The following is a 57671-nucleotide window of genomic DNA, read 5'->3' as shown; positions in this document are numbered from 1 at the left end:
CGGGTCGATTCGGGCGTACCTGGTCGAGACTTCCGACCAGGTACGCCCGATCCTGCCAGGAACCGGACTGCGGACGAGGCTCAGGCCGCTGCGGCGCGGTACTGCTCGAGGACCGCGGGCTGCGGGTCCGCCGGCACGACCGTGGTGTCGAGGTCCCACGACGGCAGGGCGCCGGTGAGGACCCAGGCGGCCTGTCGTGCGGCCCCGGCTGCGACGTACTCGCCGGGAGCGGGGAGCTCGACGTCGCGGCCGAACACCTGTGCGGCGACGACGCGGACGGCCTCGTTGCGTGCGGCGCCGCCGATGAGCAGCAGCCGTGACACGGTGACACCGGTCGCCTCGACCGCGGCGAGCCCGTCGGCGAGGGCGCAGAGCATCCCCTCGACGGCGGCCCGCGCCAGGTGCGCGCGGTCCGTGGTCTCCGGGGTCATCCCGAGCAGGGACGCGGTCGCGTCCGGCCGGTTCGGCGTCCGTTCCCCGACGAAGTACGGCACGAGCACCAGCCCGTCGGCTCCGGCCGGCGCCGTGAGCGCCAGCTCGCCGAGGGCGTCGTGGTCGACGCCCAGCAGCCGTCCGATCACCTCGAGCACGCGGGCCGCGTTGAGCGTCGTGACGATCGGGAGGCGCGACCCGCTCCCGTCGGCGAAGCCCGCCACGGTCCCGCTCGGGTCACGCACCTCGGCGTCGCTGACCCCGAAGACGGTGCCGCTCGTGCCGAGGGACACCGCGACGTCGCCCGGTCCCAGTCCGAGGCCGAGCGCTGCCCCGGCGTTGTCGCCGAGTCCGGCGCCGACGATGAGGCCGGCCGGTGCGAGCGCACCGTTCGGCAGCGCGACGTCGGTGGACAGCGTGCCCATCGCCTCGTCGGGGGCGACGACCCGCGGCACGACCACGGCGTCGTCGGCACTCGCGGGACCCGACTCGCCGAGCGCCGTGCGCATCGAACGGCCGAGGGCGAGCTCGAACAGCTCCGGGTCGTACTCGCGGCGCACCGGGTCCCAGTACGCCGTGCCGCTGGCGTCGGACGCGTCCGTCGCCAGGGCGTCGAGGTCGGGGCCGAGCGGGCTCTCGTCCGCCGGTCCGTAGCCGCGGAGCCGCCACGACAGCCAGTCGTGGGGGAGCGCCACGGCCGCGACGCGGGCCGCGTTCTCGGGCTCGGCGTCGCGGAGCCAGCGCAGCTTGGTCCCGGTGAACGACGCCACCGGAACCAGTCCCGTCCGGGCGACCCAGGAATCCCGGCCGAGCTCGTCGACCATCTGCGCGGCCGCGTCCGCACTGCGGACGTCGTTCCACAGCAGGGCGTCGCGGACCACGCGGCCGTCGGCGTCGAGCGCGACCATGCCGTGCTGCTGCCCGGCGATCGCGACGGCGGCGACGTCCTCGAGCCCGCCGGCGTCGGCGACCGCGGTGCCGAGGGCGTCCCACCAGTGGCGGGGGTCGACGGACGTGCCGTCCGGGTGGGTCGCGCGCCCCTCCCGGACGACCGCGCCGGTCGCCGCGTCGCGGATCGTGACCTTGCAGGACTGGGTCGACGAGTCGACCCCCGCCACCAGCTCAGCCACGAGCACCCATCAAGTGCTCGATGGCGAGCTGCTGCAGCTTCACGAAGCCGAAGCCCTTGCCGCCGAAGTACGCGTCGGCGTCGAAGTCCTCGTAGGCGGAGCGGTCGGCGAGGAAGTCGTCGTACGACTCGCCGGCGTTGAGAGTCGGGGTGGAGAGCTCGGGGACCTTCGAGGCCTCGAGCGCTGCCTGCACCTCGGGGTCGGCGCGGAACGCCTCGGCGCGCTCCTTGAGCAGGAGGTACATGCGCATGTTCGCGGCGGCGGAGTCCCAGACGCCCGAGATGTCCTCGGTGCGGCTCGGCTTGTAGTCGAAGTGACGGGGGCCGTCGTACGCCGGGCCGCCCTGCGGGGCGCCGTGCTCGAGCAGGTCGACGAGCGAGAACGCGTTCTGCAGGTCGCCGTGACCGAACACGAGGTCCTGGTCGTACTTGATGCCGCGCTGGCCGTTGAGGTCGATGTGGAAGAGCTTGCCCTGGTAGAGCGCCTGGGCGATGCCGGCGGTGAAGTTCAGGCCCGCCATCTGCTCGTGGCCGACCTCGGGGTTGATGCCGAACATCTCCGGACGCTCGAGGGTCTCGGTGAACGCGATGGCGTGACCGAGGGTCGGCAGGAGGATGTCGCCGCGGGGCTCGTTCGGCTTCGGCTCGATCGCGAACCGGATGCCGTAGCCCTTGTCAGTGACGTACTGGGCGAGCAGGTTGACGGCCTCGCGGTAGCGCTCGAGCGCGGCCTGCACGTCCTTCGCGCTGTCGTACTCGGCGCCCTCGCGGCCACCCCACATCACGAACGTCGACGCGCCGAGCTCCGCGGCGAGGTCGATGTTGCGGAGCACCTTGCGGAGGGCGAACCGGCGGACCTGGCGGTCGTTCGAGGTGAAGCCGCCGTCCTTGAAGACCGGGGCGGAGAAGAGGTTCGTCGTCACCATCGGCACGATGATCCCGGTCGCCTCGAGCGCGCCCTTGAGGCGGTCGATCTGCTTCTGGCGCTCGGCGTCGGTCGAGCCGAACGCGAAGAGGTCGTCGTCGTGGAAGGTCAGGCCGTAGGCCCCGAGCTCGTCGAGCTTCTCGACTCCCTCGACCACGTCGAGGGCGGGGCGGGTCGGTCCGCCGAAGGGGTCGGAGCCGTTGTAGCCGATGGTCCAGAGACCGAAGGAGAACTTGTCTGCACGGGTGGGCGTCGTTGCCATGGTGGTCACCGTTCGTCGTCGAAACAAAATGTTGCCGCGCCCAACATAAGCGGTAGTGTTGGCTGTGGCAAGGACGTGATCGCAAAGGAGCGAGCGGATGGCGGAAGAACGACGCGGGCAGCAACGGCTGCGGGTCGCGATGGTCGGGCACGGGTTCATGGGAGCCGCCCACTCACAGGCGTGGCGGACCGCACCGCGGTTCTTCGACCTCGGGGTGGAACCGGAGATGGCGGTCGTCGTCGGCCGTGATCCGGAGCGCACCGAGGCCGCGCGGCAGCAGTACGGCTGGCAGACGGCCTCGACGGACTGGCGGGCCGTGGTCACCGACCCGGACATCGACGTCGTCGACATCTGCTCGCCGGGGTCGTCGCACGTCGACGTGGCGATCGCCGCGCTCGAGGCCGGCAAGCACGTCCTCTGCGAGAAGCCGCTCGCGAACACCGTCGCCGAGGCCGAGGCGATGACCGCGGCCGCCGACGCCGCACGGGCGAAGGGGGTCCGCTCGATGGTCGGCTTCAGCTACCGTCGCGTCCCCGCGATCGCCCTGGCGAAGCAGCTCGTCGAGGCCGGCCGGCTCGGCACGATCCGGCAGGTCCGCGCGCTCTACCTGCAGGACTGGCTCGCCGACGAGGACGGCCCGATGACCTGGCGGCTCGACAAGTCGCTCGCCGGCTCCGGCTCGCTCGGCGACATCGGCGCGCACGCCATCGACCTCGTCGAGCACGTCACCGGCGCACAGCTCACCACCGTGTCCGGCACGCTCGAGACCTTCGTGCCGGAACGTCCCCTGCTCGCCGACGGGGTCGGACTGTCCGGCACCGCGTCGAGCGAGCGCGGGCAGGTCACCGTCGACGACGCCGCCTTCTTCCTCGGACGGCTCGGCGGCGGCGCTGCCGACGGTGCGATCGGGTCCTTCGAGGCCACCCGCTACGCCACCGGCCGGAAGAACGGCCTGACGCTGGAGATCAGCGGGTCGGCCGGCGCGATCCAGTTCGACCTCGAGTCGATGAACGAGCTGCGCTTCTACGACGCGACCGCCCCGGCGGGCGCGCAGGGCTTCCAGCGGATCCTCGTGACCGAACCCGAGCACCCGTACATGGCCGCCTGGTGGCCGACCGGGCACCTCATCGGCTACGAGCACACCTTCAGCCACGAGGTGAAGGACTTCGTCGAGGCGATCGTCGCGGGCACCGACCCGTCGCCGTCGTTCGACGACGGCCTGCACGTGCAGCGGGTCCTCGACGCCGTCGAGCGCAGTGCCGCCGACGGCAGCAGCTGGACGGTGATCTGATGGCCGCGCGCCAGGCCCTCGTCGTCCGCGGCGGCTGGGACGGCCACCAGCCCGTCGAGACCACCGACCTGTTCGTCCCGTTCCTGCGCGACAACGGCTTCGACGTCCGCGTCGAGGACGGCACCGCGGTCTACACCGACGCGTCCGTCATGGACACCGTCGACCTCGTCGTCCAGGTGGTCACGATGTCCACCATCGCCGACGACGAGTTCGCCGGACTGCAGCGGGCGGTGCTGAACGGCACCGGACTCGCCGGGTGGCACGGTGGCATCGCGGACGCGTTCCGGAACACCGCCGACTACCTCCACATGATCGGTGGGCAGTTCGCGCACCACGCCGGCAAGCACCCGTCGGAGCGGATCGGCGAGCAGTCGGACAACTACATCCCGTACACCGTGCACATCACCGACCTCGGAAGGTCGCATCCCGTCACGCAGGGCATCGAGGACTTCGACCTCGTGACCGAGCAGTACTGGGTGCTCTCCGACGAGTACAACGACGTGCTGGCGACCACCACGCAGGAGGCGCGGGACTTCGACGCCTGGAACCGTCCCGTCACCGCGCCCGCGATCTGGACCCGGCAGTGGGGCGAGGGACGCGTGTTCGTCTCGGCACCCGGGCACCGGCTCGAGGTCGTCGAGTCGCAGCCACTCCGCACGATCATCGAGAGGGGTCTGCTGTGGGCAGCCCGCTGAAGGTCGGCGTCATCGGCGTCGGCAACATCAGTCAGCAGTACTTCGAGCACTTCCCGGCACTGCCCGGGCTCGCCCTGACCGCGGTCGCCGACCTCGACGTCGAGCGGGCGCAGACCGTCGGCGCGGCCCAGGGCGTCCGGGGCACGAGCGTGGACGACCTGCTCGCCGCGGACGACGTCGACGTCGTGCTCAACCTGACGATCCCGGCCGCGCACGCCGAGGTCGCGACGCGTGCGCTCCAGGCGGGCAAGCACGTCTACGGCGAGAAACCCCTCGCGCTCAGCACCGCCGAGGGCTCCGCGGTCCTCGCGCTCGCCGCCGAGCGCGGCCTGCGGGTGGGGAGCGCCCCGGACACCGTGCTCGGCACCGGCATCCAGACCGCACGCGCCGTCCTCGACGACGGCCGGATCGGCGACCCGGTCGGCGCCGCGGTCTCGTGGACGGCCCCCGGACACGAGCTCTGGCACCCCGCGCCCGCCTTCTACTACCAGCCCGGCGGCGGCCCGCTGCTCGACATGGGCCCGTACTACCTGACGAGCCTGGTGCAGTTCTTCGGCCCGGTCGCCCGGGTCAGCGGCAGCGCCACCCGGTCCAGCCGTGAGCGGAGCATCGCGACCGGCCCGTTCGCCGGCGCACCCATCCCCGTCGACGTCGACACGCACGTCGTCGCCGTGCTCGAGCACGAGAGCGGCGTGGTCTCCACCGTCACCGTCTCGTTCGAGGTCTGGGCCACCCGGGCACCGCTCTTCGAGGTCCACGGCACCGCGGGCAGCCTCGCCGTGCCGGACCCGAACCGGTTCTCGGACCCGGTGTCGATCGCGACCGCCGACGACCGCGAGTGGCGGGAACTGCCGGTGTCCGCCGGGTACGCCGACGCGGGCCGCGGGTACGGGCTCGCCGACATGGCGCACGCGATCGCGACGGACCGTCCGCACCGGGCCTCCGGCGACGTGGCGTACCACGTGCTCGAGGTGATGGAGGCGGTCGCGACCGCCGGCCGCGAGCACACCGTCGTCACCGTCGACTCCCGCGTGGAGCGACCGGCGACCGTGCCCGCCGGGGCACGACCGGAGACCTGGTGACCCGCACCGCGGGCCGACCACGGCACAGCCGCGCGGGTCAGTGTCGACCCGGGCACAGCAGGAAGGAACGAGCATGACGGAGACGACCCGTGCCTCCAGGCCGGTCACCCTGTTCACCGGGCAGTGGGCCGACCTGCCCTTCGAGGAGGTCGCACGACTCGCCGGCGAGTGGGGCTACGACGGGCTGGAGATCGCCTGCTGGGGCGACCACCTCGACGTCCGCCGCGCGGCGACCGACGCGGCCTACGTGGCCGACCGCAAGGCGATCCTCGAACGCAACGGCCTGCAGGTGTGGACCATCGCGAACCACCTGACCGGCCAGGCCGTCTGCGACGACCCGATCGACCAGCGGCACGAGGACATCCTCGCGCCGCACGTGTGGGGTGACGGCGACCCGGAGGGCGTGCGACAGCGCGCCGCCGAGGAGCTCCAGTGGACCGCCCGCGCCGCCGCGGCGCTCGGGGTCGACACCGTCACCGGGTTCTCCGGATCGTCGATCTGGAAGACCGTCGCGGGCTTCCCGCCCGTCCCACCGAGCATGATCGACGCCGGGTACCAGGACTTCCACGACCGCTGGTCGCCGATCCTCGACGTGTTCGAGGAGGTCGGCGTCCGCTTCGCGCTCGAGGTGCACCCGTCCGAGATCGCCTACGACTACTGGACCGCGAAGCGCGCGCTCGAGGTCTTCGCGGACCGCCCGGCCTTCGGGTTCAACTTCGACCCGTCGCACTTCGTCTGGCAGGACCTCGACCCGGCCGCGTTCCTGCTCGACTTCGCCGACCGGGTCTACCACGTGCACTGCAAGGAGTCGGTGAAGCAGCTCGACGGCCGGAACGGACGCCTGGGCAGCCACCTGCCGTGGGGCGACCCCCGCCGCGGGTGGGACTTCGTCACCGCCGGCCACGGCGACGTGCCGTGGGAGCGGGTGTTCCGCGTGCTCAACCACATCGGGTACACCGGCCCGACGAGCGTCGAGTGGGAGGACGCCGGGATGGACCGACTCGTCGGCGCACCGGAGGCGCTGGCCTTCGTCCGGCGGCTCGGCACCATCGCGCCGCCCGAGGCCTCGTTCGACGCGGCGTTCTCGCGGTCGCGGTGAGCGACGCCCGGCCCCGAGTGCCGGCGGCCGTAGGGAGCGCCGCGCGCGTGCTCCGACTCGTGCACGAGGCGGGGCCGATCACCCGCGCCGAGGTCACCCGGCGCACCGGGCTGAACCGTTCGACCACGTTGACCCTCGTCGGCGAACTCGTCGACCTGGGGCTGCTGCACGAGGAGCTCCCGACGGCTGGTTCGCCCGGTGCGGGGGTGGGCCGGCCGAGTCCTGTCGTGCGTGCCGCCGCCGACGTCGTGGCCGCGGCGGTCACGGTGGAGATCGACGCCGTGTCCGTCGCGCTCGTGGGACTCGACGGCACGGTGCGGGCGCGTCTCGTCTCGCCGCAGGACCGCCCACCGACCGCGGCCGAGGCCGTCGAGACCGTCGCGGCACTGCTCGACGGGGTCCGGCACCCGGCTGTCGGCGGCGACCCCACCGCGTCCCCCGCGCTCCGGCTCGTCGGCATCGGCGTCGCCGTCCCCGGCACCGTCCGGGTCGAGGACGGCACCGTCCAGTACGCCCCGCACCTCGGATGGCACGACGAGCCCCTCGCCGGCCCGCTCGCCGCCCGCACCGGTCTGCCCGTGCGAGCCGCGAACGACGCGAACCTCGGCGCGTGGGCGGAGCGACTCGGGGGCAGCGGCCGCGGCGTCGACGACCTCGTCTACCTGAACGGCGGCGCGAGCGGCATCGGTGGTGGCGTGATCACCGGCGGGCGCCCCCTCAGCGGCGCCGACGGCTACGCCGGTGAACTCGGGCACACGTTCGTCGCGGCGAACGGCGTCCGCTGCCACTGCGGCGCCGTCGGCTGCCTCGAGACCGAGGCGTCCCGCGACACCCTGGCCGCCGCGACGGGGACGCCGCCCGACGACCTCGAGGCCCTGGCCGGTGCGCTCGCCGAGGGGCGGCCCGAGGTCGAGCGGGTCGTGGACCGACAGGTCGCCGCACTGGCCACCGCGCTCCGCACCGCGATCCACACCGTCAACCCCGAGGTCGTCGTGCTCGGCGGGTTCCTCGGCGTCCTGCTCGACCACGTCGGCGACCGCATCGTCGACGACGTCCGCGCGCAGTCGATGACGGGCATGACCGACCGGCTCCGCATCGTGCCGGCGGCACTCGGCCGCGACGTCCTCGTGCACGGTGCCGCCGAGATCGCGTTCCGCGACCTGCTCCGCGACCCGGCCCGGATCGAGGCGGCCGTCGTCGCGACCCTCCCCACGAGCACGAGCACGAGCACGACCCTCCCCACGAGCACGAGCACGACCCTCCCCACCACCACGTCCGGCCGCGCCGCCGCGGCCGAGGAAGCGAGACCCGCATGACCTCCACCCAGCACCAGCGCGTCAGCGTGCTGCTCGGCACCCAGGACCTCACCGTCGAGGACCGCCCCGTCCCCGAGGTCGACCCGGGCGACGTGCTCGTCCGCGTCGCGGCCGTCGGCGTGTGCGGCTCCGACGTGCACTACTACCGGCACGGCCGCATCGGGGACTTCGTCGTCGAGGAGCCCCTCGTCCTCGGCCACGAGCTCTCCGGCACGATCGTCGCCGTGGGTGACGGCGTCGACGATTCCCGCGTCGGCGAGCGCGTCGCCGTGGAGCCGCAGCGCCCCTGCCACCGCTGCGCGCAGTGCCTGGCCGGCCGCTACAACCTCTGCCCGTCCATGCGCTTCTACGCGACGCCGCCGATCGACGGGGCGTTCGCCGAGTTCGTCACCATCGAGTCCGCGTTCGCGCACACCCTGCCCGACGCGGTGTCGTTCGAGGCCGGCGCACTGCTCGAACCGCTCTCGGTCGGGATCGCCGCGGTCCGCAAGGCCGGGATCGTCCCCGGGTCCTCGGTCCTCATCGCCGGCGCCGGTCCGATCGGCATCATCTGCGCGCAGGCCGCGAAGGCGTTCGGGGCGTCGCGGATCGTCGTGAGCGACCTCGTCGCCGAACGCCGCGAGCGTGCCCTGCAGTACGGGGCCACCGAGGTCGTCGACCCCACCGTCGTGTCGGTCGCCTCCGACATCGTGCCGGTGGACGCGTTCATCGACGCCAGCGGGGCGCCCCGCGCGGTCTCGGACGGCATCAAGGCGGTCGGCCCCGCCGGCGCAGCAGTCCTCGTCGGCCTCGGGAACTCCGAGATGACGCTGCCGGTCGAGCACATCCAGAACCTCGAGGTCACCGTCACCGGCATCTTCCGGTACACGAACACGTGGCCGGTCGCGATCGAGCTGGTCGCATCCGGGCAGGTCGACCTGGACTCGCTCGTCACGGGGCGCTTCGGCCTCGACGACGTCCGCGAGGCCCTCGAGAGCGACACCGACCCGGCCTCCCTGAAGTCGGTCGTCTACCCCGGCGGGGTCCCGTCCGCCTCGTGACCACACGACGGCCTGGAGGCACGGTGCCAGCCCGCACCGCGCCTCCAGGCCGTCGGACGGTCGCCGCTGCCGTCCGCCACCGGCGTCGTCGACGCGCCCACCCCGGGTGCGTGCCCCGGAACGGGGCCACCGACGCGACACCCGGACGCGCTACGGTTCGCGCATGACGGCTCCACTCTCGGCTGCAGTGCCGCAGCGCACCGACCGGCGCGCGCTCGTGTCCTGGGCCCTCTGGGACTGGGGGTCCGCCGCCTTCAACGCGGTCGTCACGACCTTCGTCTTCAGCACCTACCTGGCGAGCCGCGCCTTCGTGGACCCGGCCCTCGTCGCCGACACCTCGGCCGCCGGGAAGGCCCTCGTCGACCGCGAACTCGCCCACAACGCCGCCGTCGTCTCGACCGCGCTGACGATCGCCGGCATCGTCGTGGCCCTGGTCGCACCCGCCGTCGGACGCCTCGCGGACTCGTCCGGGCACCGTCGGCGGTCCGTCCTCGTCGCGACCATCGGCATCGCGCTGTCCATCGGCGGCATGGTGTTCGTCGCGCCCAGCCAGCCGTTCCTGCTGCTCGGCGCCGCACTCCTCGGCATCGGGACCGTGGCGTACGAGATCGCGAGCGTCGGCTACAACGCCATGCTCGGCCAGGTCGCAGCGGGGGAGCAGAAGGGCCGGGTGTCCGCGATCGGGTGGGCGGCCGGGTACTTCGGCGGGATCGTGCTGCTCGTCGTGCTGCTGGTCCTCTGCATCCAGGACTTCGGCGTCCCCGGGGTCGCCGGGCTCCTGCAGCTCCCCGCGACGGTGGCGTCCGGGCAGTGGGACGTCCGCGTGGCGATCGGCATCGCGGCCCTCTGGCTCGCCGTGAGCTCGATCCCGCTGTTCGTCACCGTGCCCGAGGCCGCACCGGGTCCGGCCCGCACCGGAGGCCTCCTCACCGCCTACGCCGACCTCGGCCGGGACATCGCCCGGCTCTGGCGGGAGCGCCGTGACGTCCTGGCGTTCCTGCTCGCGAGCGCCGTGTTCCGCGACGGCGTCGGCGCCGTGTTCACCTTCGGCGGGATCATCGCCGCCACGGTGTTCGGGTTCAGCCCCTCGCAGGTGATCCTGTTCGCGATCGCGGCCAACGTCGTGGCGGGCGTCGCGACGTTCGTGTCCGGGTGGCTCGACGACCGGTTCGGCTCGCGCGCGCTCATCACGGTGTCGCTCGTCGGGCTCGTGCTGACCGGCCTCGGTGTCTTCCTGATCGGCACGGCGACGCAGGGCTTCTGGATCCTCGGCCTCACGCTGGCGGTGTTCGTCGGGCCGGTGCAGGCGTCGTCCCGCGCGTACCTCAGCCGGCTGGCGACGCCGGGCCGCGAGGGGGAGCTCTTCGGCCTCTACGCCACGACCGGGCGGGCGGCGTCGTTCCTCGCGCCGGCGTTGTTCGGGATCGCGGTGACGATCGGCGGCTCGACCCGGTTCGGCATCATCGGCGTCGTGGTGGTGCTCGTCGCGGGGCTGGTGCTGATGGTGTTCGTGCCGCGGGGCGCGGGCGCGGGGTCGGGCGCGGGGTCGGGCGCGGGCGGCGCGGGGTCGTTCCGCGCGTAGGGGGTCGTTTCGCGCGTACCAGGTGGAATCGGGCATAGGAGGTCGTTTCTTTCGACCTCCTACGCCCGATTCCGCCTTCCATTCCGCGTGCGATGGGAAGAACCGGTCACCGCCCCAGCCTGGAGGCGCGGCTCGTCTTCCCTCCACAGGTGCGGTTCCGCGCACTGTTGCGCACAGGGCCGTGGGTCGCCCGACACCGGAAGGGCACGTGCGCCAGGATGGACCCATGACCGACCAGCGGATCGCCGTCGTCGTCCTCGCCGCCGGGCAGGGCACGCGCATGAAGTCGTCCACCCCCAAGGTGCTGCACCGCCTCGCCGGCCTGCCACTCATCGCCCACGTGCTGCGGACGGCGTCGTCCCTCGGCCCGGAGCACGTCGCCGTCGTCGTGCGCCACGAGCGGGAGCGCGTCGCGGCCGAGGTCGTCGAGCGTGCCCCCGACGCGATCGTGGTCGACCAGGACGACGTCCCCGGCACCGGTCGCGCGGTCGAGGTCGCGGTCCAGGCGCTGCCCGCCGACTTCGACGGCGCCGTGGTCGTGCTCTCGGGCGACGTACCGCTCCTCGACGCGGACTCGCTCCGTCGCCTGGTGGACGCGCACGTCGGCGGCGGACACGCCGTGACGCTCGTCAGCGCCGTCGCACCGGACCCGACCGGGCTCGGACGGGTCGTGCGCGGTACCGACGGTGCCTTCGTCGGGGTCGTCGAGCACAAGGACGCCAGTCCGGAGCAGCTCGACATCACCGAGACCAATGCCGGCATCTACGCGTTCGACGTCACGCATCTCCGCGCCGTGCTGCCCTCGCTCACCACGGTGAACGCCCAGGGCGAGAAGTACATCACCGATGCGCCGAGTCTCATCGCCGGCCGTGGCGGACTGGTCGACGTGGTGACGCTGACGGACCCGTGGCTCGTCGCGGGCATCAACGACCGCGCGCAGCTCGCCGACGCCGCGCGGGAGCTCAACGCCCGCATCGTCCGTCGGCACCAGCTCGCCGGCGTCACCGTGCAGGACCCCGCGACCACCTGGATCGACCTCGACGTCTCGATCGAGCCGGACGCCGAGATCCTTCCCGGCACGCAGCTCATCGGCGCCACCGCGATCGCGTCCGGTGCCGTCGTCGGCCCGGACGCCACCCTCCGCGACACCGAGGTCGGTGCCGGCGCCGTGGTGAACCGCGTCGACGCCACGCTCGCAGTGATCGGCGACGGTGCGTCCGTCGGCCCGTTCGCGTACCTGCGTCCCGGCACGATCCTGGGCGACCAGGGCAAGATCGGCACCTTCGTCGAGACGAAGAACGCGAAGATCGGCCGGGGCAGCAAGGTCCCGCACCTGTCGTACATCGGCGACGCCGAAGTGGGCGAGGACTCGAACATCGGAGCGAACACCATCACCGCGAACTACGACGGTGTGCACAAGCACCGGACCGAGGTCGGGTCGAACGTCCGTACAGGCTCGCACAACGTGTTCGTCGCCCCGGTTAGGATTGGTGACGGGGCGTACACCGGCGCAGGTACGACCGTCCGCAAGGACGTACCGGCCGGGTCGCTGGCGATCAGCTACGCCCCACAGCGCAACACCGACGGATGGGTCGAGGAACACCGGCCCGGTTCGCCGGCGGCCGAAGCTGCTCGGCGCGCGAACGGCGAATAGAACACGGCGACCACCCGTCGCCGGCATCGACCCCGCGCGGGTCAGGGAGTGAGCACCGCACTTGTCCGGAATCAAAACGACCGGCCAGAAACGACTCGTCCTCGTCTCAGGGCGAGCACACCCGACGCTCTCGGCGGAGATCGCCGAAGAACTCGGCGTCGAGCTCGTCCCGACCGATGCCCGGACCTTCGCGAACGGTGAGCTCTACGCTCGCTTCGACGAGTCGGTCCGTGGCTGCGACGCCTTCGTGATCCAGTCCCACACGGCGCCCATCAACGAGTGGCTCATGGAGCAGCTCATCATGGTCGACGCGCTGAAGCGTGCGTCGGCGAAGCGCATCACCGTCGTGGCGCCCTTCTACCCGTACGCCCGACAGGACAAGAAGGGCCGTGGGCGCGAGCCGATCTCGGCCCGACTCGTCGCCGACCTGTTCAAGGCCGCCGGCGCGCACCGCATCATGAGCGTCGACCTGCACGCCGCGCAGATCCAGGGCTTCTTCGACGGCCCCGTCGACCACCTGTTCGCGATGCCGGTACTGCTCCAGCGCTTCCAGGAGATCCTCGACCCGTCGACGCTCACCGTCGTCTCGCCGGACATGGGCCGCGTGCGCGTCGCCGACATCTGGTCCGAGAAGCTCGGCGCCCCGCTGGCCATCATCCACAAGCGCCGCGACCCGCTCGTCCCGAACCAGGTGAGCGTGCACGAGATCGTCGGTGACGTCTCCGGTCGTGTCTGCCTGCTCGTCGACGACCTGATCGACACCGGCCGCACGATCGCCAAGGCAGCCGAGGCGCTGAAGAACGCCGGCGCGACCGGTGTCGTCGTCGCCGCGACCCACGCCGTGTTCTCCGACCCCGCGACCGAGCTGCTGCAGAGCGAGTTCATCGACCGGGTCGTCGTGACCGACACCCTGCCCGTGCCCATGGAGAAGCGCTGGGAGCGGCTCGAGGTCCTGCCGATCGCGCCGCTCATCGCCCGTGCCATCCACGAGGTCTTCGACGACGGGTCCGTCACGTCGATGTTCGATGGCGCCGCGTAGCGGAGCCATCGAGCCCACGGGCACTGCCGACGGTGCTGGCCACCTCGACGACGCACCGTCCGTGGCGGACTGAACCCGTGCCTCCAGGCCATCCCGCCCACTCCGCGCTCGCGGCCCGACTCCGGGCCGCGGGCAGCGTGTTCGCCGAGGACGAGGCAGACCTCCTGCTCGACGCCGGCGACGGCGACCCGGTCCGCCTGCGGGCCCTCGTGCAGCGGCGTCTGGGCGGCGAACCCCTCGAGTACGTCCTCGGTTGGGCGGCGTTCGACGGACACCGCATCCGCGTGACCCCCGGGGTCTTCGTGCCGCGTGCCCGGACGACCGTCGTGGTGGAACAGGCAGCGATGCGGTTGCAGCGCTACGACCGCGTGGTCGACCTGTGCTGCGGTGCCGGGGCGATCTCGGTGGCACTGTTCGGTCGGGTCGGCGCGCTCGACCTGGTGGCCGCCGACGTCGACCCGGACGCCGTGAGCGTCGCGGCGGAGAACATCGGTGACCGCGGCATCGTCGTCGAGGGGGACCTCTTCGCGCCGCTGCCGGACCGGTTCGACGGCGTGGTGGACGTCATCGCCGTGAACGCGCCGTACGTGCCGACGTCCTCGATCGACACGATGCCCTCCGAGGCACGCGACCACGAACACCGGGTCGCGCTCGACGGCGGTCCGGACGGGTTGGACCTGCACCGGCGCATCGCCGCGGGGGCGGGGGAGTGGCTGCGGCCGGGCGGCTCGGTCGTCATCGAGGTGTCGGACGCTCAGGCTGCTGCGTCAGCCGCTGCCTTCGCGTCGGCGGGGTTCGTCACGTCCGTGGAGTCCGACGACGACGTCGACGGCACCTGCGTGGTCGCCACCCGTCCGTCCTGAGCGCGGACGCCGCACGGTACCGGTGCCGGTTGCGCAGTCCGCCGCGGCCCGCGCCGCGCCCGTGCCCCCGTCCGTCAGGACGCGCGCACCTCGACGGTGTGCCATCCCGATGCCCCGTTCGGCGCGGGTGGCCGCTCGACACTCGTCTGCACCTCGCCGTCGGCACTCACTGCGCGCACCTGGATGCGGTGCGAGCCCTTCGTCGGCGTCCACCGGTACACCCACTGCCGCCAGGTGTCGGCGGACACCGAGTCGGCGAGGGTGGCGTCCTGCCACGAGCCGCTCCCGACCCGGACCTGCACGCCCTTGACCCCGGTGTGCGGCTGCCACGCGACGCCGGCGATCGCGACCTCGGAGCCGGCCTGCACCGTCGAGCCCGCACGGGGGGTGTCGATCCGGGACTCCAACTTGACCGGACCTCGCTCGGACCAGCCGCGCGGCGTCCAGTAGCCCTGCGCGTCGGCGAACCGGGTGACCTCGAGTTCGGTCACCCACTTCGTGGCCGACACGTACCCGAACAGGCCGGGCACGACCATCCGGACCGGGAACCCGTGCTCGGGCGGCAGCGGTTCGCCGTTCATCCCGACGGCCAGCAGTGCGGCGGTGCCGGGGTCCTGCAGCACGTCGAGGGGTGTCCCCGCCGAGAACCCGTCGACGCTCCGGGACAGCACCATGTCGGCGCTGGCGTGCGGCGCGGCTCGTTCGAGCAGGAGCCGGATCGGGTAGCCGAGCCAGAGCGCGTTGCCGATGAGGTCTCCACCGACCTCGTTCGAGACGCAGCTCAGGGTGGCGTGGTGCTCCTCAAGCGGCAGCGCGAGCAGGTCGTCCCAGGTGAGCTCGACCTCGTGGTCGACGGCGCCGTGGATGCGGAGCCGCCAGTCGGCGGTGTCGACCGAGGGCACGCGGAGTGCGGTGTCGATCCGGTAGAAGTCGGCGTTCGGCGTGACGTAGGGGGTGACGCCGGCGACGTCGAGCGAGGCTCCGCTCGGCACGGACGGTGCGGCGTTCGCCGGGGCCGGCAGCCGGATCGCCCGTCGCGCGGCGGCAGCGGCCTGCATCGCCGACGAGCCGAGTCGCGACGCGGTGCCCACCACGACGGCGACCGTCGCGGCGGTGATGCCCCACGCCAGGAACGCGCGTCGTTCGGCGGAGGCCGGTCGCGGGGCCGCAGAGGGGACCGCAGCTGCTGCCTCCCACCGCCGGAGTCGCTGCGCCAGCAGCCGGAGCACGATGACCGCCGCGGCGACGCCGAGGACCGACGGCGCGCCGTCGAACGTCCCGCTGCCGGACCGTGTGCTGACGGCGATGAGTGACAGGACGCCCCCGACCGCGAACACCAGCGCGCCGAACGGGGGCCGGGCCCGCTCGAGGATGCCGGCGGCGGCGCTGACGACGGCGACGATGACGCCCATCAGCATGAAGAGCGCGACCTTGTCGCCGGTGCCGAAGAGCGACACCATCAGGTCCTTCGCCCCGCGTGGCGCCAGGTCGATGACCGCGGAGCCGACGGCGACGAGCGGGCTGCCGGCGCCGCCGAGCAGCAGCGCGCCGAGTTCGGCGGCGGCGAAGAAGGCTGCGGCGGCGACGAGTCCGACGCCGGCGGCGAACCACCGCGCCGACCGCAGGGTCACCGCGTGCTCCGAGGTCGTCGGGACGGTCTCCTGGTCAGTGGTCACGGCCCGAGCGTAGGTCTCCGGTGCCGCGTGCGGGCTGACAACCGGGCAACCTGTGGACAGCGGCCCCGGTTCGACGGTCGTTCACCGGGCCGCGCCAGCCGATCACCGGCGGGCCGTGCGAGGATCGGGGTGTGCTGAGGCGTCCCGATCGTGTTCCGCGCCCCGGCCGTGCCCGACGGCAGGAGCGCCGGCCGATGTCGCCCGCTCGCCGGCTCGCCACCCTGCGGTGGGTCATCGTCGGTGTCTGGGCGGCGCTGCTCACCGCGCGGATCATCGTCGTCGCGTTGTCACCCGACGCGGACCTGACGTACTTCGGTGTCGCCGAGGTCGCGGCCATCGGGCTGGGTGCGGGCGTCATCGTCGTCGCGATCGTCCGGACGCACTCGTCGCGCCGCCGCCGTGAGGACGAGGCGCTTGCCCTGGCGATCCGGCGCATCGACCCGACGGTGTGGCTCGTCCCCGCGGCACCGACACCCGAACTCCGTGCCTCGATCGAGACCGTCCGTCCGGAGGTCTCGCTGGGCCACCGCGTGACCTGGGCGTTCGGCGCGACCGAGGCGTCGCTGTGGGAACTCGAGGACCGCCGGGCCACCCGGCTGCTCGTGATCCGGTGGAGCCGGATGGTGCACGTCGGACTCGAGGACCTGCACGGCGACGGGCGCTCGTGGGCCATCGCGATGCACTACGTCCGCCCGGACGACTCGGCGGCCGTGGCGACGTTCTTCGTGCGTGCCGCCCCCGGGTCGCGGCGGATGCTCGGCCGCGGTCCTCGGCTCGAGCGACTGGTCGCCGACCTGGCGCGCGAGCGCATCGTCGCCTGACGGCGGGCCTGCCTCGCCTGACGGCGAGCCCGCGTCGCCTGGCGGCGAGCCCGCGTCGCCGACGGGTCCTGACGGCGAAGGGCCCCGCCGTGCAGCGGGGCCCTCCGTCGTGCTGCCTGCGGCGCGTCAGTGCGTCGACGGCTCCTGCTCGACCTCACGCCGGTCGTCGTCGGACCACAGCGTGTGGAAGGTGCCGTCCTTGTCGATGCGCTGGTAGGTGTGCGCTCCGAAGAAGTCGCGCTGCCCCTGGATGAGCGCGGCGGGGAGCCGGTCGGACGCGAGCGAGTCGAAGTACGACAGTGCCGACGAGAAGCCCGGCGCCGGGATGCCCGACGCGGCCGCGATGCCCACGATGCGCCGCCAGGCGGCTTCGCCCTCGGCCACGGCGTTCGCGAAGTACGGGTCCACCAGCAGCGACTCGAGCGACGGGTTCTCGGCGTACGCCTCGACGATGCGGTTGAGGAACTGGGCGCGGATGATGCAGCCGCCGCGCCAGATCTTCGCCACGTTGCCGAGGTCGATGTCCCAGCCGTACTCCTTGGCCCCGGCGATGATCAGGTCGAAGCCCTGCGCGTACGCGACGACCTTCGACGCGTAGAGCGCGGCACGGACGTCGTCCGCGAAGGTGTCCGGCACCTCGGTGATCGACGGCCGGTTCTTGACGGACTGCTGCACCGCAGCGCGCTGGGTCGGCTTCGACGACACCGCGCGGGCGAACACCGCCTCGCCGATGCCGGAGACGGGGATCCCGAGCCCGACCGCGTTCTGCACGGTCCACACCCCGGTGCCCTTCGACCCGGCCTCGTCGCGGATCACGTCGACGAGCGGCTTGCCGGTCTCGGCGTCGGTCTGCTTGAGGATCTCGCCGGTGATCTCGATCAGGTACGACTCGAGGTCGCCCTTGTTCCACTCGTCGAACACCTGCACCAGGTCCTCGACGGTGAGACCACCGACGCGGCGGAGCAGGTCGTACGACTCGGCGATGAGCTGCATGTCGGCGTACTCGATGCCGTTGTGCACCATCTTCACGAAGTGCCCGGCACCGTCGGTCCCGATGTGCGTCACACAGGGCTCACCCTCGGCGACCGCGGCGATCGACTTGAGGATCGGCCCGAGGGTCTCCCAGGCCTCCTTCGACCCGCCAGGCATGATCGACGGCCCCTTGAGGGCGCCTTCCTCGCCACCGGAGATGCCGGTGCCGACGAAGTTGAGGCCCTGCTCGCGCAGGTCGTGCTCACGTCGGATGGTGTCGTGGAAGTTCGCGTTGCCGCCGTCGACGATGATGTCCCCGGGCTCGAACTTCTCGGCGAGCTGCGAGATCACGGCGTCGGTGCCCTTGCCGGCCTGCACCATGATGATCGCCGTGCGGGGCTTGGAGAGCGACGCCACGAAGTCGTCGATGTCCTCGGACGCGATGAAGCCGGCGTCGCCGTGCTCCTTGATGAGTTCCTCGGTGCGGGCGTAGGTGCGGTTGTAGACCGCGACCGTGTTGCCCTCTCGCGAGGCGAGGTTCCGTGCGAGGTTCGAGCCCATGACTGCCAGGCCCACCACCCCGATGTTCGCTTGACCGTTGTTGTCTGCCACGTGGGTCTCCTTCGTCCTGACGTCTGCACCTCAACCTACGGTCGGCGGCCTGGGACCGCACGGCTGTTACGGCAACTGGGGATAGGCGTTCGGCAGACCAATACTGTGGAGGGATGATCGAGAGCGTTGTCCTCCCGCCCGTGCTCGTGATGGGGGTCTCCGGCTCCGGCAAGTCCACGATCGGCCGCACCCTCGCCGACGCGCTCGCCGCGCAGGGGGAACCGTGCGTGTTCGTGGACGCCGACGACCTGCACCCTGCCGCGAACAAGGAGAAGATGCGGCAGGGGATCCCGCTGACCGACGAGGATCGCTGGCCCTGGCTGGACGCCTGTGCCGACCGGATCGCCCGGGTCGAGGCGTCCGGCAGTCGCTGTGTGATGGCGAACTCCGCCCTCAAGCGCATCTACCGCGACCGCCTGCGTGCCAGTGCGCCCGGCCTGGTGATCGCGTTCCTCGACGGCTCGCGCGAGCTGATCGCCGAGCGGCAGTCGCACCGGCACCACGAGTACATGCCGACGTCCTTGCTGGACTCGCAGTTCGCCACCCTGGAGCGCCCGCAGCCGGACGAGGCCGCCGTCGCCGTGTCGATCGAGGGGTCGGTCGACGACACGGTGGCGACGATCCTCGCCGCGCTGTCGGTCACTTCCGGCTGAGCTCGGACAGCCGCGACCGGTACTCGTCGGCGTCGATGTCCCCCCGGGCGAACCGGTCGGCGAGGACGGACCGCGCGTCCGACCGTGCCCGCCAGCTGCCGCGGCGGAGCACGCCGAAGACGACGAACACGACCAGGAACGCGAAGAAGAAGAACGCGGGGAAGACGAAGAACGGGAACCCGCCGCCGTGCCAGTACGGCGCGGTCGCTGCGATGGTGGTGAGCATGGGGACCTCCTGAGGTCGGTTTCGGTGCCGCTGTCGCGACCCTTCCAGCGTCGGGCCTGGAGGCGCGGCACGCGTCCGTCACGGAGCCCCACTTCCGCCTGCTCCCGCAGTCGTAGTGCCGCGCCTCGTCCACAGGCGGCTACGCCCGGGGGAGTAGTCCACAGGTCGTGCTGCCGCCCGATGACCGAGCCGGTCGGCGACCCTAGGCTCGCTGCATGGACCCCACACCGACCGTCGCCGACCCGGCGAGGCACGACGCCCGCCTCGGCGGCCGTCGTCGCTTCGCACGCGTCGGTCGCGTGCTGCCGGTCGCGGTGGTGCAGATCGTGGGTACCGTCCTCGCCTCCCGTTTCGCGAGCGGTGCCGGACCCGGCGACGGGGCGATCGGTGGCCCGCCGTGGGCACGACACGCGTTCGCGGCGAGCGGGAGAACGGACGTCGTCCAGCTCGGGCCCCTCGCGATCGCGTTGCTCGTCGCCGGCGTCGTGGTCCTGCCCTGGCGGTGGCGGTGGCCCCGAGGGGTGCTGCTCGTCACGCTCGCCACGACGATCGGGTTCGCGCTGGTCGTGAGCCCGCGGGGTCCCTTCGTCGCTGCGCTCACGATGGCGCTCGCGAACGCCTGGCTCCGGGGGCACCGGGCCTGGGTCGCGGTGGCCGCCGGCGTGAGCGTCGCCGTGCTGCCGACCGCCGACGCCGTCCTCGGCCGCTCGTCGGTCCTCGACCTCAGCGCGGTGTTGCTCTGCATCGCCTGGGTCACCGTGACGATCGCGGTGTCCGAGCTCGTCCGGGTCCGGCTCGAACGGGTCGCTGAGCGCCGACGGCAGCGAGCCGAGGCCGAGCGTCGTCGGGCGGCCGACGAACGCGTGCGCATCGCCCGGGAACTCCACGACTCTGTCGCCCACAGCATGTCGCTCATCAACCTGCAGGCCGGCGTCGCACTGCACCTCGGAGCGGGCCTGCCGGACCAGACGCGGGAGTCGCTCACCAACATCCGTGACTCCAGCCGCGAAGCGCTCGTCGAGCTCCGGACCATCCTCGGCGTCCTCCGCGCGGTCGACGCTCCGGTGGACGAGTCCGGCGCCGGGGCCGATGCCGGGGCGGCCGAACGGAACCCGGCACCGGGCCTCGACCGACTGGTCGACCTGGTCGAGCGCGCCCGGGCCGCGGGTGTCGACATCGGGTTGTCCGTGTCGGGCGATCCCCGCGCTGCCGGCGGGGTGACGGACCGCAACGCCTTCCGCATCGTGCAGGAGTCGGTGACGAACGTGATGAAGCACGCTCCCGGGCACCGCGCCGACGTCGCCGTGTCGATCGGCCCGGAGGTCGTCGACCTGGTCGTCGAGGACCGCCCGGTCCGCCCGGACGGCGCGGGCGCACCGCCCCGGGGCTCCCTCGGCGTGACCGGCAACGGCCTCATCGGCATGCGCGAGCGTGCCGTCGCCACGGGCGGGGAACTCCGCGCGGGGCCGACCACGAACGGCGGGTGGCGCGTGTCGGCCCGACTGCCGGTCATCGCAGCAGACGCGGCGGTCGTCGCCGCGAACCCGCCGGTCACCGACGCCCACCCGCCGGTCACCGATCCCGATCCGCCGGTCATCGACGCAGACCCGAAGGACCCGACGTGAACGAGCACCGCGACCGCCCCGAGCCGATCCGGGTCCTCCTCGTCGACGACCAGGTGCTCGTCCGCGCCGGCCTACGCGCCCTCGTCGACGCCGAACCGGGCATGACGGTCGTGGGCGAGGCCGGCGACGGTGACGCCGCCCTCGAGTCCGCACGGACCGAACGCCCGGACGTCGTCCTCATGGACATCCGGATGCCCGGCACCGACGGGTTGACGGCCACCCAGCGAATCTCCGCCGATCCGGCCCTGGCGGACGTCCACGTGGTGATCCTCACCACCTTCGAAGAGGACGACTACGTCTTCGAGGCGATCCGCGGCGGGGCGGCCGGCTTCCTGGTGAAGGACACCGAACCGGCCGAGCTCCTGCGTGCGGTGCGGGCGGTGGTCGCAGGCGACTCCCTGCTCTCACCCCGGGCCACCCGCTCCCTCGTCGAGGCGTACGCGACGCACGCGAAGCCGGCGTCGCTCACGCCCGCACTCGACGTCCTCACCGACCGTGAACGCCAGGTGATGCAGCTCGTCGCGGTCGGCCTGACGAACGCCGAGATCGCCGAGCGGCTCTTCGTCAGCCCGATGACCACGAAGACCCACGTCTCCCGCGCGATGATCAAGCTCGGCGCCCGCGACCGCGCGCAGCTCGTGGTCTTCGCCTACGAGACCGGCCTCGTCACCCCCGGTTGGCAGCCGTGATCGTCCTCGATCGATCCCGTGGTATCGCCACTGATACCATCCCGGACATGGCCATGACCCTCCGACTCGACGACGACGAGACCAACGCGCTGCGGAAGCGCGCCGAGCACGAGGAGCGTTCCATGCAGGAGATCGCCCGGACCGCGATCCGGGAGTACATCGAGCACCACAGTCGCGCCGACCTCATCGACGGGATCCTCGACCGAGAGCTTCCCCGGTACGCCGAAGCGCTGGAACGCCTCGGCCGGTGATCCACCTCACCATCGACGAGGCGCTCCACATCGCCCGCCGGACGCTCGGCGACGGTGTCGCTCTCCGCGACGTCGGACTCCTCGAAGCCGCCGTTGCGCGTCCGGCTGCGTCGGTCGGCGGTCGCGACGCCTACCCGACGCTCGTCGAGAAGGCAGCAGCCCTCGTGCACTCGGTCGTCCGCAACCACGCGCTCGTCGACGGCAACAAGCGACTCGGACTCATGCTGCTCATCGTGTTCCTCGGCGTGAACGGCCGACGCCTGACCGCCAGCAACGACGAAGCGCACGACTTCATCGTCAAGATCGCCGACGGCCACCTCGACGCGGTGGGCGACATCGCCGATTCCCTCGACCGCCTCATCGAACCGGCCTGACGACCGACGTCAGCCGACGACATCCGACGTCGACCGACGGCAACGGACGGCAACGGTCGCCGGGTCTCCGGTTGCGGAGTTGCATGGACCCATGTCGTTCACCGGATTCGGCGTCGTCGCCGGAGCAGAACTGACCGAGCCCGCTCGCCGCGCGGGCGCCGACCACGTCGAACCCGCCATCGCCGGCAACCTGGTCGTCCGCGACGGCGGGGGATGGGCGCTCACCGACTCCTACGCCGGTGAGCGGTTCCCGTCGTTCGCGGTCCTCGTCCCGGGTGACCTCCCGTTGCTCACGTCGGACCGCCATGCCGTGGACGACTACTTCGCCGCGGTCCTGCCGATCGTCCGTTCGGTGGCCGAGCCCGGCGCGACCATTGTGTTCGGTTCCGGAACGGCCCGGACCGCCCCGGACGACATGTCGCCGAGCGAGGCCCACCGTCGGTTCGCCGAGGTCGTCCGCACCGCGCGGGACACGGCCGACGTGCACGACCTCCGGATCGTCGTCGAACCGCTCAGCCGAACGGAGACGAACCTACTGCACACCGTCGCCGAGACGGTGGCGTTCCTCGACGACGCCGACATCGACGGTGTCGGCGTGGTCGCGGACCTGTTCCACATCCGCAACGAAGCCGAGTCGCTCGAGGTCGTCCGCGGGTACGGCGACCGCATCGGGCACGTGCACGTCAGCGACCCCGACCGGCTCCCTCCCGGCACCGTCGACGACGTGTGGCGGACGTTCCTCGAGGCCGTGCACGACGGCGGCTACCGCGGTGCGGTCTCACTCGAGTGCCGCTGGTCGCCGGACCCCGACGTGGCCGAGGCGGAGATGCGCGCCGCACTCGAACGCCTCCGCGCCGCACAGCCCACGACCGCCTGACCCCGTCGCGCCCCACCCGACAAACCTCGCACCGTGCGAGGCACGCCCCACCGCCCCTAGAGCTTGAACGTCGCCTTCGGGATGTCGGACACGATGCGCCGGGCCGTGCGGACCGCGTCCTCCTCCGAGATCTCGTGCGTGACCACGAGCGACGCCAGGTACGCCGCGTCCGCCCGCCGCGCCATGTCGTGCCGCGCGGGGATGGAGCAGTACGCCCGGGTGTCGTCGATGAACCCGGAGGTCTTCGTGAACGACACCGAGTCGGTGATCGCGGCACGGTAGCGCCCGATCGCCGCCGGGGTGTCGATGAACCACCACGGAGCCCCGGCGTACACCGCGGGGTAGAAGCCGGCGAGCGGTCCGATCTCCCGCGAGAACACGGTCTCGTCGACGGTGAAGAGCACGAGGTGGAAGCCCGGTGCGGTGCCGAACGACTCGAGCAGGGGGCGGAGCGGCTCGGTGAAGGACCCGACGGCGGGCAGGTCGTGGCCGGTGTCCGGCCCGAAGCGCTCGAGTGTCGGCGCGTGGTGGTTCCGGAGCACGCCGGGGTGCAGCTGCATGACGAGCCCGTCCTCGACGCTCATCTCCGCCCAGCGGTAGAGCATGTCGTGGCGGTAGGCCACGGCCTCGGCGGCGGTCACACCGGACGGTCCCTCCAGTGCGGCGGTGTGGATGCGCGCACGTTCGGACGCGGTCAGCGGCATCGACCCCGCGTCGAGCACCCCGGTGTCGGTGGCGGTGGCGCCGTGCTCGATGAAGTACCGGCGCCGTGCGCGGAGTGCTGCCAGCAGGCCGTCGTGGGTGCCCGTGTCGATGCCGGCGGCCTCACCGACGGACGCGACCACGTGCCTCCAGTCCGACCGCGACGGGTCGAACACGGCGTCCGCGCGGAAGGTGGGGAGCACCCGGCCGCTGAAGGTCGGGTCGGCGGCGAGCCGCGCGTGCGCGGCGAGGTCGGCGTCGGGGGCGTCCGTGGTCGCGAGGACCTCGATGCCGAAGGCGTCGAACAGGGCCCGCGGCCGCATCTGCGGCTGCTGCAGCAGGGCGGCGATGTGGTCGTACTGCGCGTCCGCGTTCGCGGCCGACGGCTGCTCCGTCAGCCCGAAGACGTCGTGCAGCTCCGTCTCGAACCAGTAGCGGACGGGGGTGGCGAGGAAGTCGTCCCAGTGCTCGGCCAGGTTCCGCCAGATGGACCGGCCTGGCGGGGTCGGCTCAGCGGCATCGCGCCAGCGACGCGCCGACCCCGCCGGGCGAGCCTGCGAGCCCGGAGGGGTTCCGGACAGGTCGGCGCGACCCAGCGCCTCCAGTCCGACGCCGTTGGCGTGCAGGAGCCGCAGGACGTAGTGGTCCGGCGTGATGAGCAGCGAAGCCGGGTCGGCGAACGGCTCGTCGTCGGCGATGAGGGCCGCGTCGACGTGCCCGTGGGGGGAGATGATGGGCGCGTCCGCGACGGCGTCGTAGACGGTCCGTGCGACCGCTCGCGCTCCAGGGTCGGCGGCGAAGAGCCGGTCGGGGTGCGGTGCGAGCGGGGTGGCGGTGCTGGTGCGGGTCATCGTCGACTCCTTCAGGACGGACGGTGGTGCGAGGCCGGCGCGGGGCCGGTCGACTCGCGGACGGTGAGGTGCGTGGGCAGGGCGACCGCGCCGCTCATGTGCTCGCCGGGCAGCTCGTCGGCCGGGATCGCGCCGAGGCGCCCGAGGAGCATCCGGATCGCCACGCGGCCGGCCCGTTCGATGGGGGAGGTCATGGTGGTGAGCGGCGGGTTGCAGAAGTCGGCGCCGAAGATGTCGTCGCAGCCGACGATGCTCATGTCCTCGGGGACGCGGACCCCGCGCTCCCGGAGCCGGGCGAGCATGCCGATCGCGATGAGGTCGTTGAAGGCGATGCACGCGGTCGCGCCGGCGTGCACGGCGGCGTCGGCAGCCGCGGCGCCGGAGTCGACGAACGGGGCGTGCGGGCCGACCCGGGCGACGCGGACCTCGAGGCGCTTGGCGACCCGGACGAGTGCCCGCCAGCGGCGCTCGTTCGACCACGAGCTGTCGGGTCCGGCGATGTAGAGGACGTCCCGGTGTCCGAGCGAGACGAGGTGCTGCACGGCCTGCTCGACGCCGCCGGGGGTGTCGATGAGGACGGAGGGCACCCCGGCCGGTCGGCGGTTCACGACGACGAGCGGGGTCCGTTCGGCGAACCGGGCGATCTGCGCGTCGGACAGGCGGGACGCGGTGAGGACGGCGCCGTCGGCCTTCCCGGCGATGGCGCTGAGGGCGGCCATCTCGGCGTCGGCGGACTCCTCGGTGTCGACGAGGAGCTGCGTCCACCCGGCGCCGGCGAGCTGGTGCTGCGTGCCGCGGATGACGTCGAAGTAGAAGGGGTTCGTGATGTCGGACACGAGCACGGCGACCGCCCGGGTGCGACCGGACGTCAGGGCCCGGGCCTGCGAGTTCGGGACGTAGCCGAGTTCGCGGGCGGCCTGCTGGATGCGCTGCTGCGTGGCGTGGTTCACCCGGTCGGGGAGCGAGAGCGCACGGGAGACCGTGGACGGGGCGACGCCGGTCGCGTCGGCGACGTCCCGGATGGTCACCCGTCGGGACGTGTCCGTGGCGTGGCCGGTGCCCGTCCCCGCGGAAGCGGCCGGGCCGGTGCCCGCCGCCGTACCCGCCGCTGCGGCGGGGCCGGTGCCCGCCGCCGTGGCGTCGGCGGTGACGTCGGTGTCTGCGCTGCTCACGCTGCCGAACGTAGGCCGGTGTGGCAACAAGTGGCAACCGGTTGCCGGATGTTGCCACGCGGGGAACAGTGGTCACCACGCCGGGGGCAGGACCACCCGGCACCCGGGCTGCAGCGTCGCTCCCGGGTGGAGGTCTCGAGGAGGAAACCCCCGCATGAGCACAGGAAGACTCAGGACACGCACCCTGGTCGGTGCCGTCGCCGTGGTCGCCCTCGCCGCGCTGTCCCTGCAGGGATGCGCCGTGGTGAACGGCAGCGGCGACGACCCGAACACCCTCCGCGTCATGATGGGCGCGGACACCACGTACCCGAAGGAACGCAAGCAGTGGCAGCAGGACACCGCCGCCGAGTTCAAGCGCACCACCGGGGCCGACATCCAGTGGGAGACCTACTCCTCCGCGCAGGAGGAACTGACCGCGATCCAGACGAGCGTCATCTCGGGGCAGGGCCCCGACGTCTACGCGATCGGCACCACCTTCACCCCGACCGCGTACGCCACCGGCGCCTTCGTCGAGATGGGGAAGAAGCAGTGGAACGCGATCGGCGGGAAGGACCAGTTCGATCCGGCGTCGTTCGGCATCTCCGGCCCGAGCGCCTCGAAGCAGATCGGCATCCCCTTCGCCAGCCGCCCGTTCGTGATGGCGGTCAACAAGGACCTGCTCGCACAGGCCGGCATCGACGAGATGCCCACCACCTGGGACCAGCTCACCGCGGACGCCAAGGCGACCACGGGTGACGGCCACCACGGCATGGCCGTCGCCTACGCCGACGGCTTCGACCCGTGGAAGTTCGTGTGGGGCATGGCGCAGAACGCCGGCAACACGATCGTGTCGGCGAACGGCAAGGCCGAGATCGACTCGGACGCCGTCGCGAACGCGTACCGCACCTACTTCGACTGGGTGACGAAGGACGGCGTCGTCGACAAGGCCGCGATCGGGTGGAACAACGCCCAGGCCCTCGCGCAGTTCACCGACGGCAAGGCCGCCTTCTTCCCGATGACCACGACCACCGCGATCAACTCGTTCAAGAACACGAAGGTCGACGGCAAGTACGAGTTCGCACTGCTGCCGACGGTCCCGCCGGGAGCCACGTCGCGCCCGTCCGACGGCATCGACGCCGCCAGCATCCTGTCCGGCGACAACTGGGTCGTCGCCGACTACGGCAAGAAGCAGGACCTGTCGTTCGACTTCATCAAGCAGCTCAGCGCGCCGAAGGCCCAGCTCGAGTACTACCGCCTGTTCGGCAACCTGCCGACGAACGCCGACGCCGCAGCGCAACTCGCGGCCGACAACCCGCAGCTCAAGCCGATCATCGACGCCGGGAAGCTCTCGAAGCCGACCGCCTTCACCGGTGCCTGGTCGGACATCCAGCTCTCGCTCGTGGACGTCGTCGTGCAGTCCATCCCGTCGCTGAAGAGCGGCGAGGTCACCGACGACCAGCTCCGGAAGCGCCTGCAGGACGCCCAGAAGGACGCCCAGTCCACGCTCGACCGTCAGAAGAACGGAGGCCTGTGATGACCAGTACGCAGACCCGCCCCGAGCAACGCGCCGAGACGGTCCGTCCCGTCGGCAAGACCCCCCTGTACAAGCGCGAGCGTCCACTGTGGATGCTCCTGCCCGGCGGCGTCCTCATGCTCGCCGTCATCGTGGTGCCGCTCCTGGTGGGCGTGTACATCGCGATGCTCGACCTCGACCAGTACACGCTTCGTCAGTGGTTCAGTGCACCCTTCATCGGGTTCGCGAACTTCGCCGAGGCCTTCACGGACTCGCCCCTGCTGCACTCGATCTGGATCTCGGTGTCGCTGTCGGTGCTCGTCACCGCGGTCACCGTGCCGATCGGGGTCGCCGCCGCGATCTCCACGCAGAACCGGTTCCCCGGCCGCGGACTCGTCCGCTCGGTCTACCTGATCCCGTACGTGCTCCCGGCCTTCGTCGTCGGCACGTTCTTCCGCACGATGCTGCAGCCGCAGGGCGTCGTGAACTCGATCCTGCACACCGACGTGCTCTGGCTGAACGGTTCGGCGTCGTACTGGGCGCTCGCCGGGGTGATGGTCTGGACGAGCTGGCCGTTCGTCTACCTGCTCTCCCTCGCCGGGCTGCAGGCCGTCGACAACGAGGTGCACGAAGCCGCCGCGCTCGACGGTGTCACCTGGTGGGCGAAGCTCCGCTACATCATCTTCCCGTACCTGCGCGGCCCGCTCTCGCTCGCGATCATCATCTCGATCCTGCACAACATCAACAACTTCACGCTGCCGTTCGTCCTGTTCGGCGTCCCACTGCCCTCGAGCGTCGAGGTGATGCCCGTCCTGACGTACATCGCCAGCTTCCAGTCGTTCCGCTTCGGCCTGTCCGCCGCGATGGCGATCTGCTCGCTCGTGATCGTCGCCATCCCGCTGTTCGTCTACCTGCGGGCGGTCAAGCTCGACACCGGTGACGACGCGGGCCCCAACCGGAAGCAGCGCCGGGCCGACCGCGCGACGCTCGCCGCCACCCCGACCGTGGCCGACATCGACGGAGCACGCGCATGACCACACCGAGCACGTCCTTCAGCACCCGCACCCGTCCCACCGCGACGCTCACCGAGAGCATCACGACCGGCGACCGCGGCCGACGCCAGAAGCGCCCCTACGACACCGACGTCACACGGCTGCTGCCGCGCTGGCTCCTCGTCACCGTCATCGCGGTCATCATCGCGTTCATCGCCGTCCCGGTGCTCTACATCCTGTTCGGCTCGGTGAACTCCGACGTCGCGGTGGCTCGCGGCGAGTACTTCCCGTCCGAGTTCACGCTGTCGAACTACGTGGACATCTGGTCGACGGTCGCGCTCGGCGAGGGGCTCGTGAACTCGATGCTCACCGCCGGTGCCGTCGCCGTCGCGAGTGCCGCGCTCGCCGTGTCCACCGCGTACGTGCTCGTCCGCTTCCGGTTCCTCGGCCGCCTGACGATCCTCCGCGGGCTCCTCGCCCTGCAGTCGATCCCCGGCACGCTCCTGCTGCTGCCGGTGTTCGTGGTGTTCTCGAACATCGCCAGTGCGACCGGCGTGCAGATCATCGGCACCCGGTGGGGTCTGTTCGTCACGTACCTGACGTTCGCCCTGCCGTTCTCGACCTGGGCGATGGTCACGTACCTCCGCGGCCTGCCGAAGGAACTCGAGGAGGCCGCCCGCATCGACGGCGCCAGCTCGACGAAGATCCTCACCAAGATCGTCCTGCCGCTGTCGTGGCCCGGGATCGTCGTGTCGGCGATCTTCGCGTTCCTGCTCGGCTGGAACGACGTCCTGTTCTCGACGATCATGACGACCCCGAACACGCGCACGGTCGCCGTGGTCCTGCAGGTGCTCGGCACCACCCAGGAGGGCGGCGCCGTCCCGATCTACGGCCAGATGATGGCCGCCTCGATCGTCTGCGCCGTGCCGGTGGTCGCCCTCTACCTGATCTTCCAGCGCTACCTGGTCGGCGGTCTCACCGCCGGTTCCGTCAAGTAGCGCTGTGGAGTCTGCCGACTTGTCCACAGACTGCCTGGAGGCGCGGTGCCAGCCCGCCCCGCGCCTCCAGACTGCCGTCATGAAGGGAATGCAATGACCCAGCCCAGTTGGGAACTCTCCGGTTTCGGCGACGAGATCGACGCCGACCCCGCGACCCAGGTCGCGGTCCTCCAGGCGCTGGGGGCCAGCGCGATCGAGGTCCGCAGCGCCTGGGGCGTGAACGTCGTCGACCTCGACGAGGACCAGCTCGCCGGCCTGCACCGCCTGTTCGAGGAGCGCGGCCAGACCGTGTCCGCCATCGCCTCGCCGATCGGCAAGGTGTCCGTCGACGAACCCGTCGAGCACGAGGTCGCGCGACTCGCACGCGCCATCGCCGCGGCCCACGCCCTCGGCACGACGAACATCCGGATCTTCTCGTTCTACTTCGAGGGCCGCCGCCCGGAGGACGTCCGCGACGACGTCCTCGTCCGGATGCGGGCCCTCGCCGACCTCGCTGCGCAGGAAGGCGTGACGCTCCTGCACGAGAACGAGAAGGACATCTACGGCGACGTCCCCTCGCGCGTGCTCGACATCGTCGAGAGCGTCGGGTCGCCGGCGCTCCGGCTCGCCTGGGACAACGCGAACTACGTGCAGTGCGGCGTCCGACCGTTCACCGACGGCTGGGCCCAGCTCGCCCCCTACGTCGACTACCTGCAGGTCAAGGACGCCCTCGCTGCCGACTCGTCGGTGGTCCCCGCGGGCGAGGGCGACGGCGAACTCGTCGAGACCCTGACCGCCCTCCGCGACGCCGGGTACTCCGGCTACGCCTCGCTCGAGCCGCACCTCAGCGACTTCACCTCCCTCGGCGGGTTCTCCGGCCCCGCGGCGTTCGGCCGCGCCGGCCGCGCCTTCCGCACGCTCACCGACCAGATCGGAGTCACCCTGCGATGACCACCCCTCACGAAGCCGCCCCGCTCCGCCTCGCCGTCGTCGGCGCCGGCGTCATCGGACGCCACCACGCCAAGGTCGCGGTCCACCATCCGGACCTGCGGGTCGTGGCCCTCGTCGACGCGATCCCCGCAGCGGCCACCAGTGCCGCCGACGAGATCGAGGCGATGGGCGTCGACCGTCCGATCACCACGTCCACCATCGAGGAAGCGATCGAGCAGACCGACATCGACGTCGTCGCGATCTGCTCGCCGTCCGGCATGCACGTCCAGCTCGCCGAGGCGGCCCTCGCCGCGGGCAAGCACGTCGTCATCGAGAAGCCGCTCGACACCACGATGCCCCGGGCCCGGCAGATCGCCGCGCTCGCCGCGTCGGCCCGTGACCGCGGACTCGTCACGAGCGTCATCAGCCAGCACCGGTTCGACCCGGCGTCGGCCGCGGTCGCAGCGGCGGCGCACGACGGCGGGTTCGGCACCGTGACCTCGGGCCTGGCGAGCGTCGCCTGGTACCGGTCGCAGGGCTACTACGACTCCGGCGACTGGCGCGGCACCTGGGCGCTCGACGGCGGCGGCGCGGTGATGAACCAGGGCGTGCACACCGTCGACCTGCTCGTCTGGGCGCTCGGCCGTCCGGTGGAGATCTCGGCGCAGGTCGGGCTGCTCGCGCACGACCGCATCGAGGTCGAGGACACCGCGGTCGCCACGGTCCGGTTCGCCGGCGGTGCGCTCGGCGTCATCCACTGCACGACCGCCGCCTACCCGGGCCTCTCCGCCCGCTACGCCGTCTACGGCACGCACGGTTCCGCGATCGTCGACGACGACCGGCTCGCGTACTTCCACATCGCCCCGGACGCCGCGACGCTCGAGTCCGCGTCCACCACGTCGAACGCCAGCGCCGTCGCGGGGGCCGTCGACCAGAAGGACGACGTGGTCCCCCCGGAGCACGTCGTCGGCGGCCCGGCCGAACCGGACCACTTCGCGGCGGGACACGGCCGCCAGTACACCGACATCGTCGCCGCGATCCGCGAGGGCCGCGAGCCCGGGGTCACCGTCGACGCTGCCCTGGTGTCGCTCGCGACGGTCCGCGGCCTCTACGTCAGCGCGACGCTCGGCCAGCCCGTCCGCATCGACGACGTGATCGAGGGGAAGTACGACGACGTCGTCCCGGTCGTCGGCACGCCCGCAACCGCCGCAGCAACCGAAGGAGCCACCCGATGAAGTTCTCCGTCTTCACCGCGTCCACGCCCGACTGGACCCCGTCGCAGGCCGCTTCGACGCTGGCCGCACAGGGCTGGGACGGCATCGAGTGGCGCGTCGTCGACGACCGCCCCGCCGACGGCGTCGAGGTACCCGCAGGCCGGTCGTTCTGGGCCGGCAACAAGTCGACGTGGCAGTTCACCGGCATCCAGGACCAGGTCGGCGAGATCGCCCGGGTCACCGACGCCGCCGGCCTCGAGTACTCCGGCATCGGCGGCTACCAGCAGGCGTCGGACCACGACGGCGTCGAGACGATGCTCCGGGTGACGAGCGAACTCGGTGCCCGGCAGGTGCGGGTGACGATGCCGAACTACCGCGCCGAGAAGGAACGCAGCGGCGCGACGTACGGAGAGCTCTTCGACCGCACCCGTGCCGACCTGGAGTGGGCGGCCGACCGCGCGGCCGAACTCGGGGTGAAGGCCCTGGTCGAGCTGCACCACATGACGATCACGCCGTCGGCCTCGGCCGCACTGCGGTTGATCGACGGGCTCGACCCGGCGCACGTCGGGGTCATCCACGACCTCGGCAACCTCGTGATCGAGGGGCAGGAAGACCACCTCGCCGCGTTCGAGATGCTCGGCCCGTACCTCGCCCACGCCCACGTGAAGAACGCCCGCTGGGTCGACACGGGGGACACCCGGTCCGACGGCAGCACGATCTGGGTGAACGAGTGGGCGCCGCTCCGCAGCGGCCAGGCCTCCGTCTCCGAGTACCTCGACGCCCTCCGGCAGGTCGGGTACGACGGCTGGGTCACCATCGAGGACTTCTCCACCGACCTCCCGCTCGAGACCCGGACCGCCGACAACCTCGCGTACCTGCGCTCGCTCGTGCCGGTGTCGGCATGACCGATCGCCGCGCCGGCATTGCCCACCTCGGGGTGGGTGCGTTCGCGCGCGCCCACCTCGCCTGGTACACGGCCCACACCACGGGGGACCCGTGGGGCATCACGGCCTTCACCGGCCGCTCGCCCGCGGCGGCGGACGCCCTCACCGCGCAGGACTGCCGGTACACCCTGGTCACGCGTGCTGCGTCCGGCGACGACGCCGAGGTGGTCGACACGATCGTGGCCGCCCACCCGGGCAGTGACGACGCGGCCTGGAGGCACGTGGTCGCGTCCCCGGAGACCACCATCGTGACGCTGACGGTCACCGAGCAGGGCTACCGGTCCGGTTCCGACGTCCCCGCCCGGTTGGTCGCGGGGCTCGACGCCCGGCGCACGGCCGGAGGCGGGCGCATCGCGCTGGTCAGCCTCGACAACCTGACGCACAACGGTGGCGTGCTGCGCGAGGCCGTGCTGGGTGCCGCCACCGACCCCGACCTGCGCGCGTGGATCGAGGCGAACGTCTCGTTCCCGTCGTCGATGGTCGACCGGATCACGCCTGCGACCACCGACGCCGACGTCGAGGGCCTCGCCGCCCTGCCGGGAGCGCTCGCCGGCGACCGGGTCCCCGTCGTCACCGAGCCCTTCGCGGAGTGGGTGCTCGAGGACGCCTTCGACGGGATCGAGCGCCCCGCGTGGGAGACCGCCGGCGTGCGCATCGTCGACGACGTCACGCCGTACGAGCAGCGGAAGCTCTGGCTGCTGAACGGCTCGCACTCGCTCCTCGCGTACCTCGGGCTGCTGCGTGGCCACGAGACCGTCGCCGACGCGATGGCGGACCCGGTCTGCCGAGCCGCCGTCGACGCCCTCTGGGACGAGGCCGCGGCGGAACTCCCGCTCCCCGCCGACGAGGTCACGGCCGCCCGCGCCGCGCTCGTCGAGCGGTTCGCGAACCCGCGCATCCGGCACACCCTGCGGCAGATCGCGTCCGGCGGCTCCGAGAAACTGCCCGTCCGCGTCGTCGACGTGCTCCGGCGCTGGCTCCAGCGGGACCCGTCCGCCGGCATCGGCCCCGGCGCCGCGACGGCCATCGCGGCGTGGTGGCTCCACGTCACCGCGCAGCCCGAGCTCGTGAGCGACGCCGGGGCTCCCGGGCCAGACTCGGACGTGCACGACGTCCTGGCCGTCATCGCCCCCGACCTCGACACCACCCCCGTGGTCGCGGCCGTCACCGCCGCGGCCGACCGCATCCGCACCGCCGCGGCCGCAGCCCGCGGCACTGCCGACGAAGGAGTCCACGCATGACCGACACCAGCACCACGAACCCGGCCGCACCCGTGCCCGGAGCAACCGACGGCGGATCGGCCACCGACCCGACCGCCGGGCGCCCGGACACCTGGGCATCGGCGGACCGCGGGCAGCTGATCGACCGTGCCGAGGTCATCGTCACCAGCCCCAACCGCAACTTCGTGACGCTGAAGCTCACCACCGCCGACGGCGTCACCGGACTCGGCGACGCCACGCTCAACGGCCGCGAGCTGGCCGTCGCGGCCTACCTGTCCGAGCACGTCGTGCCGCTGCTCGTCGGCCGCGACGCCAGCCGCATCGAGGACGCCTGGCAGTTCCTGTACCGCTCGTCGTACTGGCGCCGGGGTCCGGTCACGATGGCCGCGATCGCCGCCGTCGACATGGCCCTCTGGGACATCAAGGGCAAGGTCGCGGGGATGCCCGTCTACCAGCTGCTCGGCGGAGCCTCCCGCACCGGGCTGATGGCCTACGGGCACGCCTCGGGGAAGGAACTCCCCGAGCTCTTCGACTCCATCCGCGAGCACCAGTCCGAGGGCTACCGGTCGATCCGCGTGCAGACGGGCGTGCCGGGCCTCGAGTCGATCTACGGCATCGCGTCGAACAAGACCACCGAGGGCAACAGCGGCGTCCGCTACGACTTCGAGCCGGCGCAGCGCGGGGCGTTCCCGGCCATGGAGGACTGGGACACGCGGGCGTACATGCGCCACCTCCCCACCGTGTTCGAGGCGGTCCGGAACGAGTTCGGACCAGAGGTGCCGCTGCTGCACGACGGCCACCACCGGATGACGCCGCTGCAGGCCGCGAAGCTCGGCAAGTCGCTCGAGCCGTACGACCTCTTCTGGCTCGAGGACTGCACCCCGGCCGAGAACCAGGAGGCCCTCAAGCTCGTCCGGCAGCACACCACGACGCCGCTCGCGATCGGCGAGGTCTTCAACACCGTCTGGGACTTCAAGGACATCATCCGCGACCAGCTCATCGACTACGTGCGCGGGGCGGTCACGCACATGGGTGGCATCTCCCCGCTGAAGAAGACGATGGAGTACGCCGCGCTGTACCAGATCAAGTCCGGGTTCCACGGGCCGACCGACATCTCGCCGGTGGGACTCGCGGCGCAGATGCACCTCGGCCTGGCGATCCACAACTTCGGCATCCAGGAGTACATGCAGCACGGGCCGAAGACGAACCAGGTCTTCCACCAGACCTTCACGTTCACCGACGGCTACCTCCACCCGGGCGACGAGCCCGGCCTCGGGGTCAGCCTCGACGTCGACGAGGCCGGGAAGTACCCGTACGAGCAGGCGTACCTGCCGTTCAACCGGCTCGCCGACGGCACCGTCCACGACTGGTAGCGGGCAAGCTGGGCCGCATGGGGATCGCGGACGTGGCGAGGGAACTGCTCCTCGTCGCGCCTGCGGACTTCGTGGCCGAACGCACCGCACGGCAGCGTGCCGCGCGGAAGGACGACCGCGAGCTCGCGGCGGCGATCGGGGGGCTCCGCAAACCGGCCCCTGCGGCGTGGGTGGTAGACCTGCTGGCACACCAGGGCGCGCTCGACGAAGCGGTCGAACTCGGACCGGCGATCCGTGCGGCCCAGGCGGACGCCGACCCGGCCGAGATCCGGCGGCTCCGGAAGCAGCGCGCGGGCGTGGTCGATGCCCTCGCCCAGGCCGGGGCCGACCTCGCGTCCGACGCCGGGCACCCGGCGACCCGGGCCGTCCTCGAGCAGGTCCGCGCCACGATCGAGGCCGCGATGGCCGATCCGCACGCCGGCGCCGCGGTCCGGTCGGGGCTCCTCGTGCGGCCGCTCGAGAGCGCGGGGTTCGACGACGTCGACCTCGACGGGGCGCTCGCCGATCCGGACGCGGTGCCGGACGCCTGGTCGGGCAGTGATGCCCCACCCATCCCCATCGAGGAGGGGCGGCGCGCGCGGAAGGCGAGCCGCGCCTCCAGGCAGACACGACCCGAGCCGGAGCCGGACCCGCACCCGGAGCCGAAGCCCGAGACGGAACCAAAGCCGAAGGCTGAGCCGGCAACGAAGGCGGAGCCGAAGCCGAAGCCGAAGCCGAAGGCGGAGCCGAAGACCGACCCGGCCGCCGCGAGGCGCGCCGCCCGCGAGGCCGAGACGGCCGCACGGGCCGAATCCCGCGACGCCGACGCCGCACTCGACGCCGCGGCGGACGACCTCGCGACCGCAGAGGACCGCCGCGCCGACCTCGAGCGCCAGCTCGCCGACGCCACGGCCGAGGTCGAGCGCCTCGAGCGCACCCGGGACGACGCCGAGGCCGCGAGCGACCGCGCGCGCGACCTCCTGCGGGTCGCGCAGGAGCACCGGAAGACCGTGGGCCGCTGACGCCGGTCCGACACGCCCGGACGGGTGCTGCTAGACTCGGTGACTGACTTCGGCGAGGGCCGCGCGTGCGCGGCCGTGATCGACGCAGTGGGAGAGCCGGCCCCGTCCTGGGAGCGTTCCTCACGCGTGTACGCGTTCGAGTTGCAACACCACAGACCCCCACGATGCCGGCACCCCGGTGTCGTCCCCGAGACCAGGAGACACCATGGCTGACTACACCAAGCTCGCAGCGGAAGTCCGCACCAAGTTCGGCAAGGGCGCTGCCCGCAAGCTCCGCGCCGCCGACAAGATCCCCGCCGTCGTCTACGGCCACGGCACCGAGCCGCAGCACATCTCGCTGCCCGGCCACGAGACCATGCTCCTCGTCCGTACCGCCAACGCGGTCGTCGACCTCGACATCGACGGTGCGGCGCAGCTCGCCCTCGTCAAGGACGTCCAGCGTGACCCGGTGCGTCAGATCATCGAGCACATCGACCTCGTGGTCCTCCGCCGCGGCGAGAAGGTCACCGTCGACGTCCCCGTCGTCATCGAGGGCGAGTCCTTCTCGGGCACCATCCACGTGCAGGACCTCAACACGGTCTCGCTGCTGGTGCTCGCGACCGACATCCCGGAGCACGTCACCGTCAACGTCGAGGACCTCCAGGACGGCGTGCAGATCCACGCCGCCCAGCTCGAGCTCCCCGAGGGTGCCGAGCTCGAGACCGACCCCGAGGCGCTCGTCGTCGCGATCGTCACCCCGCGTGGCACCGCCGACGACGACGCTGCCGACGCTGCTTCGGCCGAGGCCGGCGCCGAGTCGGGTGCCGACGGCGCTTCGGACTCCGAGTAACCCCTCCGAGGACATCTGGTCGACGCTGATGGCGCTGGACGCATGACGGTCGACACGTTCGTCGTGGTCGGGCTCGGGAATCCCGGGCCCGGCTACGCCGGCAACCGCCACAACGTCGGTCAGATGGTCCTCGACGAACTCGCCGCCCGCATGGGCACGACGTTCAAGAAGCACAAGACCCCGAACCAGGTCGCCGAAGGCCGCCTGGGGCCCGGGGGGCCCCGCCTGGTGCTCGCCAAGCCGGGGTCGTTCATGAACACCTCCGGGGGACCCGTCTCGTCGGTCCTCGGGTTCTACAGCGCGACGCCGGAGTCCCTCATCGTCGTGCACGACGAGCTGGACCTGCCGTTCGACACCGTCCGGCTCAAGGGCAGCGGCGGGCACGGCGGACACAACGGCCTGCGCGACATCATCAAGGCGACGGGCACCAACGAGTTCTCCCGCGTGCGGATCGGCATCGGCCGTCCCCCGGGGCGCCAGGACCCTGCCGACTACGTCCTCCGCGACTTCTCGCCGACCGAGAAGAAGACGCTCCCGAACCTGCTCGCCGACGGCGCCGACGCGGTCGAGGCGATCGTGGAGCTCGGGCTCGTCGCCGCGCAGCAGCGCGTGCACGCCCCCTCCTGACGAACGGTCCGGCCGGACGACGGGTCCGGCCAGCCCGACGAGCGGTCCGGGCCCGCGGGGCGGTCCGCGCGTTCGCTGGTCGCGCACGGTGCGGGCGCTGTCGGAGGTCGCCGGTACCATGTCCTGAGTGACGATCTCGGGCATCATCCCAGCGCTCTCGCGCGCCTCCGCGTTCGATCGTGTCCTCCGCGCCGCACCCCGTGACGCCGACTTCTCGGTGGTCGACGGCCTTCGCGTGCCGCTGCTCGGCGCGCTCCTGGCCGAGCGGAACGGGCCGCAGTGCCTCTTCGTGATCACGGCCACCGGGCGCGAAGCCGAAGCCGTCCGCGGCTCCGTCGGCTCGTACCTGCCCGACGCCGAGGTCCTCGAGTTCCCGGCGTGGGAGACCCTGCCGCACGAGCGCCTCAGCCCGAGCGCGCAGACCGTGGGCACGCGCATCGCGACGCTCCGGAAGCTCGCGGTGTGGCAGGAGACCCCGGCCGCCGACCGCCGCACCACCGTCGTCGTGGCGAGTGTCCGCGCGGCCCTGCAGCCGATCGCGAGCAACCTCACCTCGCTCGCCCCCATCGTGCTGCGGACCGACTCGCGGGGGAACGACCTCGGCACCATCGCCGGCCAGCTCGTCGACATGGCGTACGCCCGCGTCGACCTGGTCAGCCGCCGCGGTGAGTTCGCGGTGCGCGGTGGCATCCTCGACGTCTTCCCGCCGACCGCCGACCACCCGGTCCGCGTCGACTTCTTCGGCGACGAGATCGAGGCGATCAAGGCCTTCTCCGTCGCCGACCAGCGCACGACGGACGACGACCTCGGCTCGGTCGAGCTCACCGCCTCGCGCGAACTGCTCCTCAGCGACGACGTCCGACAGCGGGCACGCGAGATGCTGCACGAGTTCCCGAACCTGTCCCAGATGCTCGCGAAGATCGCCGAGGGGATCCCGGTCGAGGGCATGGAGTCCCTCGCACCCGCCCTCGTGCAGGACCTCGTGCCGGTGACGGACTACCTCCCCGCGGACGCCGTCGTCGCGGTGCTCTCGCCCGAGCGGGTGAGTGGCCGCGCGCACAGCCTGGCCGAGACGAACACCGAGTTCCTGCAGGCCGCGTGGAGCGCCGCCGTCGCCGGGGCACAAGCGCCGATCGACCTCGACTCCGGCAACTTCCTCAGCGTGCAGCAGCTCAAGAACGGCCGTGGGCAGCGCACCTGGTGGACCGTCTCGCCGTTCGACTCCGGGCTCGACGAGGGCGACACCGAACGCGTCCTCACCGACGCCGAGGCCGCGGCCGAGGCGGGGGAGTACATCCGCGTCCGGGCCGAGGCGGTCCCGAGCTTCGCCGGCAGCGCCGACGGGGCGATCGCGCACGTGAAGGAACTCACCGACGACGGATGGGCCGTCGTGGTGACCGCCCAGGGCCAGGGGCTCGTCGAGCGGGCGGTGCAGGTGCTCGCCGACGCCGGGGTCGCAGCGCGTGCCGAGAGCCTCACCGCGCCTCCCGAGCCCGGGGTCGCCATCGTCACGACCGCCACCGTCGAGGCGGGCTTCGCCATCCCGGACCCGCGCATCGCGGTCGTGAGCGAAGCCGAGTTCTACGGTCGCAGCGTCCAGCAGGGTGCCCGCACCGTCAAGAAGCTCGCGAGCCGACGGAAGAACGTCGTCGACCCGCTGCAGCTCAAGCCGGGCGACGTCGTCGTGCACGCCACCCACGGCATCGCGAAGTTCGTCGAGCTCGTCAGCCGCGAAGTGTCGAGCGGCGGCCGCAACGCGGTGAAGACGCAGCGCGAGTACCTCGTGCTCGAGTACGCACCGTCGAAGCGGAACTACCCCGGCGACAAGCTCTTCGTCCCCACCGACCAGCTCGACCAGCTCTCCCGCTACGTCGGCGGCGAGAACCCGACCCTGTCGAAGATGGGCGGTTCGGACTGGTCTGCGGCGAAGTCGAAGGCGCGCAAGGCCGTCCGTGACATCGCCGTCGACCTCGTGAAGCTCTACTCGGCCCGGATGGCGTCGAAGGGGTACGCGTTCGGCCCGGACACCCCGTGGCAGCGCGAGCTGGAAGAGGCCTTCCCGTTCGCCGAGACCGCCGACCAGCTCACCACGATCGACGAGATCAAGCGCGACATGGAGAGCCCGATACCGATGGACCGCCTGCTCTCGGGCGACGTCGGCTACGGCAAGACCGAGGTCGCGATCCGCGCCGCGTTCAAGGCGGTGCAGGACGGCAAGCAGGTCGCCGTGCTCGTCCCGACGACCCTGCTCGTCCGGCAGCACATGGAGACCTTCCAGGAGCGCTTCGCCGGCTTCCCCGTGCACCTCCGCGCCCTGAGCCGGTTCCAGAGCGAGAAGGAGTCGAAGGAGACCATCGCGGGCCTCGCCGACGGCACCGTCGACATCGTCATCGGGACGCACCGCATCCTGTCGCAGGGCATCCAGTTCAAGGACGTCGGCCTCGTCATCATCGACGAGGAGCAGCGCTTCGGCGTCGAACACAAGGACCAGCTGAAGAAGCTGAAGACGAACGTCGACGTGCTCGCGATGTCCGCCACCCCGATCCCGCGGTCCCTCGAGATGGCGGTCACCGGCATCCGCGAGATGTCGACGCTCGCCACCCCGCCGGAGGACCGTCACCCGATCCTCACGTTCGTCGGGCCGCAGTCCGACCTGCAGGTCGCCGCCGCGATCCGGCGCGAGCTGCTGCGCGAGGGCCAGGTGTTCTACGTGCACAACCGCGTGAAGGACATCCAGGGTGTGGCCGCGCACCTCGCGGAGATCGTGCCCGACGCCCGGATCGCCGTGGCGCACGGGCAGATGTCCGAGAGCACCCTCGAGCAGGTCATGGTCGACTTCTGGGAGCGCCGCTTCGACGTCCTCGTCTCGACGACCATCATCGAGACCGGCCTGGACATCGCGAACGCGAACACGCTCATCATCGACAAGGCCGACAAGTACGGACTGTCGCAGCTCCACCAGCTGCGCGGGCGCGTCGGTCGTGGCCGGGAGCGCGGCTACGCCTACTTCCTCTACGACGCCGACAAGCCGCTGTCCGAGACAGCGCAGGACCGCCTCGAGACCATCGCCGCGAACAACGAGCTCGGCGCGGGCATGCAGGTCGCCATGAAGGACCTCGAGCTCCGCGGCGCCGGCAACCTGCTCGGTGGCGAACAGTCCGGGCACATCGCGGGCGTCGGGTTCGACCTGTACCTCCGCATGATCGGCGAGGCCGTCTCGCAGTTCCGCGGGGACGTCGCCGAGGGGCAGACCGAGCTCCGGCTCGAGATCCCCGTCGACGCGCACATCCCCGAGGACTACGTCGAGTCCGAACGGCTCCGGCTCGAGGCGTACCAGAAGCTCTCCGCTGCCTCCGCCCCCGCGGCGCAGGCCGAGGGGATCGACATGGTGCTCGACGAGCTCACCGACCGGTACGGCCAGCCACCGCAGCCGGTGCTCACCCTCGTCGAGGTCTCGCGCCTCCGCCGGATGGCCCAGCAGGTCGGGCTGTCCGACGTCGTCGTGATGGGGTCGAACCTCCGCGTCGCGGGCAAGGAGCTCGCCGACTCCGCCCAGGTCCGGCTGAAGCGCATGTACCCGGGTGCCCGCTGGTTCCCGCAGCAGGACGCCGCGAGCATCCCGCTGCCGAAGCCGCACGGTGAGACCCTGCCGGACGACGCGCTCATCCAGTGGGTGGAGAGCATCCTGACGGCCGTGTACGGGGCGTCGAAGGCGACCGCGGAGACGTCCGCCGCGTAGCGAGCGAGCGTGCGGCGCGGTGCCGGACCGGCGCCGTGCTCTGGAGGTGCGCGGGCGCACGCGGCCGGGGCGTGCCTGCGACGCGCGCTGGCGCGTTCGGTCGTCGACGTGCGGGCCGTGGGTGCGCGTGCCCTGGACGCGTCTGCCCTCGGACTGGAGGCACGGTGCGAGTCTGCACCGCGCCTCCCGTCCGTGAGCGGCCGCGCCACTGCGCGTGACGGCACTACTCTGCGGACCTGTCGCGACATCGTCGCTGTCGTACGACAGCGACGATGTCGCCATCACGCGTGCGCAACGGTTGCGTCCGCAAGGAACGACGAATCCGTTGTCGTACGACGTCGGCCTTGTCGTTCGGGATCGGCGCGCTGCTGCGCCGCCCGGCCCGCGCCACCCGACCCGCGCCACCCGACCCGACCCGCGCGGTGCGGCCCGCGCGGCGCTACTCCGTCGCCTCGGCCTCGGAGAGCTCCCGCCGCGCGCGGTACCGCCGCGCCCGCAGGCTCACGACGACGGCGGACGCCACGATCGCGATCCCGGAGCCGACCAGCACGGCGAGGACTCCCTCGTCGAGGATCTCCTCGTTCCGGGCGAAGGCGAGCTCGTTCATGAGCAGCGAGACCGTGAACCCGATGCCGCCGAGCACCCCCACGGTGACGATCGACCAGAACGACAGTGTCGACCGCCCCGGCGCCCGGAAGATCCGGGTCGCGACCGCGCCGAACAGCGTGATCCCGATGACCTTGCCGACCGGCAGCGCGAGCACCACCGCCCAGAACGTGGGGGAGAGCTCGCCGATCCCGACCGCGGGGACGACGACCGCAGCCGACGCGAACGCGAACACGGGGAGCACGATCGCGTTCGACCACGGCTCGACGTTCTCGTGCAGGGTGTGCCCGGGCCGGCGGGGCAGCACGAGCCCGAGCGCCACACCGGCGATCGTCGCGTGCACGCCGGAGTGGTAGACGAGCCACCACGTGACGACGCCGAGCACGACCATGCCGGCGACGACCCACGCCTGTCCCGGGCGCCCCGGGCGGAGGGCCTTGCCGAGCAGCCAGAACAGCGCGAGCACGACGACGGCACCGCCGAGCGCGAGGAAGTCGGTGTCGTGCGCGAACACCACGGCGATGATGATGATCGCGATGAGGTCGTCGAGCACGGCCAGGGCCAGCAGGAACACCCGGAGCGTCGACGGCAGGCCGCGGCCGAACATCGCGAGGACGCCGAGCGCGAAGGCGATGTCGGTCGCGGTCGGGATCGGCCAGCCGTGCCCGTACGGCGTGCCGGTGGTCGCTGCGAGGTAGATGCCCGCCGGCACGACGACGCCGCCGACCGCAGCGATCGCCGGGATGATCGCCGTCTTCGGGTTCGACAGCTCACCGGCGACGAGCTCGTGCTTCAGCTCGATCGCGACGAGCAGGAAGAACACCGCGAGCAGGCCGTCGCTGATCCAGTGCGACACCGAGAGGTCGAGCCCCACGGCACCCCACGGGGCGTGCACGTCGAGGAGGTCTTCGAGACCGAGGCCGAGCGGCGAGTTCGCCACCAGCAGGCCGAGGACGGCCGCGGTGAGGAGGGCGATGGCGCTGAAGCGAGGGGAACGGACGAGTGCCGACATGGGGCTCCGGGAAGTGGGTTCGGGTGATGGTCCGTCGACCAGACTTCCCGACACGCCACGTACAGCATACCGGTCACGGGCGACGGTCGTCCAGGCAGCGGAGCGTGGCACGATGACGGCATGACCGCCGTCTCGGACCTCGTCGCCGTCGTCGACCGCCTGCTCGACCCCGCCGGGGGCTGCGTCTGGAACCGCGCGCAGACCCACGCATCGTTGGCGCGGTACGCCGTCGAGGAGTCGTACGAGCTCGTCGACGCGATCGACTCCGGTGACGACGACGAACTCCGTGAAGAGCTCGGGGACGTGCTCTACCAGGTGGTGTTGCACGCCGGACTCGCCGAGTCGTTCGACCTCGAGGACGTCGCCGCCGACGCCCGCGACAAGATGGTCCGGCGCCACCCGCACGTCTTCGGGGACGAGCACGCGGACACCGTCGAGGACGTCGTCCGGGTCTGGCGCGCGGCGAAGGCGGCCGAGAAGTCCGGCCGACGCAGTCTGTTCGACGGGGTGCCGCGGGCGATGCCGCCGCTCGAACGCGCGGTGAAGCTGCTGGAACGCCTGGAGGAACGTGGGGACGCCGACGCGGTCGTCGCGGCCGTCGTGACGGGTGCGTCCGGTGCATCCGGTGCGTCCGGTGCGTCCGGTGCGTCCGGTGCACCTTCCGCCGGTGCCGCCGATGTGGCGGTGACGCCGGGTGCGGTCGACCGCTCGTGGGGAGCGGCGGTGCTCGCCTCGGTCGCGGGGGCGCGGAGCGCGGGCATCGACCCGGTCGCGAGCCTCCGGGCCGCGGTCGCGGACCTGGAGGCGGCCGGTCGCGTCGGCGAGTGATCCCAACGGGGCGGGTCCGCGCGGGCCGGGGCGGCGCTGCGAGAGTGCGGGCCGGGCCGGGGCGGCGCTGCGAGAGTGCGGGCCAGGCCGGGGCGGCGCTGCGAGAGTGCGGGCGTCCTCCCAACCCGAAAAAAGGAGGACGCCCGCGAGCGGGCAGCCGACATCACCAGGGATGCGGTGTCGGCAGGGAGGCCCGCTCGAACCGCGGGGCACACTGCAGCACGGTGCCCACGCGATCGATCCGACTCGTGGATCAGGCACGTGTCGGACCGAGGTTCTGGATCCAACATATCAGCCGGTCGACGAGTGCGCAACCCGGAAGCGCCCGTCTGCCAGAATTGCGGCATGGCAACGACCGTGACGGCACCCCGTGGCATGCGCGACTTCCTCCCCGCGGACAAGGCCCGGCGGGAGCACGTGCTCGGCGTGATCCGTGGGGTGTACGCGCGGCACGGGTTCGACGAGATCGAGACCCCGGTCGTCGAGGACGCCGCGCGGCTCCACTCCGGGCTCGGCGGTGACAACGAGAAGCTCGCGTTCGCCGTCATGAAGCGCGGCCTCTCCACTGAGGACCTGCAGCGCGCCGAGGCCCCGCTGGACCTCGCCGACCTCGGGCTCCGGTTCGACCTGACCGTGCCGCTCGCCCGGTTCTACGCCTCGCACCGCGCCGAGCTCCCCTCGGTGTTCCGGTCGGTGCAGATCGCCCCGGTCTGGCGCGCCGAGCGTCCGCAGAAGGGGCGCTACCGCCAGTTCGTCCAGTGCGACATCGACATCCTGGGGGAGCCCGGGCAGCTCGCCGAGATCGAGCTCATCCGTGCGACCACGGCCGCGCTCGACGCGCTCGGCATCGCCGGCACGACCATCCGGATCAACGACCGGCGGATCCTGCTCGCCCTGCTCGCCTCGTGGGGGATCACCGAGCCCGCCGCGGCCGACCGGGCCCTCATCACGATCGACAAGCTGGACAAGATCGGGCCGGACGGCGTGGCCGCCGAGCTCCACGACACGGTGGGCGTCGACCTGCCGGGGCTCGAGGACACGATCCGCGCGCTCGGGTCCGCCGACTGGGAGTCCGTCGCCGGAGCGGAGTGGCTCGACGCCGCGGCGTTCGACGACCTGCTCCGGCTCCGCGCGGCGCTCCCGGGCGTCGACCTGCGCTTCGACCCGACGCTCGTGCGCGGCATGGGCTACTACACCGGCACGATCTTCGAGGTCGCACACCCGGACTTCGGCTACAGCCTCGGCGGTGGCGGCCGCTACGACGGCATGATCGGACGGTTCCTCGGGCAGGACGTGCCGGCGGTCGGGTTCTCGCTCGGCTTCGAGCGGCTGGTCGACCTCGTCACGCTGCCCGAGTCGGCCGAGTCGGACGCCGTCGTGCTCGTGTACGACAAGGACGTCGACCCGGTCCGGCTCGCGGCGCTCAAGTCCGAGGCGCTCGACCGGCACCGTCGCGTCCGCCTGGAACGCCGTACGAAGAACACGAAGAACCTGCTCGCCGGGCTCGTCGCGCAGGGGTTCGACGCCTTCGCCACCGTCACCGCGGACACCGAGTCGCTCGACGGCGTGGAGCTCCGCCCGCTCGCCTGATCCGACCGCCGTGTTCGCCCGGGTTCTCCACAGCGGGCGTCATCGGGGACTCGTGTTCACCCGGCGTCGGTAGGATCGATCCCGCAATCACCACAACCGAACGTGTAGGGAGTACCCCGTGGCCGTGATCGATGCCGTAGGAGCACGCGAAGTCCTCGATTCCCGAGGCAACCCGACGGTCGAGGTCGAGGTCCTCCTCGACGACGGCGTCGTGTCCCGCGCGCTCGTCCCCTCCGGTGCCTCCACCGGTGCGTTCGAGGCGTACGAACTCCGTGACGGAGACAAGGCCCGCTACGGCGGCAAGGGCGTCCTGAAGGCCGTCGACGCCGTCCTCGACGAGATCGGCCCGGCGCTCGAGGGCTTCGACGCCACCGACCAGCGCCTCGTCGACGCCGCGCTCATCGAGCTCGACGGGACCGAGAACAAGTCGCGCCTCGGTGCGAACTCGATCCTCGGCGCCTCGCTCGCCGTGGCCCGTGCCGCCGCCGACTCGGCCGACCTGCCGCTGTTCCGCTACCTCGGTGGCCCGAACGCGCACACCCTGCCGGTGCCGCTGATGAACGTCGTCAACGGTGGGGCGCACGCCGACACCAACGTCGACATCCAGGAGTTCTTCCTGGTGCCCTACGGCGCCGAGTCCTTCTCCGAGGCACTCCGCTGGGGCGTCGAGACGTACCACGCCCTCAAGGGCGAGCTGAAGAAGCAGGGTCTCGCGACCGGCCTCGGCGACGAGGGCGGCTTCGCGCCGGAGCTCGCGTCGAACCGCGCCGCGCTCGACTTCCTGCTCGCGGCGATCGAGAAGGCCGGCTTCACGCCGGGCAAGGACATCGCGCTGGGCCTCGACGTGGCCTCCACCGAGTTCTTCCACGACGGCAAGTACTCCTTCGAGGGCAAGCAGCTCTCCGGCGAGGAGTTCACCGCCTACTTCGCCGACCTCGTCCGCGACTACCCGCTCGCGACCATCGAGGATCCGCTGGCCGAGGACGACTGGGCCGGCTGGACCCACCTGACCGCCGAGCTCGGCGACAAGGTGCAGATCGTCGGCGACGACCTGTTCGTCACGAACCCGAAGCGTCTGCAGCGGGGCATCGACGAGAAGGCCGCCAACTCGATCCTCGTGAAGGTCAACCAGATCGGCACCCTGACCGAGACCCTCGACGCGGTGTCGCTCGCGCACCGTCACGGCCTCACCTCGATCCTGTCGCACCGCTCGGGCGAGACCGAGGACACCACGATCGCGGACATCGCGGTCGCGGTCGACGGTGGTCAGATCAAGACCGGCGCGCCGGCCCGTTCGGACCGCGTCGCGAAGTACAACCAGCTCCTCCGCATCGAGGAAGAGCTCGGTGACGCCGCGGTGTACGCCGGTCGCTCGGCCTTCCCGCGCTCGGCTTCGCTGTAAGCCGCTCGGCTTCGCTGTCAGCACGGACCACACGACGCCGTCCTCCTGCCGGAGGGCGGCGTCGTGCCGTCTGCGCGACCGACCGTCGGGCGGGGCCGGCGGGGCGGAGGCGAGCCGCGCCTCCAGGCCCGGTCCGCACGCTGGGAGGGCACCGAACCGCCGCGTGCCGACCGCTCCGACCACCGCGGCCGGGTTATCGTCGGACCGTGCCCAGTCAGAAGCCCCGCGTCCGCCGCGTCCCCGTGGCCATGCCGGAGAACGGCACCGCCGAGCAGCCCTGGTTCCGGTCGATCCGGTTCTCCGGGTTCAGCCTGCTCATGCTCGCGATCATCGTGCTGTTCGTCGTCGTCCTCGCACCGTCCCTCCGCACGCTCATCCAGCAGCAGGAGCAGATCGCACAGCAGCAGCGCGAGGTCGCCAGCCAGAAGGCCGACGTCACACAGAAGAAGAAGGACGTCGCGCGCTGGGACGACCCCGCCTACATCGAAGCGCAGGCGCGGGACCGGTTGCTCTACGTGTACCCGGGCGAGGAGAGCTACCTCGTGATGGGCGCCGAGACCTCGAAGGGCGACGACCAGCCCACGACCGACTCCGGCACGCCCGTCAGCTCGACGGTGCAGACGCCGAAGGTCGACTGGGTGCAGGCGATGCTGTCGTCCGTGCTCACCTCCGGTCTGACCGACCAGACCACGCAGCAGCTCGTCGCCCCGGACGTGTCCGGCACGGGGGACCCGATGGGCACCGGCGACACGAAGTAGGCCGCGCCGCGGGACTCCGGTAGGCTCTCGTCCCCGTGACGACCCCTCCCTTCGACCCGCCCTCCGAACGCGACGTCCAGGTCGTCTCGGCGCAGCTCGGCCGACCGGCTCGCGACGTCATCGGGATCGCGGCTCGCTGCGTCTGTGGCAACCCCACGGTCGTGTCCACGAAGCCCCGACTGTCGAACGGCACCCCGTTCCCGACGTTCTACTACCTGTGCCACCCCGCGGCCACCGCTGCGGTCAGCACCCTCGAGGCAAACCAGGTCATGCCGGAACTGGCAGCCCTCCTCGAGGACCCCGACGTCGCCGCGCAGTACCGCGCGGCGCACGAGTCCTACCTGGCCGATCGCGAGTCGATCGAGCACGTCGACGAGATCGTCGGGATCAGCGCCGGTGGGATGCCCACCCGCGTGAAGTGCCTGCACGCCCTCGTCGGTCACGCCCTCGCCGCCGGAACCGGCGTCAACCCCATCGGCGACCTCGCGCTCGAGCGCGCGAGCTGGTCGCCCTCCCGGTGTGAGTGCCGGGCGTATGATGGCGGTGCAGACGCTGGAGTCGGGGCGGGTGGCGGCGAAGTCTGACTCGACTCCCGGCCAACCCCCATCCAAGGAGATCATCCCCCGTGCCCAAGATCCTCGTCGTCGGCGGCGGTTACGCCGGCTTCTACACCGCCTGGAAGCTCGAGAAGCACCTTCGCCAGGGCGAAGCAGAGGTCGTGATGGTGGACCCGCTGCCGTACATGACGTACCAGCCGTTCCTCCCCGAGGTCGCAGCCGGTTCCATCGAGCCGCGCCACGCGATCGTCGCGCACCGTCGTCACCTCAAGAAGACGCGCGTCGTCACGGCGAAGGTCACGAAGGTCGACCACGCCGCCAAGACGGCGACGATCACCCCGGCCGAGGGTGAGGCGTGGGAGGAGTCCTACGACCAGATCGTCATGACCGCGGGCGCGGTCTCGCGCACCTTCCCGATCCCGGGCGTCGCGGACGAGGCCATCGGCCTCAAGACCATCGAGGAAGCCGCGGCGATCCGCGACAAGATCCTCACGAACTTCCACAAGGCGGCGAACCTGCCGGCCGGTCCCCAGCGCGACCGTCTGCTCACCGTCGTCGTGGTCGGCGGTGGCTTCGCCGGCATCGAGGTGTTCGCCGAGCTCCGCTCCTTCGTCACCGACCTGCTGAAGAGCTACCCGCAGCTGTCCTTCGACGACACCCACTTCCACCTCGTCGAGGCGATGGGGCGCATCATGCCCGAGGTCTCGCTCGAGACCTCGCACTGGGTGCTCAAGAACCTCGCCCAGCGCGGTGCCACGGTGCACCTCGAGACGCAGCTGGCCTCGGCCGTGGGCGGCGTCTGCGAGCTCAAGACCAACGACGGCGCGATCGAGAAGATCGAGTCCGACCTCATCATCTGGACCGCCGGCGTCATGGCGAACCCGATGGTCAAGGGCACCGACCTCCCGCTCGAGCAGCGTGGTCGCATCCGCGTGCAGCCCGACCTCCGCGTCGTCGACGACAACGGCGTGATCGCGGACGCATGGGCCTGCGGCGACGTCGCGGCCGTGCCGGACCTCACGGGCGGCGGCGTCGGCGGCTTCTGCGTGCCGAACGCCCAGCACGCGGTGCGTCAGGCGAAGCAGCTCGCGAAGAACGTCGTCGCGACCATCCGCGGCGAGGCCACGGTCGACTACAAGCACGAGAACCTCGGCGCCGTCGCGGGCCTCGGTATCGGCATCGGTGTGTTCCAGTCGGGCAAGTTCGCGATGAAGGGCTTCCTCGCGTGGGGCGCCCACCGCGGCTACCACGGCATGGCGATGCCGTCGTGGGAGCGCAAGTGGCGCGTCGTCGGCGACTGGGTCGGGGGCTTCTTCCTCGGCCGCGACATCGCATCGCTCGACGACCGTGAGACCCCGCGCGCCGCGTTCGAGGCGTTCGCGTCGCGTCCGAAGCCGGCTGCCGAGGCGCCCGCTCCGGTCGAGGCCACGAAGCCGACGACCGCTCCGGAAGAGGGCAAGCCCGCCGGTGCTGCCGGTCCGGCGTACGGCGAGCCGGCGAAGGACGTCTCCAACGAGGCCGAGCCGGTGAAGGCCGAGGCCGACGCCAAGTAGCGACACGCTCGACCGAGGCGGTCACCCCCACGGGGTGGCCGCCTCGTTGCGTCGGTAGGCTGTTGCGGCCCGCCCCCGTGGCCCAATCGGTAGAGGCACGCGACTTAAAATCGCTGAGTTGTGGGTTCGAGTCCCACCGGGGGTACGAGTTCGGCGGCGGGGACGCGTTCGCGGGTAGCGCCGAGACTCGGCTGCGGCCCGCCGAGGTTCGGGCTGAGCGACACTTCACGCGGCATGCGGGGCGAGAACTGTCGCTGAGCGCGAAACCCGCGGCAGGCGCGCGGCCCGCGGCAGGCGCGCGACCCGCGGCAGGCGCACGGACCAGTAGCATCGACGTCCGTGGCCAGTCTCGGAAGCGCGCTCGCGAACCTGCGGAACGCCCTCAACCGACCCGAGGCCCACGTCGAGGTCGTCGACGGCGAGACCGTCCCGGTCGGCATGCTCCTCGGCACGCTCGGCGCTCTGCTGCTCGACGCCGGCAGCTCCGTCACCGACGTGCGTTCGGCGCTCGAGAAGGCCCGCGACGCCGCCGGGGTCGGTCCCACGCTCGCCGTCGGGGTGCTCCCCGCGCTCGTGATGGTGAGCGAGACCTCGACCGGCGCCGCCACGATCGTCAACGCCGAGGGCGTCGAGCTGTCCTCGCGGCAGGCCGCCCGGGCGAACCGACTCGTGCTCGGGCTCGAGAGCGGGTCGATCGCCCTCGCCGAGATCCCCGCACGCGTCCGTGCCATCCGCGCCGGCACCGTCCCACCGCCCGCGCTGCCGTGGATCCTCGGCAACGCCCTGACCTCCGCGGGGCTCGCGGTCGTGTTCCGCTGCCCGTGGTGGGCGATCCTCGTCGCGCTCGGGGTCGGTGCGCTCGTCGGGGTGATCGGCCTGGTGCTCCGCCGCTTCCGCGAGGCCGTCGCGATCATCCCGTTCCTCGCCGCGTTCATGTCGACGGCCGTCGTCGGACTCGTCGCCGCGGGCACCGGGTTCGACCACGTCCCGCTCTTCGCGGTGTGCGCCCCGGTGGCGGTGTTCGTGCCGGGAGCGCTCATCACGAACGCCCTGCTCGAACTCACCGCCGCGGACATCGTCACCGGCGCCTCGCGGCTCGTGCAGGGGCTCATCATGCTCGGGTTCATGGCCGCCGGGATCGCGGCTGGCAGCGCGCTGACCGGGCTGCACGTCGACCCGTCCTCGGCGGCCCTCGTCGGCGAGGTCGCCGGCATCGGCAACGATCGTGGCGGCTGGGAGGCGGTCCCGTCCTACTGGGTGTCGTGGGTCGCCGTCGTCGGCTTGGCGGTCGGCCTCGGCCTGGTCTTCCGGTCCGGCTGGCGCCTGACGCTGGTGTCCGTCGCCGTCATGGTCACCGCCTACGCGCTGGTGAGCGGCACGACACCGCTCTGGGGCAGTGTGGTGGCGACCGGTGCGACGGCCGCTCTGCTGTTCGTGGCGACGCGTCTGCTCGAGCGCCTCGTGCCGGCGATCCCGGCGACGGTGTCGTTCTTCCCGGCGTTCCTGCTGCTCGTCCCCGGGACGGTCGGGCTGGTCGCGGTGGCGACGTTCGACCCGGAGGCCCTCGCGACACCCCTGGCGACGTTCGTCAGCCTCTGCATCGGCACGAAGATCGGCGGGCTGCTGCCCGGCCTGTTCGCGCGCAACGCGCCCCACCGCGGGGTGGACGCGACGCGCTGACGGCCTGGAGGCGCGTGGCGGGCCCGCCCCGCGCCTCCAGGCCGTCAGCCGGTCACCTGTCGGGCGCTACGGCTCGATGAACAGGCCGGCCGCCTGGTCGTCGGCCGCACTCGCCTTGGCGAGGTAGTGCACCTTCTTGCCGGTCGCGTTGTAGGGCAGCTCGGTGACGAAGCGGTACCGGCGCGGCCGCTTGTAGCGGGCGAGGCCGGGGTGCGAACCCGTCCAGTCCTCGAGCACCGTGGCCGCCTCGACGTCGTCCTCCGGCAGCCGCCCCGGAGCACGGACGACGTACGCGATGACGACCTCGCCCCAGCGCTCGTCCGGCACGCCCACGACGATCGAGTCGGCGACGCCCGGGTGCTCCTGCAGCGCCGCCTCGACCTGGACCGGGTGCACGTTCTCGCCGCCGGAGATGATCATGTCGTCCTTGCGCCCGACGATCGTGACGCGCTCGTGCTCGTCCCACGTGGCCAGGTCGCCCGGGTAGAACCAGCCGTTCGCGAACTTCTCCGCCTCGAGCCCGGGGTTCCGGTACGAGTAGCCCGACTTCACGGTGCGGACCGCGAACTCGCCGATCTCGGAGCCGTCCTTCGGCACCGTGTCCGACGGGTCGGCGAGCCGGTCCTCGTACACGCGGACCACGGCGACGTCGTCGTCGGTGGAGGCGCGACCGGTCGACCCGGCGCCGTCCGGGAAGTCCTCGGGGCGGAGGAACGTGTTCCAGAACGTCTCGGTCGTGCCGTAGCCGTTGAAGATCCGCGGCGACAGGAGCTCCTGGTACCGGAGGGCCGCCGATCGGTCGAGCGGGGCGCCCATCGTCACGATGCCGTTGAGGGAGGACAGGTCGCGGGGCTTCGCCTCTTGCGCGTCGGCGAGCTGCACCAGGTTCGGCGGGGCACCGATGAGGAAGGTGAGGCGCTCCGACTCGACCAGGTCGAGCACGCGGTCGGCGTCGAACTTCCGGAGCGTCGTGAGCTCGGCACCGACGTAGAACACCGGGTTCGGGCCGCCCGAGTAGAGGCCGCCCCGGTGGAACAGCGGCGACATGTTGAGCGTCTTGTCGAACGGGCTGAGCGGGAAGTGCATGATCACGTCGTGTGCGCTGAGCACCTCGACCAGGCTCGGCAGCGGGACCGGCTTCGGGCGGCCGGTCGTGCCCGAGGTGTACAGGCGGGTGGTCTCGTCGTAGGTGCTGCGGGGTTCGGCGACGGCGAGTTCCTCGGCGGTGACGGGGTCGGCGGCGAGGAGCGTCGCGAAGCCGTCGTGTTCGTCGTGGTCGCCGCCCAGGGTCACGACGTGGTCGGGGCGGTGCGCCGACGACTCGAGCGCGGCGGCGATCTCGGCGTTCCGGACGGCGTCGTGCACCAGGACGACGGGCGCGGAGTCCTCGATGATGAAGGCGACCTCGTCGGGGGCGAGCCGGAAGTTCGTCGGCGAGAACACGGCGCCGATCCGGTGGCACGCCAGGTAGAGCACGGCGAACTCGGGGGAGTTGAAGAGCTCCACCATGACCACCGAGCCCCGTCCGACGCCGTGGCGGACGAGCCACCCCGCGACCCGGTCGACGTCGGCCCCGAGCTCCGCGTACGTCCACGACCGGCCGGTGTCCGGCTCGCGCAGCGCGGGACGGTCCGCGAAGCGGTGGGTGTTCCGCGCGAAGCCGTTCGCGTAGGTGTAGCTGCCCTCGAACACCTCGCGGAAGCGGGTCGGGTCGTAGTCGGATCGGGTCTGGGTCATCGTCGCTCCCTGGGACGGTCGTGGTGCCGAGGAGCACCGTTCGTCAGCGTATCCGGAGCGCGACCGCGGGGGCGTGGCCCCGTCGTGGTCAGGGGAGTTGCCCCGTGGCGGTCCGGGCCGTGGGCCGCGTCCTGGTCAGGGTCGTGGGCCGCGTCGTGGCCCTGTCGCGGTCAGGCGACCTGGTCGCTCCGGGACGCCTGGTCGCGCTGGGAGGCTCGGAGCCAGAGGTGGCTCGCGACCGCGGCCGCGACGCACGCGCCGGCGGCGACCACCAGGACGACGGGGGAGACGTGGGTGCCGGCGGCCCCGGAGTACACGGCGGCCGCCAGCGCGACCGCGACGGCGGCGATCGCGGCGTAGCGGCCGCGGGACTCCTCGAGCAGCGACTGCCCGGCGGAACCGGCAAGCGGGAGCATCGTGGTGACCACGGCACCGAGGCCGCCGACGCAGAGCGTGATCGCGAACTCGGACACGATCGAGCCCCAGAAGCCGGACCCCGGCGTCACGGAGTGCAGCACCCAGCCGACCGCCGCGACCACGAGCAGGGCGACCGAACGCCAGGTCGCGCTGCGGGCACCGGCGGCGATCGTCGCGCCGAGCCGGAGCCCCGCCGTGTCGGCGTGCGGTCGGCCCACGGGCAGGAGCACCGCACCGACGATGACGGCGGGGGAGAGGTCGAACGCCCGCGTGATCCCGCACGCGACCAGGGCGGCGAGGACGAGCCACGGGGACACCCGGAACCCGATCGTGCCCCGGTCGGCGCCGGCCGCCCACCGGCTCGACAGCACGATCGTCGTCGCGAGCACCGCGGCGCCGAGCAGGACGGCGACCGCCAGGCGCACGTAGCGGGCCTCGAGCGACACCCCGACGCCGAGCACCGTGCAGAGTCCGACGACGAGGACGGCCACGGTGATCGAGGCCCAGGTGGGGAACAGGTCCTCGCCGCGGCGCCGCTCGGCGTGGGGACGGTTGCGCCCGAGCACGGCGGCGAAGGGGTTGCGGAGTCGACCCCGCGCGGCACCGGCGACCAGGGCGAGGGGGCCGGCGATGAGCACGAGGAACCCGGCGGCGACCGCGGTGGCCACGAGGACGGTGCGCCACGAGAAGGCGGCCTGGATCGTGGGGACGGTGGAGTCGTACGCGGTGGAGGCCGTCCAGTCGCCGGCCGGGCCGGACCAGTCGAGGCCGTGCGGGTCCGACGGCCCGCCGGCTGCGGGGCCGCTGCCGGATCCCGTGGTGCTGCCGCCGTCGCCGCTTCCGTTGCCGTTCGTCGGGCCGGCCCCGCCGGCGTCGCCGGTGCCCGCTCCGCTCCCCGGCATGCCACTCGCCGAGCCGGATCCGGAGCCGGAGCCGGTGCCCGCGCCGGAGCCGGGCACGGAGGGCGTGCCGCTGCCACTCGGACCGGCCCCGGTCGGCGTCGACGACACCACGCGGACGACGACCTCGGCCGAGGACCGCGAGAAGTTCCCCGCGGCGTCCTGCTGCGTCGCGCTGATCGTGCGGGAGCCGGGTGCGAGGGTCGACCCAGCGGTGGTGCAGGACCACCGTCCGGACGCCGGCACGTCGACACGGCACACCGGGGCGCGGTCGACGTAGACGGTCAGCACGGCCCGGGGCTCCCCGGTTCCGGACACCGCCGCCGCCCGGGCACCCACGCGGTCGCCGGCGCCGGGCGACGTGATCCGTGGTGCGGTCGGCGCGGTGCGGTCGAGGGTGATCGTGACCGGGGCCGATGCCGCACTCCGCAGGTCGGACCGGTAGCCGTCGGCCGTGCTCGCCGTCTGCGTGGCGCTGACCGAGAGCCGGGCGTCGCCGCCGCTCGCCGCCGTCGCGCCGCCGAGGGAGACCGTCCACCGGCCGTCGCGACCGACCGTGGCGCTGCGGTCCCCGGAGGAGCCGGAGACGGCGAGCGTGACGGTGGACCCGGGGCGACCGGTGCCACTGACCGGGCCGTTGGTCGGACGCGAGGTCGTGACCGTGGGCGGCACGATGACGTCCGCTGCTGGCGTGTGCGCGCTACCGAGTTCGGGCGCGCTCCGGTCGACGACGGTGAAGACCTGGCCGGGGCCGGACGTGACGGCGGCGAAGCACGACCAGGTGCCGTCGTTCGACACGGTGGCGGGACACCCGGCCGATCCGGTCGACGCTGGGCCGGTCACGCGGACGGTGTGTCCAGGGGTGCCGGTGCCGCTGAACCGGACGGTCGCACTCGTGATGTCGCCGGGGTCTGCGACGGTGGGCCGGACCGGGCGGCCGGTCGGCGGGGACGTCGGAGTGCCGGGGCTCGGCGTGAGGTGGTTCTGCGGGGACCCCGTCGGCGTGCCCGAGGGCGCCGACAGCGGGGGCGGTGCAGTGGCTGCGTCCGCACTCGCGGACAGGGCGGACGACGCGGTCGCCGCTGCGGTACTCGAACTCGCCGCGTCCGCACTCGTACTCGTACTCGCGGCGAAGGAGGGGGCCGCGGCGGTGCCGAGCAGCGCGGCGACGAGGGCCACCGTGCCGGCGGTCAGGAGCACGAAGCGGGTTCGCCGGACGGGGTGGTCGCCCCCGACCACCCGTTCGTCCACGTTGTCCCCGCGCGTGTGCATGCGAACCCATCCCACGTGATCGAGCGCCCGGGGTCAATACGTCGAACGGATGATGTCCGCCGAACGGATGATGTCCGCCGAACGGACGACACGCCGTCGAGGCCGGACGCCCGGTGTGTACGACTCGGGAATCGGCCGTGAACCGCGGCCGCGGACCGGAGCACGTGTCGCGCGTCGATACAATCGATCCCGGCCGTTCTGGCCACGAACCACCGCGGATCCCGACGCGCAAAGGAGTACGCCCTCATGGACACCGGACTCATCACGACGCTCATCGTCGTCGGAGTGGTGGTGGTCCTCCTCGTGGTCGTCGGGATCTACCTCTGGGTCACGTACAACGCGCTGGTCACCCTCAAGGTCCGCGTCGACGAGGCCTGGAGCGACATCTCGATCCAGCTGAAGCGCCGCGCCGACCTCATCCCCACCATCGTGGAGACGGTCAAGGGGTACGCCACGCACGAGAAGGCCGTCTTCGACGACGTCACGAAGGCCCGCTCCGAGACGCTGAGCGCCGGGGACGCCACGACGGCCTCCACGGCCGAGGGCCACATGCAGAAGGCGCTGAAGAGCGTGTTCGCCGTGGCCGAGGGCTACCCGCAGCTGCAGTCGAGCCAGAACTTCCTGCAGCTGCAGTCCGAACTCGTCGACACCGAGGACAAGATCCAGTCGGCCAGGCGCTTCTACAACGGCGGCGTCCGCGAACTCAACACGAAGATCCGGGTCTTCCCGAACTCGTCGTTCGCGAAGAGCCGCGGGTTCTCCGAGGCGTCGTTCTTCGAGACCGCCGAGCCCGCGGCGATCGCGGAACCGCCGCGCGTCCAGTTCTGATCCGTCCGACGTCGGGCTGACGTGTACGGCGCGATCGCGCGGAACAAGCGCAACACGGTCCTGATCGTCCTGGTGTTCCTGCTCCTCATCGGCGCACTGGGCTTCCTCGGTGGGTACCTCGCGGGCAACGTCTCGATCGGGGTCATCGTCCTGGTCGTGGCGATCGGCTACGCCGTCCTGCAGTACTTCCTGGCCGCGCGGCAGGCGACGGCGATCGCCGGGGGCGTCGAGATCGACCGGACGACGGAGCCCCGTCTCTGGCGCACGGTCGAGAACCTCGCGATCGCGACCGGCATGCCGATGCCCCGTGTGTTCGTCATCCAGGATCCTTCGCCGAACGCGTTCGCCACCGGCCGTGACCCCGAGCACGCGATCGTCGCCGCCACGACGGGGCTGCTGGCGATCATGGACGACCAGGAGCTCCAGGGTGTGATGGCCCACGAGCTCGGTCACGTCCGGAACTACGACATCCGGGTGTCGACGATGGTGTTCGGGCTCGTCGTCGCGGTGGGGCTCATCGCCGACGTGCTCCTCCGCATCTCGATCTTCAGCGGCCTGTCCGGGGGTCGCAGCCGCAACAACGACTCCGGCGGGAACAACAACCCGATCCTGCTCATCGCCGGACTCGTGGCGGTCATCGTCGCGCCGATCGCGGCGGCCGGCGTGCAGGCTGCGGTGTCGCGGCAGCGGGAGTACCTGGCCGACGCCACGGGCGCGATGACGACCCGGCACCCGGAGGGCCTGGCGCGGGCGCTCGAGAAGCTCGGGGCGTACGGACGGCCGATGCAGACGCAGAACTCGTCGATGGCGCACCTCTGGATCGCCGACCCGATGCGGCCCGGCGTGATGGACCGGCTGTTCTCGACGCACCCGCCGCTGCCGGACCGCATCGCGCGGCTCCGCGGCAGTCTCGACCGGTTCTGACCTCCGAGGAGCGGGTGCGCCCGCTCCGTGCGGAACGCAGCCCGTGGCGGCCTGGAGGCGCGGTGCGGGCCCGCCACGTGCCTCCAGGCAGTCAGATCGCTGGGTCCGGAGCCGCCGTCGCGTCTGCGTCGTCGATCGCCTCGTGCGGCAGGAGCGGGACGCCGAGCGCGGCGGCGACGGCGGCGGCCGCGGTGCCGCGGTCGGTGACCTCCACCACGTCGAGCCCCTGCCAGGCGGCCGTCCGCCGCAGGGTCTCGGCCAGCCGGTCGGGGTCGAGCCGTTCGCCGGGCTCCTGCCACGCCGTCCGGACCCGCAGCACCCCGCGCTGCCGGTCGCTCTTGAGGTCGATGCGCCCGACCA

General features: G+C 72.1%; 49 protein-coding genes and 1 tRNA gene (1 of these 50 only partly in view). 39 read left to right on the top strand and 11 right to left on the bottom strand.

Annotated features, from left to right (window positions below; translation table 11 throughout):
* Positions 1–80 precede the first annotated feature (80 nt).
* A complete protein-coding gene (locus EDF64_RS01820) occupies positions 81–1568 on the bottom strand; it encodes an FGGY family carbohydrate kinase (RefSeq protein WP_432207006.1) in 1488 nt (495 codons plus the stop codon).
* Positions 1555–2748: a xylose isomerase gene (gene xylA / locus EDF64_RS01815; RefSeq protein ID WP_133518377.1), complete on the bottom strand. Its 1194-nt coding sequence runs from the start codon at positions 2746–2748 to the stop codon at positions 1555–1557. Before xylA ends, EDF64_RS01820 begins: the two co-directional genes overlap by 14 nt.
* Positions 2749–2845: 97 nt before the next feature.
* Here xylA and EDF64_RS01810 point away from each other — a divergent pair, with 97 nt between their 5' ends.
* From EDF64_RS01810 to EDF64_RS01765, 10 genes are all read left to right on the top strand, one after another.
* A complete protein-coding gene (locus EDF64_RS01810; RefSeq protein WP_133518376.1) occupies positions 2846–4039 on the top strand; it encodes a Gfo/Idh/MocA family protein in 1194 nt (397 codons plus the stop codon).
* Positions 4039–4734, top strand: a complete 696-nt coding sequence (locus EDF64_RS01805) for a ThuA domain-containing protein (RefSeq protein ID WP_432207005.1) — start codon at positions 4039–4041, stop codon at positions 4732–4734. The genes EDF64_RS01810 and EDF64_RS01805 overlap by 1 nt, the downstream gene beginning before the upstream one ends.
* Positions 4719–5816: a Gfo/Idh/MocA family protein gene (locus EDF64_RS01800; protein ID WP_133518375.1), complete on the top strand. Its 1098-nt coding sequence runs from the start codon at positions 4719–4721 to the stop codon at positions 5814–5816. The genes EDF64_RS01805 and EDF64_RS01800 overlap by 16 nt, the downstream gene beginning before the upstream one ends.
* 73 nt (positions 5817–5889) lie before the next feature.
* A complete protein-coding gene (locus EDF64_RS01795) occupies positions 5890–6915 on the top strand; it encodes a sugar phosphate isomerase/epimerase family protein (RefSeq protein WP_133518374.1) in 1026 nt (341 codons plus the stop codon).
* A gap of 47 nt (positions 6916–6962) precedes the next feature.
* Positions 6963–8231, top strand: a complete 1269-nt coding sequence (locus EDF64_RS01790; RefSeq protein ID WP_243736200.1) for an ROK family protein — start codon at positions 6963–6965, stop codon at positions 8229–8231.
* A complete protein-coding gene (locus EDF64_RS01785; protein ID WP_133518372.1) occupies positions 8228–9271 on the top strand; it encodes an NAD(P)-dependent alcohol dehydrogenase in 1044 nt (347 codons plus the stop codon). The genes EDF64_RS01790 and EDF64_RS01785 overlap by 4 nt, the downstream gene beginning before the upstream one ends.
* Before the next feature lie 163 nt (positions 9272–9434).
* On the top strand, positions 9435–10853 hold the full coding sequence (locus EDF64_RS01780) for an MFS transporter (RefSeq protein ID WP_133518371.1): 1419 nt from the start codon (positions 9435–9437) through the stop codon (positions 10851–10853).
* Between the two features lie 226 nt (positions 10854–11079).
* Entirely contained in the window at positions 11080–12507 is a 1428-nt protein-coding gene (glmU, locus tag EDF64_RS01775; protein ID WP_133518370.1) for a bifunctional UDP-N-acetylglucosamine diphosphorylase/glucosamine-1-phosphate N-acetyltransferase GlmU, read from the top strand.
* A gap of 61 nt (positions 12508–12568) precedes the next feature.
* Positions 12569–13546, top strand: a complete 978-nt coding sequence (locus EDF64_RS01770) for a ribose-phosphate diphosphokinase (protein WP_133518369.1) — start codon at positions 12569–12571, stop codon at positions 13544–13546.
* A gap of 77 nt (positions 13547–13623) precedes the next feature.
* Positions 13624–14409, top strand: a complete 786-nt coding sequence (locus EDF64_RS01765) for a putative protein N(5)-glutamine methyltransferase (RefSeq protein WP_133518368.1) — start codon at positions 13624–13626, stop codon at positions 14407–14409.
* A 74-nt stretch (positions 14410–14483) separates the two neighbouring features.
* On the opposite strand, the gene EDF64_RS01760 is transcribed toward EDF64_RS01765, so the two are convergent.
* Positions 14484–16085, bottom strand: coding sequence for a molybdopterin-dependent oxidoreductase (locus EDF64_RS01760; protein WP_243736199.1), 1602 nt, complete (start codon positions 16083–16085; stop codon positions 14484–14486).
* Positions 16086–16279: 194 nt separating this feature from the next.
* On the opposite strand from EDF64_RS01760, the gene EDF64_RS01755 reads away from it, so the two are divergent.
* Positions 16280–16906, top strand: coding sequence for a hypothetical protein (locus EDF64_RS01755; RefSeq protein WP_133518367.1), 627 nt, complete (start codon positions 16280–16282; stop codon positions 16904–16906).
* A 126-nt stretch (positions 16907–17032) separates the two neighbouring features.
* On the opposite strand, the gene gndA is transcribed toward EDF64_RS01755, so the two are convergent.
* Positions 17033–18490: an NADP-dependent phosphogluconate dehydrogenase gene (gndA, locus tag EDF64_RS01750; RefSeq protein ID WP_133518366.1), complete on the bottom strand. Its 1458-nt coding sequence runs from the start codon at positions 18488–18490 to the stop codon at positions 17033–17035.
* A gap of 113 nt (positions 18491–18603) precedes the next feature.
* On the opposite strand from gndA, the gene EDF64_RS01745 reads away from it, so the two are divergent.
* Positions 18604–19143 (top strand): gluconokinase, encoded by a 540-nt coding sequence (locus EDF64_RS01745; RefSeq protein ID WP_133518365.1) that lies wholly within the window; start codon positions 18604–18606, stop codon positions 19141–19143.
* On the opposite strand, the gene EDF64_RS01740 is transcribed toward EDF64_RS01745, so the two are convergent.
* Positions 19130–19369, bottom strand: coding sequence for a hypothetical protein (locus tag EDF64_RS01740; protein ID WP_071292618.1), 240 nt, complete (start codon positions 19367–19369; stop codon positions 19130–19132). The genes EDF64_RS01745 and EDF64_RS01740 overlap by 14 nt on opposite strands.
* A 215-nt stretch (positions 19370–19584) precedes the next feature.
* Between EDF64_RS01740 and EDF64_RS01735 the strand changes: the two genes are divergently transcribed.
* The 5 genes from EDF64_RS01735 (at position 19585) to EDF64_RS01715 (ending at position 23185) form a co-directional block, all read left to right on the top strand.
* Positions 19585–20994 (top strand): sensor histidine kinase, encoded by a 1410-nt coding sequence (locus tag EDF64_RS01735; protein ID WP_133518364.1) that lies wholly within the window; start codon positions 19585–19587, stop codon positions 20992–20994.
* On the top strand, positions 20991–21683 hold the full coding sequence (locus tag EDF64_RS01730; RefSeq protein WP_243736198.1) for a response regulator transcription factor: 693 nt from the start codon (positions 20991–20993) through the stop codon (positions 21681–21683). Before EDF64_RS01735 ends, EDF64_RS01730 begins: the two co-directional genes overlap by 4 nt.
* A 47-nt stretch (positions 21684–21730) precedes the next feature.
* Positions 21731–21934, top strand: a complete 204-nt coding sequence (locus tag EDF64_RS01725; protein WP_208108801.1) for a DUF6290 family protein — start codon at positions 21731–21733, stop codon at positions 21932–21934.
* Positions 21931–22308 carry a type II toxin-antitoxin system death-on-curing family toxin gene (locus EDF64_RS01720; protein ID WP_133518363.1) on the top strand — a complete coding sequence of 126 codons (378 nt, stop codon included), beginning with the start codon at positions 21931–21933 and terminating at the stop codon, positions 22306–22308. Before EDF64_RS01725 ends, EDF64_RS01720 begins: the two co-directional genes overlap by 4 nt.
* A 91-nt stretch (positions 22309–22399) precedes the next feature.
* Positions 22400–23185, top strand: coding sequence for a sugar phosphate isomerase/epimerase family protein (locus tag EDF64_RS01715; protein WP_133518362.1), 786 nt, complete (start codon positions 22400–22402; stop codon positions 23183–23185).
* Between the two features lie 56 nt (positions 23186–23241).
* Here EDF64_RS01715 and uxaC read toward each other — a convergent pair whose 3' ends face one another.
* Together uxaC and EDF64_RS01705 are read right to left on the bottom strand one after the other, a co-directional pair.
* Positions 23242–24738, bottom strand: coding sequence for a glucuronate isomerase (gene uxaC, locus EDF64_RS01710; protein ID WP_133518361.1), 1497 nt, complete (start codon positions 24736–24738; stop codon positions 23242–23244).
* An 11-nt stretch (positions 24739–24749) separates the two neighbouring features.
* Positions 24750–25766, bottom strand: a complete 1017-nt coding sequence (locus tag EDF64_RS01705; RefSeq protein ID WP_133518560.1) for a LacI family DNA-binding transcriptional regulator — start codon at positions 25764–25766, stop codon at positions 24750–24752.
* Positions 25767–26064: 298 nt separating this feature from the next.
* Between EDF64_RS01705 and EDF64_RS01700 the strand changes: the two genes are divergently transcribed.
* From EDF64_RS01700 to mfd, 12 genes are all read left to right on the top strand, one after another.
* Positions 26065–27423, top strand: coding sequence for an ABC transporter substrate-binding protein (locus EDF64_RS01700; RefSeq protein ID WP_208108800.1), 1359 nt, complete (start codon positions 26065–26067; stop codon positions 27421–27423).
* Positions 27423–28436: a carbohydrate ABC transporter permease gene (locus EDF64_RS01695; protein ID WP_133518360.1), complete on the top strand. Its 1014-nt coding sequence runs from the start codon at positions 27423–27425 to the stop codon at positions 28434–28436. The genes EDF64_RS01700 and EDF64_RS01695 overlap by 1 nt, the downstream gene beginning before the upstream one ends.
* Positions 28433–29392: a carbohydrate ABC transporter permease gene (locus EDF64_RS01690; RefSeq protein ID WP_208108799.1), complete on the top strand. Its 960-nt coding sequence runs from the start codon at positions 28433–28435 to the stop codon at positions 29390–29392. The genes EDF64_RS01695 and EDF64_RS01690 overlap by 4 nt, the downstream gene beginning before the upstream one ends.
* A 93-nt stretch (positions 29393–29485) precedes the next feature.
* Complete coding sequence (locus tag EDF64_RS01685) at positions 29486–30322, top strand: sugar phosphate isomerase/epimerase family protein (protein WP_133518359.1); 837 nt, start codon at positions 29486–29488, stop codon at positions 30320–30322.
* Complete coding sequence (locus EDF64_RS01680) at positions 30319–31536, top strand: Gfo/Idh/MocA family oxidoreductase (protein ID WP_133518358.1); 1218 nt, start codon at positions 30319–30321, stop codon at positions 31534–31536. Before EDF64_RS01685 ends, EDF64_RS01680 begins: the two co-directional genes overlap by 4 nt.
* Positions 31533–32420, top strand: coding sequence for a sugar phosphate isomerase/epimerase family protein (locus EDF64_RS01675; protein WP_133518357.1), 888 nt, complete (start codon positions 31533–31535; stop codon positions 32418–32420). The genes EDF64_RS01680 and EDF64_RS01675 overlap by 4 nt, the downstream gene beginning before the upstream one ends.
* Entirely contained in the window at positions 32417–33700 is a 1284-nt protein-coding gene (locus EDF64_RS01670) for a mannitol dehydrogenase family protein (protein WP_133518356.1), read from the top strand. Before EDF64_RS01675 ends, EDF64_RS01670 begins: the two co-directional genes overlap by 4 nt.
* Complete coding sequence (gene manD / locus EDF64_RS01665) at positions 33697–35052, top strand: D-mannonate dehydratase ManD (protein WP_243736197.1); 1356 nt, start codon at positions 33697–33699, stop codon at positions 35050–35052. Before EDF64_RS01670 ends, manD begins: the two co-directional genes overlap by 4 nt.
* Before the next feature lie 17 nt (positions 35053–35069).
* Positions 35070–36053 carry a hypothetical protein gene (locus EDF64_RS18045; RefSeq protein ID WP_166645555.1) on the top strand — a complete coding sequence of 328 codons (984 nt, stop codon included), beginning with the start codon at positions 35070–35072 and terminating at the stop codon, positions 36051–36053.
* Between the two features lie 205 nt (positions 36054–36258).
* A complete protein-coding gene (locus EDF64_RS01660; RefSeq protein ID WP_133518355.1) occupies positions 36259–36882 on the top strand; it encodes a 50S ribosomal protein L25/general stress protein Ctc in 624 nt (207 codons plus the stop codon).
* 42 nt (positions 36883–36924) lie between these two features.
* Positions 36925–37509, top strand: coding sequence for an aminoacyl-tRNA hydrolase (gene pth, locus EDF64_RS01655; protein WP_133518354.1), 585 nt, complete (start codon positions 36925–36927; stop codon positions 37507–37509).
* 127 nt (positions 37510–37636) lie between these two features.
* Positions 37637–41248 carry a transcription-repair coupling factor gene (gene mfd / locus EDF64_RS01650; protein WP_133518353.1) on the top strand — a complete coding sequence of 1204 codons (3612 nt, stop codon included), beginning with the start codon at positions 37637–37639 and terminating at the stop codon, positions 41246–41248.
* 439 nt (positions 41249–41687) lie between these two features.
* On the opposite strand, the gene nhaA is transcribed toward mfd, so the two are convergent.
* Positions 41688–42866: a Na+/H+ antiporter NhaA gene (gene nhaA, locus EDF64_RS01645; RefSeq protein WP_133518352.1), complete on the bottom strand. Its 1179-nt coding sequence runs from the start codon at positions 42864–42866 to the stop codon at positions 41688–41690.
* A gap of 120 nt (positions 42867–42986) precedes the next feature.
* Here nhaA and EDF64_RS01640 point away from each other — a divergent pair, with 120 nt between their 5' ends.
* The 8 genes from EDF64_RS01640 to EDF64_RS01605 all read left to right on the top strand — a co-directional run bounded on the left by EDF64_RS01640 (position 42987) and on the right by EDF64_RS01605 (position 51234).
* Positions 42987–43694 (top strand): MazG family protein, encoded by a 708-nt coding sequence (locus tag EDF64_RS01640; protein WP_133518351.1) that lies wholly within the window; start codon positions 42987–42989, stop codon positions 43692–43694.
* A gap of 345 nt (positions 43695–44039) precedes the next feature.
* Positions 44040–45284 (top strand): histidine--tRNA ligase, encoded by a 1245-nt coding sequence (gene hisS / locus EDF64_RS01635; RefSeq protein ID WP_133518350.1) that lies wholly within the window; start codon positions 44040–44042, stop codon positions 45282–45284.
* A 118-nt stretch (positions 45285–45402) separates the two neighbouring features.
* Positions 45403–46686 carry a phosphopyruvate hydratase gene (eno, locus tag EDF64_RS01630; RefSeq protein ID WP_133518349.1) on the top strand — a complete coding sequence of 428 codons (1284 nt, stop codon included), beginning with the start codon at positions 45403–45405 and terminating at the stop codon, positions 46684–46686.
* Between the two features lie 206 nt (positions 46687–46892).
* Positions 46893–47444 carry an FtsB family cell division protein gene (locus tag EDF64_RS01625; RefSeq protein ID WP_133518348.1) on the top strand — a complete coding sequence of 184 codons (552 nt, stop codon included), beginning with the start codon at positions 46893–46895 and terminating at the stop codon, positions 47442–47444.
* A gap of 35 nt (positions 47445–47479) precedes the next feature.
* Positions 47480–48028, top strand: a complete 549-nt coding sequence (locus EDF64_RS01620) for a DUF501 domain-containing protein (protein ID WP_133518347.1) — start codon at positions 47480–47482, stop codon at positions 48026–48028.
* Between the two features lie 41 nt (positions 48029–48069).
* The gene (locus EDF64_RS01615) at positions 48070–49554 is read left to right on the top strand and encodes an NAD(P)/FAD-dependent oxidoreductase (RefSeq protein WP_133518346.1); all 1485 of its coding nucleotides are present in this window, start codon (positions 48070–48072) and stop codon (positions 49552–49554) included.
* 71 nt (positions 49555–49625) lie between these two features.
* Positions 49626–49699: transfer RNA gene (locus EDF64_RS01610), tRNA-Leu, on the top strand.
* Between the two features lie 194 nt (positions 49700–49893).
* Positions 49894–51234, top strand: coding sequence for a threonine/serine exporter family protein (locus EDF64_RS01605; RefSeq protein ID WP_133518345.1), 1341 nt, complete (start codon positions 49894–49896; stop codon positions 51232–51234).
* A 66-nt stretch (positions 51235–51300) separates the two neighbouring features.
* Here EDF64_RS01605 and EDF64_RS01600 read toward each other — a convergent pair whose 3' ends face one another.
* Positions 51301–52971, bottom strand: a complete 1671-nt coding sequence (locus EDF64_RS01600; protein ID WP_133518344.1) for a class I adenylate-forming enzyme family protein — start codon at positions 52969–52971, stop codon at positions 51301–51303.
* 170 nt (positions 52972–53141) lie between these two features.
* Positions 53142–55559: a hypothetical protein gene (locus EDF64_RS01595; RefSeq protein ID WP_133518343.1), complete on the bottom strand. Its 2418-nt coding sequence runs from the start codon at positions 55557–55559 to the stop codon at positions 53142–53144.
* Between the two features lie 246 nt (positions 55560–55805).
* Here EDF64_RS01595 and EDF64_RS01590 point away from each other — a divergent pair, with 246 nt between their 5' ends.
* Both EDF64_RS01590 and EDF64_RS01585 read left to right on the top strand, forming a co-directional pair.
* Positions 55806–56387, top strand: coding sequence for a LemA family protein (locus EDF64_RS01590; RefSeq protein ID WP_208108798.1), 582 nt, complete (start codon positions 55806–55808; stop codon positions 56385–56387).
* 21 nt (positions 56388–56408) lie between these two features.
* Positions 56409–57311 carry a M48 family metallopeptidase gene (locus EDF64_RS01585; RefSeq protein ID WP_133518342.1) on the top strand — a complete coding sequence of 301 codons (903 nt, stop codon included), beginning with the start codon at positions 56409–56411 and terminating at the stop codon, positions 57309–57311.
* A gap of 91 nt (positions 57312–57402) precedes the next feature.
* Here the strand turns inward: EDF64_RS01585 and EDF64_RS01580 are convergent, their stop codons facing one another.
* On the bottom strand, positions 57403–57671 hold the 3' end of the coding sequence (locus tag EDF64_RS01580) for a winged helix-turn-helix domain-containing protein (RefSeq protein ID WP_133518341.1). Its footprint extends 991 nt past the window's final position; only the last 269 of its 1260 coding nucleotides appear in the window; its start codon lies beyond the right edge, outside the window; it ends in the stop codon at positions 57403–57405.

Source organism: Curtobacterium flaccumfaciens (genome assembly GCF_004361695.1).
Lineage (GTDB): Bacteria > Actinomycetota > Actinomycetes > Actinomycetales > Microbacteriaceae > Curtobacterium > Curtobacterium flaccumfaciens_B.
The sequence above is the reverse complement of the archived record's forward strand: the minus strand, read 5'-3'. Positions and strand labels throughout refer to the sequence as shown.

Excerpts from the sequence above, each read along its gene's own strand:
- xylA (WP_133518377.1), bottom strand. The coding sequence starts at position 2,748 with ATGGCAACGACGCCCACCCGTGCAGACAAGTTCTCCTTCGGTCTCTGG.
- EDF64_RS01810 (WP_133518376.1), top strand. The coding sequence starts at position 2,846 with ATGGCGGAAGAACGACGCGGGCAGCAACGGCTGCGGGTCGCGATGGTC.
- EDF64_RS01805 (WP_432207005.1), top strand. The coding sequence starts at position 4,039 with ATGGCCGCGCGCCAGGCCCTCGTCGTCCGCGGCGGCTGGGACGGCCAC.
- EDF64_RS01795 (WP_133518374.1), top strand. The coding sequence starts at position 5,890 with ATGACGGAGACGACCCGTGCCTCCAGGCCGGTCACCCTGTTCACCGGG.
- EDF64_RS01785 (WP_133518372.1), top strand. The coding sequence starts at position 8,228 with ATGACCTCCACCCAGCACCAGCGCGTCAGCGTGCTGCTCGGCACCCAG.
- EDF64_RS01780 (WP_133518371.1), top strand. The coding sequence starts at position 9,435 with ATGACGGCTCCACTCTCGGCTGCAGTGCCGCAGCGCACCGACCGGCGC.
- glmU (WP_133518370.1), top strand. The coding sequence starts at position 11,080 with ATGACCGACCAGCGGATCGCCGTCGTCGTCCTCGCCGCCGGGCAGGGC.
- EDF64_RS01755 (WP_133518367.1), top strand. The coding sequence starts at position 16,280 with ATGTCGCCCGCTCGCCGGCTCGCCACCCTGCGGTGGGTCATCGTCGGT.
- EDF64_RS01745 (WP_133518365.1), top strand. The coding sequence starts at position 18,604 with ATGATCGAGAGCGTTGTCCTCCCGCCCGTGCTCGTGATGGGGGTCTCC.
- EDF64_RS01740 (WP_071292618.1), bottom strand. The coding sequence starts at position 19,369 with ATGCTCACCACCATCGCAGCGACCGCGCCGTACTGGCACGGCGGCGGG.
- EDF64_RS01735 (WP_133518364.1), top strand. The coding sequence starts at position 19,585 with ATGGACCCCACACCGACCGTCGCCGACCCGGCGAGGCACGACGCCCGC.
- EDF64_RS01725 (WP_208108801.1), top strand. The coding sequence starts at position 21,731 with ATGGCCATGACCCTCCGACTCGACGACGACGAGACCAACGCGCTGCGG.
- EDF64_RS01715 (WP_133518362.1), top strand. The coding sequence starts at position 22,400 with ATGTCGTTCACCGGATTCGGCGTCGTCGCCGGAGCAGAACTGACCGAG.
- uxaC (WP_133518361.1), bottom strand. The coding sequence starts at position 24,738 with ATGACCCGCACCAGCACCGCCACCCCGCTCGCACCGCACCCCGACCGG.
- EDF64_RS01700 (WP_208108800.1), top strand. The coding sequence starts at position 26,065 with ATGAGCACAGGAAGACTCAGGACACGCACCCTGGTCGGTGCCGTCGCC.
- EDF64_RS01695 (WP_133518360.1), top strand. The coding sequence starts at position 27,423 with ATGACCAGTACGCAGACCCGCCCCGAGCAACGCGCCGAGACGGTCCGT.
- EDF64_RS01690 (WP_208108799.1), top strand. The coding sequence starts at position 28,433 with ATGACCACACCGAGCACGTCCTTCAGCACCCGCACCCGTCCCACCGCG.
- EDF64_RS01685 (WP_133518359.1), top strand. The coding sequence starts at position 29,486 with ATGACCCAGCCCAGTTGGGAACTCTCCGGTTTCGGCGACGAGATCGAC.
- EDF64_RS01680 (WP_133518358.1), top strand. The coding sequence starts at position 30,319 with ATGACCACCCCTCACGAAGCCGCCCCGCTCCGCCTCGCCGTCGTCGGC.
- EDF64_RS01675 (WP_133518357.1), top strand. The coding sequence starts at position 31,533 with ATGAAGTTCTCCGTCTTCACCGCGTCCACGCCCGACTGGACCCCGTCG.
- EDF64_RS01670 (WP_133518356.1), top strand. The coding sequence starts at position 32,417 with ATGACCGATCGCCGCGCCGGCATTGCCCACCTCGGGGTGGGTGCGTTC.
- manD (WP_243736197.1), top strand. The coding sequence starts at position 33,697 with ATGACCGACACCAGCACCACGAACCCGGCCGCACCCGTGCCCGGAGCA.
- EDF64_RS18045 (WP_166645555.1), top strand. The coding sequence starts at position 35,070 with ATGGGGATCGCGGACGTGGCGAGGGAACTGCTCCTCGTCGCGCCTGCG.
- EDF64_RS01660 (WP_133518355.1), top strand. The coding sequence starts at position 36,259 with ATGGCTGACTACACCAAGCTCGCAGCGGAAGTCCGCACCAAGTTCGGC.
- pth (WP_133518354.1), top strand. The coding sequence starts at position 36,925 with ATGACGGTCGACACGTTCGTCGTGGTCGGGCTCGGGAATCCCGGGCCC.
- nhaA (WP_133518352.1), bottom strand. The coding sequence starts at position 42,866 with ATGTCGGCACTCGTCCGTTCCCCTCGCTTCAGCGCCATCGCCCTCCTC.
- EDF64_RS01640 (WP_133518351.1), top strand. The coding sequence starts at position 42,987 with ATGACCGCCGTCTCGGACCTCGTCGCCGTCGTCGACCGCCTGCTCGAC.
- hisS (WP_133518350.1), top strand. The coding sequence starts at position 44,040 with ATGGCAACGACCGTGACGGCACCCCGTGGCATGCGCGACTTCCTCCCC.
- EDF64_RS01600 (WP_133518344.1), bottom strand. The coding sequence starts at position 52,971 with ATGACCCAGACCCGATCCGACTACGACCCGACCCGCTTCCGCGAGGTG.
- EDF64_RS01595 (WP_133518343.1), bottom strand. The coding sequence starts at position 55,559 with ATGCACACGCGCGGGGACAACGTGGACGAACGGGTGGTCGGGGGCGAC.
- EDF64_RS01590 (WP_208108798.1), top strand. The coding sequence starts at position 55,806 with ATGGACACCGGACTCATCACGACGCTCATCGTCGTCGGAGTGGTGGTG.